This window comes from Corynebacterium sp. HMSC058E07, from assembly GCF_001809885.1.
Lineage (GTDB): Bacteria > Actinomycetota > Actinomycetes > Mycobacteriales > Mycobacteriaceae > Corynebacterium > Corynebacterium macclintockiae.
In genome coordinates this window covers 168,711-225,700 of sequence record NZ_KV799281.1, presented here as the reverse complement: position 1 = coordinate 225,700, position 56,990 = coordinate 168,711, and the positions used below count along the sequence as shown (strand labels likewise).

The following is a 56,990-nucleotide window of genomic DNA, read 5'->3' as shown; positions in this document are numbered from 1 at the left end:
GCGGCGGCCGAGTTGTATTCCGGGATTGAGGTTCACCCGGTGGCGTGGCTGGATGAGCGAAGCGTGGACTCGGTAGGGCTGGACCGCCACCAGCGGCGCGAGAACGTGGCGGGCAGCATCTTGTTTGATACCGCGGCGATTGCACGCTTGCGTGGGGCGGAAGAGGCCGTAATTGTGGACGATGTGTGCACCACCGGGGCGACAACTGCGCAGTTCGCGCTGGCGTTATCGGCGCGTGGGGTACGGGCCAAGCTGGCTCTGGTGATAGCTGGAGCATAATTAGGGGGATTCGCCCTAGCCCCAACAGTTCGATAGGTAGAATGGGAGCTGGAACGATCACCGTTGAAAGGCGGGGTAATCCGGCCCAGTCTTGGCGGTGACTGACTTTGGAGGTTGAGCAATGTCGACGGGCAAAAATTCGTCCAACTTCGGCAACGAGGAAGTGAACGCACCCGAGGCAGGCGTGGAAATCACCGGCCGCAATGTGGAGGTGCCGGAGCACTTCGCCGAGCGTGTTAAGGGCAAGCTGGCGAAAATCGAGCGCCTGGATCCCACCCTCACCTTTTTCCATGTAGAGCTGCAGCACGAGCCGAACCCGCGCCGTGGTGACGAGCAGGATCGCCTGCAGATTACGGCTACCGGCAAGGGGCACATCGCCCGCGCGGAAGCCAAGGAAGATTCCTTCTACGCAGCCCTGGAGGTTGCTGTTGGGCGCATGGAGCGCTCCCTGCGCAAGGTAAAGGCCCGCCGTAAGATTGCCCGCTCCGGGCACCGCACTCCGATGTCCATGGGAGAGGCCGCAGCCAGCCTGGTTGAAGAGGCCCGCCCGCAGGAGGAGCCGCAGAACGAGCAGGCTGGCCAGTACGACGTTGATCCTTATGAGGATCAGTTCAAGCCCGGCCAGGTTGTGCGCAAGAAGGTGCACAAGGCTGCCCCCATCAGCGTTGATCAGGCGCTGAGCGAAATGGAGCTGGTCGGTCACGACTTCTTCCTGTTCATTAACGAGGAGAATGGCCAGCCGTCCGTGGTGTACCGTCGCCACGCATTCGATTACGGTCTGATCACCCTGGAACAGAAGGAAGCCTAAACTTCCGGCGAAGTCCTAGCGCAGATGCATGTCTTGCCGGGTGCGGTTGCCTCCGCACTCGGTGGTGCGGGTAGAATTGTCCGAAGCTAATAAGTTCAAGACCCCGAGAAAAGGACAGCATCATCGTGCTAGGACTTTCGAAAATCCTGCGTATGGGCGAAGGCCGTGCGGTCAAGCGCCTGGCAAAGATCGCCGATCAGGTGATGGCCCTCGATGAGGAATACACCGAACTCAGCGATGACGAGCTGCGTGCCAAGACCGACGAGCTGAAGAAACGAGTCCAGGAAGACGGCGAAAGCCTGGACGACATTTTGCTCGAAGCTTTCGCCACTGCGCGTGAGGCTTCCTGGCGCGTGCTGGGGCAGAAGCACTACAAGGTGCAGATCATGGGCGGTGCCGGCCTGCACTTCGGCTACGTCTCCGAAATGAAGACCGGTGAGGGTAAGACCCTGACCTGTGTGCTCCCCGCCTACCTCAATGCACTGTCCGGCAAGGGCGTGCACGTCGTTACCGTCAACGACTACCTGGCTAAGCGTGACGCCGAGTGGATGGGTCGTGTGCACCGCTTCCTCGGCCTGTCCACCGACGTGATCCTGAGCGGCAAGAGCCCCGCCGAGCGCCGCGAAGCCTACTACGCGGACATCACCTATGGCACGAACAACGAGTTCGGCTTCGACTACCTGCGCGACAACATGGCTCACTCCCTCAACGACCTGGTGCAGCGTGGCCACAACTTCGCCATCGTGGATGAGGTCGACTCGATCCTCATCGATGAGGCTCGTACCCCGCTGATCATTTCCGGCCCGGTTGAGGGTTCCAGCAAGTGGTTCACCGCCTTCGCAGCAATCGCTCCGAAGCTGACCCGCGACATCCACTACGAAATTGACGAGCGGAAGAAGACCGTGGGCGTCAAGGAAGAGGGCGTGGAGTTCGTCGAGGACCAGCTGGGCATCGAGAACCTATACGCACCTGAGCACTCGCAGCTGGTGAGCTACCTCAACAACTCCATCAAGGCCAAGGAGCTGTTCACCCGCGATAAGGACTACATCGTCCGCAACGGCGAGGTCGTCATCGTCGACGAATTCACCGGCCGCATCCTGGACGGTCGCCGCTACAACGAAGGCATTCACCAGGCGATCGAGGCGAAGGAACACGTCGAGATCAAGAACGAGAACCAGACGCTGGCCACCGTCACGCTGCAGAACTACTTCCGCCTGTACGACAAGCTGTCTGGAATGACTGGTACGGCAGAGACCGAGGCCGCTGAGCTGAAGTCGACCTACAAGCTGGACGTCGCTGCGATCCCGACGAACAAGGAAAACAAGCGTAAGGATCACGTCGACCTGATCTACAAGACGCAGGAGGCGAAGTTCGAGGCTGTTGCCGAGGACATCGCCGAGCGCGTGGAGACCGGCCAGCCAGTGCTGGTAGGTACGACCTCCGTGGAGCGCTCCGAGTACCTATCGAAGCTGCTGCAGCGCCGCGGCATCAAGCACAACGTCCTGAACGCGAAGTACCACGAGAAGGAAGCCGAGATCGTCGCACAGGCCGGCCGCCTGGGCGCGGTCACCGTCGCCACCAACATGGCCGGCCGTGGTACTGACATTGTGCTGGGTGGTAACCCGGACATCCTCGCCGACATCAACCTGCGCGAGCGTGGCCTGGATCCGGTGGAGACTCCGGAGGCCTACGAAGAGGCCTGGGACGACGAGATTGAGAAGGTCCGCAAGGAATCCAAGGAAGAGGCAGAGAAGGTTCGCGAGGTCGGTGGCCTGTACGTGCTGGGCACGGAGCGCCACGAGTCCCGCCGTATCGACAACCAGCTGCGCGGCCGTTCTGCACGTCAGGGCGACCCGGGCGAGACCCGTTTCTACCTGTCCATGCGCGACGACCTGATGGTGCGCTTCGTCGGCCAGACGATGGAGGCGATGATGACCCGCCTGAACATCCCGGATGATGAAGCCATCGACTCGAAGATGGTCACCAACGCCATCAAGGGCGCACAGTCCCAGGTGGAGTCCGCCAACTTCGAAATGCGCAAGAACGTTCTGAAGTACGACGAGGTCATGAACGAACAGCGCAAGGTGATCTACAGCGAGCGCCGTCAGATCCTCGAGGGCGAGGACGTGGAATCGCAGATCCGCAGCATGCTGAAGGACACCATCGAGGCCTACGTCGACGGCGCCACCGCCGAGGGCTACGTCGAGGACTGGGACCTGGACACCCTGTGGAACGCCCTGGAATCCCTGTACGGCCCGACGTTCACCCACGAGTCTCTGGTTGAGGGCGACGACTACGGCCGCCCCGGCGAGCTGAGCTCCTCCCAGTTGCTGGAGGCCGTGCTGGAGGACGCTAACCACGAGTACGACGAGCTGGAAGACAAGGTCACCGAGCTCGCCGGCGAGGAGCAGATGCGTGGCATGGAGCGCGCATCCCTGCTGAACGTCGTGGACCAGAAGTGGCGCGAGCACCTCTACGAGATGGATTACCTCAAGGAGGGTATCGGCCTGCGCGCAATGGCGCAGCGCGATCCTCTGGTGGAATACCAGCGCGAGGGCGGCGACATGTTTAACCGCATGAAGGACGGCATCAAGGAAGAGACCGTCCGCCAGCTGTTCCTGGTGCGCAACCAGCTGAAGAACGCCGGCCAGGTGCACGTCGATGACCCGGCTGCCGGTAACGAGGGCGTGGCCGTCGACCGCGCTACGCAGACCACCATGGGTGGCTAGCCTCTAGATCAGACTGAGGCTATCGATCACCCAGATCTTGACCCCGCGCCGCGCGGAGCTGCGAATCTGATGCAGCCCCGCGCGGCGCTTTTGCGTGTGCTGCGACATCGTGCCTGCCAAGGCGCGCACCCTGTCGCCCATCTGTACCGACGCGCAGAAGCGTACGCAGTCGCTGGCGCTGGGCTGTATGTGCAGGCTTATTATTGACGCCCCCACCTGCACCGGACGCGCACTTCGGCGAACTCGCAGTTGTTCCAACACCCGCTCGCTGAACGGCGCACGGCGCAGATTTTCGATCGGTCGGCGCCCTTCCAGTGCCTCCAGCCACAACTTGACCATCTGCGCGATGCGTTGGGGTGGGGGCGTGTGGGCGTCTAGAAAAGAATCGGCGACGACCTCCGACGGTTCCTTTACCGCCACGGCCGGGGTGGGCGGGCGCAGAAACACGAAGTCCGTTAGCGGGCGGGTGGGCGTTGAAGTGGTCACGAAAGAAGTTCCCCCTAGAAGATGTGATCGTGGCGCTTTCCCCCGAAGGCGCCGTACGCGACCAACTATAGCGAACCCAGCGCCCAGTGGGGAGGCGGCGGGCGAAAAGATGGCAGAATGTAGGGCATGCGTGGACTAGTAGTTGATTATTGCGGAGTGTTGGACGGAGCCGAGGAAGATCGTCGGCGGTGGCGGAAGCTGCTGTCCGCAGCGCGGGCAGAGGGGATCGCGACGGCGATTCTGTCTAACGACCCAGGTGGGGCGGGCGCGGCGCCGATTCGCACATGGCTGGAGGGCGGTTACGTGGATGCCGTGATCCTGTCCGGCGAGGTCGGCGCGGAGAAGCCCTCGGAGGAAATCTTCCGCATCACCGCCGATCGCCTGGACCTGCCGCAGCAGGACCTGGTGCTGGTGGACGACAACATTCTGAACATCCGCGGGGCCGTCGATGCGGGCCTGATCGGCATTTACTACCAGCAGTTCGATCGCGCGGTGGTGGAAATCACCGGCGTGTTCGAGCTGGAGGGGGAGTTCTAAACCATGTTGGTGTACATTCCCGCGACCTTTGACATGCTTGGCACCCTCGCGGAGCAGGGCGAGCACCCGGTGCGTTCCGCAGTGGGATTCGCCCTGACCCCTGCGGTGCGGGAGTTCTACACCGGTGGCGACGAGGAAGAGCTGGCGTACACGGCCTTCCTGGATGCCGCGCGCGCCTCGCTGCGGTTACTGAGCGCGGGCGGGGAGGAGCGCTTCCCGCACCGTCGTGTGGTAATCAGCGCCGAATTCGACGATTCGGCCGTGACGCTGGCGCCGGAGGACGGTGAGTCTGTGGTGCGGCTGGACCCGGCCGTCGTTAAGCTGCAGCAGTTGTTGGCGATCCATGTTGATGACGCCGACGCGGAGGCCGCCACGGCGAAGGCGATCGAGTGCGTTGACGCAGCTGACCTGGGGGATGAAGATGCGGAATTCGCGCTGGGGGACTGCGAAGACAACCTTATGAGCTGGTACGACGCGAAGGAGCTGCCGTTCCTGGTGGACCTGATGTAGCTTATCGGGCTACATTTCCCACTCGTTGTTGCTGCGCAGGGCTTCCAATAGGCGGCGAATCGCAGTGACGCGCCGGGCGGAGGGGCCGGTGAGGGTATCCAGTGCGCACTCCGGGTCCGCGGGCGGGCCCATGTGGGTGCAGCCGCGCGGGCAGTCCTCGATGACTTCGCGCAGATCCTCGAAGACCTCCACCACTTTGTCCGGGTCGACGTGCGCCAATCCGAGGCTGCGGATGCCCGGGGTGTCGATGATCCAGCCACCCTGTGGGAGTTGGAGGGCTACCGACTGGGTGGAGGTGTGCCGCCCCTTGCCCACGCCGCTGACTTCGCCGGTGGCGCGCTCTGCATCGGGGATGAGGCGGTTGAAGAGGGTGGACTTGCCCACTCCCGAATGCCCTACCAGGGCGCTGACGTTGCCGGTGATGTAGCCGGAGAGCGCGTCGAGGGGGTCATCGATGCCGGTGGTGAGCACCTCGACGTCTAGGTCGCGGAACTCGGCGGCGAAGGCGCTGGGGTCGGCCAAGTCGGACTTGGTAAGGCACACCAGCGGGGTCAGCCCGCCGACGAAGGCGGCGATAAGGGCGCGTTCCACGAAGCCGGTGCGGGGCGGGGGATCGGCGACCGCGCTGACGATCAACAGGTAGTCCGCGTTGGCGACAACGATGCGTTCAAAAGAATCGGTATCGTCCGCGGTGCGGCGCAGCACCGAGGTGCGGTCTTCGAGACGCACGATGCGTGCCAGGGTGTCCTTCTTGCCGGAGGTGTCGCCGACCACGCCGACGTGGTCGCCGACGACGACGTTGGTGCGCCCCATCTCACGGGCGCGCATGCAGGTGACGAGGGTTCCGTCCTCGTCCAACACCACGCCCCACCGGCCACGATCCTTGGAGACAACCATGCCGCGCTTGGCGTTTTTGTGGCTGGGGCGATCCTTGGTGCGGGGGCGGGAGCCCTTGCCGGGGCGCACCCGGACATCGGATTCGTCCCAGTTGCGGGTGCTGCTGTGTCGCCGCGCCATCTAGCGTTCCTGGCCTAACAGCTGTGCCCAGCGGCGGCGGAAGCCGGGGAGTGTCTTGGCGGTGGTATCCACGTCGGAAACCTGGATGCCCTCTACCCGCAGGCCCAGGATCGCGCCGGCGGTGGCCATGCGGTGGTCGGCATAGGATTCCCACCGGCCGCCTTCCAGAGCTGCCGGGTTGATAATGAGCCCGTCGGCGGTCTGTTCGACATTGCCTCCCAGGGCGTTGATGTTGTCGGCCAAGGCCTGCAGCCGGTCGGTCTCGTGTCCACGCAGGTGCGCGATGCCGTAGAGGTGGCTGCGGGATTCTGCGAGGGCGGCCAGGGCGGCGACAGTCGGGGTGAGCTCGCCGATGTCGTGCATGTCCCAGGTGATCCCCTCGAGTCGGCCGGAGCCGGTGACTACGAGTTCGCCACGGTGTACGTCGAGCTCGGCCTCTGCGCCCATGTCCAGCAGGATCTGGCGGAACTGATCGCCCGGCTGGTTGGTGGTGGCGGGCCAGTTCTGGATACGCACAGTGCCACCCGTGAGGACGCCCGCGGCCATGAACGGGGTGGCGTTCGACAGGTCTGGCTCCACATTCCACTGGCGACCGTGGATCGGGCCGGGGTGGACTGTCCAGCGGTTGAAGGAGGTCTCGACGTTAACGCCGGCCTCGCGCAGCATCTGCACCGTCATTTCGACGTGCGGCTGGCTGGGAAGGGAGTTGCCCTCGTGGATGACCGTGACGCCCTCGGCGAAGCGGGCACCGGCCAGCAGCAGGCCGCTGACGAACTGGGAGGACTGGGAGGCGTCGATGGTGATCTCGCCACCCTGGATCTGCCCCTTGCCCTCTACGAAGAAAGGCAGCCCCTCCGGGTTGCACTCCGTGCTGGTGCTTACCTCCGCGCCTAGGGCGCGCAGGGAATCGAGGGTGGTGGACATCGGACGGCGTCGAGCCTCTACGTCTCCGTCGAAGGAGACAGTGCCGTTGGCCAATGCCGCGATCGGTGGGACGAAACGCATGACGGTGCCGGCCAGCCCGCAGTCGACCTGCCCGCCATGCAGCTTCTCGGCAGGGGTGACATACATCTGGTCGTTTTTCAGCAGGATCTGGGTACCCATGGCGCGCAGAGCCGCCATCATCAGTTCCGTATCGCGGCTGACGAGGCCACCGGTGATCGTGGAGGGCGCATCCGCCAGCGCGGCGAGGATCAGCGCACGGTTCGTAATCGACTTCGAGCCGGGGATGGCCACGTTGGCCTGTACGGGCTCGGTGGCGACGGGGGCGGGCCAGAGTTGTTCAGACATACCTGCAGACATACCCATATTGTCTCACTTTTTTGCTGGAAAAGAAGTATGGGGTGGGCATAATAGGCAGGTATGTGTGGCCGATACGTTCTGTTCAGCACGCTCGAGCAATTGTCCGCCGATATGCGCCGCAGGCTCCAGACCAAGCGCGTACTCCGTGCCGGGGAAGGGGAGTGGCCCGCCAACTACAACGTGGCGCCGACCACTCAGGTGCCCATCCTGCGGGAGTTTAAGGGCGAGGCGGCGATCGGCCCTGCGAACTGGGGCTACCTGCCGAAGAACGTGTTTAACGCCCGGGGAGAAACCGCGTTCTCCAAGCCCCTCTTTGCGGGCTCCCTGCCCTGTGCCTTCCCTATGGACGGCTGGTACGAGTGGACCGTCGGAGACGACGGTAAAAAGCAGCCCTGGTTTACCACGGCGCCGGACGGCCAGCCCATGTACGCCGCCGGGCTGTGCAAAGCCGTCGACGGGCAACTGTACGGAACAATCATCACGGTGGCGGCACTCCCAGAGCTGGAATGGCTCCACAGCCGCATGCCGCGGATTTTGGTGGGCGACGAACTAGGCACGTGGCTTAGGGGTGAAGGGGCGGAGATGGTGGCGTCACCAAATAAAAAGACAGAAGTGCACAGCAGGAAGGCGGACAGGAAGGTCGGCTCCGTGGCGAACAACTACCCGGAGCTGGTGGGAATGAATCGGGGATAGAATTGCGTTGAAAGAATCGTGAGAGGTGAACGAATGAAACGCAGCAATGACAGCGCTGATGAGCTGCTGCAAAGATTCGAGGCCGACGCGCTGCCCCTGCTGGATCAGCTGTACGGGGCGGCACTGCGGATGACACGCAACCCGGCCGATGCGCAAGACCTGGTACAGGATGCGTACATGAAGGCCTACCAGGCGTTTGGCTCCTTTAAGGAGGGCACCAACCTGAAGGCGTGGATGTACCGAATCCTTACGAACACGTACATCAACAGCTACCGCAAGGCGCAACGGCGCCCCACGGAATCCAGCGCCGAAGATATGACCGACTGGCAGCTGGCCGAGACGGCGAAGCACGACTCTGTGGGGCTGGAATCCGCCGAGGTGGAGGCGCTGAAGAACATCCCCGACAAGCGGATCCAGGATGCGCTGATGAGCCTGGGGGAGGACTACCGCATGGTCGTGTACTACGCGGACGTCGAAGGTCTGGCCTACAAGGAGATTGCCGAGATCATGGACACCCCCATCGGCACCGTGATGTCTAGGCTGCACCGCGGGCGTAAGCAGTTGCGCAGCAAGCTGAAGGACGTGGCGGCAGAGCACGGGATCGCGACAGTGAAGTCGCAGAAGACAGGAAAGACGCAGAAGAAACTCACGGAAGCGAAGGGATAAGAGCACATGTTCAAAGACAATTCGCGAAGGACAGACTGCGACGAACTGTTGGATGCCCTGTACGAGGTTGCCGATGGTGACGCCAACTGGGAGAGTCGCGAACGTCTGCGCGCTCACGCCGACGCTTGCCCGGAGTGCCTGCGACAGCTGGGGATCGAGCAGCAGGTGCGAGACCTCCTGCGGAGCTGCTGCAGCCAGCCCGCGCCGGTGGAACTGCGCGCAAGGATTTGTACGCAGCTGCGGGTGATTAGTTACCGCGTGGAGGAGTAGGTCGTGGAGAAGTAGGTCACAGTATTGTTCTTTCCCGGCCATTGCAGCCCTATGCAATCTAGATTTATTAGTAGATAGACATTGGGACGTCACGGTCTGAGGAGAGAACGGAGAGAGCTATGGAAGCTGCACAGATTGCGGAATGGACTTTCGTCGAAGAAGTTCCGATTCCGGAGGACGTCATGGCGCTGCTTGTGCCCGGCGAGCAGGCGGTCGTGGCTTTTAAGACTTTCAGGGATAGCGCAATCTTCACTACGAAGCGCCTGATCATGCGTGACGCACAGGGGCTACGAGGTAAGAAGGTTGAGGTTTATTCTCTGCCGTATTCGTCGATCAATATGTGGTCCACAGAGAACGCGGGAACCCTCGATTTCAATGCTGAGATTGAGCTATGGACCCGAGCCGGGAAGATCAAGGTGAAGATCGGTCGCGGTCTCGACGTTCGTCGCATTGATGCGTTGATCGCACATAGCGTTCTTGGGGCGTTGTAGGCAATAGCCCAATAGTCCTATAGCTCCAGAGCAAAGCAAAAGGCCGGCGGTGACCGCTTTATGCGGTGCACCTGCCGGCCTTTTTGTTACGGCTTAGCTGTTCGGGCGCTTGCCGTGGTTAGCCTTCTTCTTGCGACGATCCTTGCGCTTGCGGCCACGCTTGCTCATTGCAGCTCCTTGGTGTTTAAAGGGACAGTTTCAACCTGTTCAGCTTAGCGGGGGCGCCTAACTGGACAAAATGTTGGGGTTTAGACGGTGATGCGCTTGCGGGTGCGGGTGCGGCCACGGTTGGTGCGGCGCTTCAGTGCGCGACGCTCGTCCTCGGCCATGCCGCCCCATACGCCGGCATCCTGGCCGGACTCGATGGCCCAGTTCAGGCACTGGGAAGCAACGGGGCAGCGGTTGCAGACCAACTTTGCCTTGGCGATCTGTGCCAGGGCAGGGCCGGAGTTTCCAACGGGGAAGAACAGTTCGGGGTCTTCTTCACGACAAACGGCTTTGTGGCGCCAATCCATTATTGTGTTTCCCTTCTATTTTTCGGACAATGTAAGCCCGAGGTGCGTCGTTAGTGTTGCTTGCGTCGTTGTGGGGACACTTTTGATCGAAGTTGGGCTCGACAAATTCACCTAGAGAATCTCTAGGTAGATTCAGGCAAAAGTGTTTCTGTGGCGAAGTGGCGTGCGTGCCAACGACAGGGGAAGGCAGCGGCGACTTCTCGCCATCGATTTAGGCTGAGTTGGTTTTCTGTTAACCTCTTGGCCTCTTATCGGTTACTTGGAAGATTCTGGCACGGTTCTGCCGGTTTGGCTAGAGTTTTCAGCAAAATGTGATGAACGCCACAAGGAAATAATTTGGTGCTAGTGAGGACTGCGATTAACGGGGCGCGCGCCCGAGCGCGACCACAGTTTTTCCGCGCTTCTCCACCAGCACATCGCCGGTCATCTTCAGCGTCACCGGTCCGGTGTATCCCTTGCGATCCACCGGAATCGTGCGCAGCAGCGCGCCGGTACTCCAATCCACGACTCCGATTCCCTTTTGCATCGGGACCAAAAGCCGGCCGCCCATTGGGGCTGCGGGTCCAATAGCGCCCTCGACCTGGAACTTCGGCTCCATTGTTGACGGCTTAAAAGCCACCACGCGCTTCCCGTCAAACCAACTCATTGCATGCGCGGAGTCCGCGGTTTGGGCACTAAAGAGCTCGCTTTGGCGCTTGTGTGGATCCAATAGGGGTGCGGGGTCAGCGGGAATCTGCTTGAATTTGCCCTGTTTATCCAGGATCTGGAAGCGGGAACCCTTGTTGTCTTTTTCATCCTTGGCACGGATCCCATTCCCGGGCACGTAGATCACAGCGCGATCCACGCTGATGCCGACTAGTTCACTGCCAGCTGGTACCTCGTATTCGTGAAACTCCTCCGGAACGTCCGAATCCTCCGGCTTGGTCTTCAATAGGCGGACCAGCTTTGTGTTCTTGTCGGGGCATGTCTGCGCCGTGGCGAGCAGTTCCTTGCGCGTCAGCGCGGAAGTAAAGGTGCATTCCAGATACTTCTGCTTGTTGGGCTTCACCGAGGTCTTCTTCTCGCCGACCTCGACTGTTCGCACCAGGTCGTAGCGCAGCAGCTCGGTTCGGGAAGGCGCCAGCATTCCGATGCTGTCGCGGCTTTGAAACAGGGCCACCGTGTTAGAAGCCAACATGTCGCGGGTGTGTCGATACTCACCTGTGCTGCTGTCGAGGGCCACGACCTGCCCGCAGCCCTTGGGTCCGTGCAGGAATAGGTTCGTATTTTCCCAGTTCGCTGCCACACCGCAGAGCTTTTCTGGAGCGTCGTAGTGCCAAACTTCCTCGCCGTTATCGCCCCGCACCATCGTTGTCTTGCTATCGGCAGTCAGAACTACGCCGCCCTGATCCACAACCAGGTCGGGTGAATCGGTCTGCGCGCTCCATAACTCGTGCAGCTGCTGGGGGATTTGCTGGTCGTTGTTGTCCTCTCCGGCCTTGGCAAGAGTCTTATCAGAGGCCGAGATCGGCTGGTTAGCGACCCGGTGATCCACATTGCGCGCGTCGGAACCTAGCCATGTAATGCCACCGAGGGCAAGAGCGCCGGCTACCAGTGCGGCGGCGGCCATGTGGTCGCTGCGACGCGCCCGTTCGGGCGAGGGGAAACGTCGGCTCATCGGCGAGGCCCCCGGCTAGATTTCTTTACCTTCAATGCAGCACCTTTCACTCCGCGTGCCGAGCCTACCCTGTCGACCACATCTGCGGGCAGATCAAACTCTGCTAGGAACTCTGCGCTGGAGGAAAACCACTGTGGTGGGTCCTGAAGGCCCAGCCCTAGCGTGTCGCTGATGGCATTCCATCGCGCTACCTCGTCCCAACCAATCAGGCTCACTGCTGTGCCAGTATTTCCGGCGCGCCCGGTGCGGCCGATGCGGTGGACATAGGTGCGCTCGTCGTCCGGTACCTGGTAGTTGATCACGTGTGTGACGTCTTCGATATCGATTCCTCGTGCAGCCACGTCAGTCGCGACCATCACATCCACTTCGTTACGGCGGAACTCATCCAGGGATTCCTCGCGGTCTTTCTGCCGCATGTCCCCATGCACAGCCCCCACGCGGAACCCCAGCTTGGCGAGCTCCTCGGCCACGTTCGCCGCTTGCCTCTTCGTGCGTGCAAAGACGATGCTGCGTCCGCGACCGGGGGATTGCAGAATTCGAGCCAGCGCCGAGAGTCGATCGAGCTTATGAGATTGAAACACCACTTGCTTCGTCGACTCGTGCGTTGCTTCCGTCGCCGCGCTGTCCGCCTGAATCAACACTGGATGCCGCATGAAAGTCCTCGTCAGTGCCGCAATCGGCCCCGGCATCGTCGCGGAGAACAACATCGTCTGCCGCTGGGGGTTGGTTTGCGTCATGATGTCGCGCACATCGTCCAGGAAGCCCTGATCCAGCATTTCGTCAGCCTCGTCCAGCACGACGATCTCCACCGTGGCCAGCTGCAGGTGCCCCTGGCGCGACAGGTCTAGCAGCCTTCCTGGCGTACCGACGACGATATCCACTCCACGGTCCAGCGCCGCCGTTTGTTTCTCGAAGCCCACGCCGCCGTACACCGCCTGTACCTGCAACGGTCGGGTCTTGTGCTTCTTTCTTTGGGACGCCCCCTCGGACCCCACCGGCACGCGCAGGTGCCGGGCCGCCAGGGTGAGGTCGTCGGTAACCTGCAAGCACAATTCCCGGGTGGGCACAACGATCAAGGCGCGCGGGGTACCGTCGGGGGCGGTGACGGTGGCGTCATCAAAGACCCGATCCAGAACCGGAATGCCGAAGCCCAAGGTTTTGCCCATCCCCGTGCGTGCCTGGCCAATAACGTCGGAGCCCTTTAGCGCGATGGGCAGGGTGTATTCCTGGATGGCGAAGGCGTGGGTGATGTTGGCATCTGCCAGGGCTTCCGTGATTTCCGCAGCTACGCCGAGCGAGCTAAAGGTCGGGCGGGGGCCAGTGGACATGGATACCTGCCTTCCTTGCTCGACGTCTATGATGGTCACAATACTGCACGTGAGTATAAAGCGAACATGAAGGAAGGATTCCCTATGCAGATCAAGGTCGGATTCGTACACAATGCCCGCGAGCTGGCTATCGCCGTCGATACCAAGGGTGAGCAGGCTAAGTCTCAGGACGAGTACGTCGCAGAGGTAGAGAACTTCCTGCGTTCCGGCGGTAGCGAAACTCTGACGATCGAGGGCGCTAAGGGTGCGCGCTACGTTCTGGTACGTGCGCAGGTTGCGTACGTCGAGGTCGGTGCGGAGGCCAAGAACTCCGTCGGCTTTGTTAGCTAGTTGGTTTTAGCCCTTATATATGAGTGGCAGCAGCAACTTTGAGCGGCGTCCAATTCCGCCGGCGCGGGAGGTTTGCGAGGCCCATGAGGCCCACGACGCGCGCATGGTTAATGGGGAACCGCGGGGTGGTCTGACCTTCCGCCAGGTTGTGCTGATTACTGCCATATTCGTCGTGGTGACGCTGCTGGTCATGCACAGCCTCATCAACGGTCTGGGAAGCGTTGAAGGGGTGAAGGGCGACGCTAAAGCGGTGACACGCGAGGCTCCCGGACCTGCGGATGGTTCGGAGCAGAATGGTAGCAACGGCGCTGGTGAACACGGTGCTGGTGGTTACGACGATCTGAAACTCGGAGAGCTGCCGCCGGGCGGTAAGTACACCACGAAAGGCAGCGGAAAGTTCCGCACCGTCGGCGAGCCGGGGAAGTCTTTCGGCGAGGGCAAGAAAAAGTTCACCTATGTGGTGGAAGTGGAAACGACTCTGAAGGCCTCGGCCTATGGCGGGGACGATGCGTTTGCTGCGATGGTAGATGCCACGCTATCCAATCCGAAGTCTTGGGGCGGCGACCCGCGGTTTTCCTTTCAACACGTCGACGAAAAGAAACTGAAGAACGGTGAGGAGCCGGATCTGAGAATCCAGCTCACCTCGACCGAGACCACGGCGAAGACGTGCGGGGATACCTACGGGATCGAAACTAGCTGCAACTATCCGGGGGAGCGCCGCGTGGTGCTCAACGAGGCACGCTGGGTGCGGGGAGCGATCCCCTTTGAAGGGGATCTGGGCGCGTACCGGCAGTACATGATCAACCACGAGGTCGGCCACGGCGTGGGGCACAAGGCACACAAGCCGTGCACACGCGACGGTGGGCTGGCGCCGGTGATGATGCAGCAGACAATCAGTCTGAACAACGCCGAGATCTATAAAATCAACCCAGAAGAGCCCTTCGGACACGATTCGAAAACCTGCCGGGCCAACCCGTGGGTTTTCCCCTACGGTCCGAAAGACTCCTAACCCACGCGACCCAAGCGACCTAAGTGACACAAGCAGAGCCAAGAAAAACGAGCAGATGATCAACGACGACCCGCACAGTGACTTCAACTCCCCGCCACCTGCGCATATTCTTGCCAGTTTCCAGGTTCCATCGGCGCGTCCGGTGTTGTTGGAGCAGGAGTGGAGCCAGGGGTGGCGCTGCGACCGGGCAGTGATTTCCCGCGCCGATGAACCGGCGCGCGCGGCGTGGATCGCCAAGATCATGTCGAAGGTGCGGCCCGCGGGAGTGTCCATGTCGCGCCCGATCTTCTCCTCCGATGGCCGCTTTAGCGTGTCCGGTTGGCGTGCGAGGACGTTTATGTCTGGCCACCAGTCGCCGCGTTTCGATGAGATGGTGGCAGCTGCGCTGCGGTTGAACGAGGCCCTGCGTGGCGAACCGAAGCCGACGTTCTTGGCGCCCCCGGTGGCGGGCAAGAAGTGGTACGAATACGACCTATACGCCGCAGCTGACCAGGCGGCGTTCGCGGAGGATCCAGCCGAATGGGTTACGCCGGTGCTGGCGCCAGAGAGCGTACCCCGCGAGGACGTAGCCGCAGCACTGGTCAAGGCCGCTGTGCTGGCCGAGATGCGCAGCCCCATCAGGGAAGACGACCAGCTGGTGCACGGGGACATGGCCGGGTGCACCATCTTTGATGGAACCGCCGACCCGATCGTGACGGATCTGTACCCGGCATGGCATCCGGCGGCGTGGACAGTGGCTTTGCTGATCGTGGACACGATGGCCTGGGGCAATGCTCCGGACGCGCTGCTGGATAGGTGGGCACACCTTCCGGACTTTCCGCAGTTGGCACTGCGAGCCGTGATGTACCGACTTTTCCTCCATGCGATGCTGCCGAACTCGCAGCCGGAATCCTGGGAGGGGCTCGGTCGAGTGGCCGATGTTGTCGAAGCGTGGGTGGCTAAGCAAGAGGTTGTCCGGGGCACGTGACAAACTAAGAGTCATGGATCGCCACAACCCAGATAAGAATCCGCAGAACACTCGCGATATTAACCGTGACCTGGAAAAACGCCTTGGTGCTAGCGGGCAGCCGCAAGTGCGACTAGGGGAATCCGCTTCGGCCTTCAGCGCCACGGAGCACTTCGATGGGCTGGCAGGCGCGCTGGTAGAAGGTTCCGCCAAAGTTGACTATTCGAAACCCTATGCGATTCTCGGTGGGGCGGGTACCGGCAAAACGTCGCTACTGATCGCTGCAGCTAGAGATTTCCTGCTGCAGGGGGGATCGGCGTCCGAAATAATGTTCTTCGCCCCGTCGAAGGAGGCGGCGACGGCCGTGCGTGCCTCGCTGTACGAACGGGTGGCAGGGGAAGGCGATTACGCGGCGTCCGGCACTTTTGTGCGATCGGTGCACTCATGGGCGTTTGCTTTCTACCGCAGCGTGCAGGCTCTGCGAGGGAAGAAGCCGCCACGGCTGATTACGGGTGCGGAGCACGACATGCAGATCCGTGAGATTCTGCGTGGCACGGCGCAAGATGGCAACCGGTACTGGCCGGACAACGTGGTTCCCGCGCTGGACTACGCCGGGTTTGCTCAGCAGTTGCGCGACTTGTTGTTGCGCGCCACCGAGCGCGGGCTGTCGGCGGCGGATCTGCGGGAGCTGGGGGTGGCGCACGACCGGCCGATGTGGGAGGGTGCGGGACATTTCTTAGAGGAATACCAGCAGGTACAGCGGCTGAGTCGCTCGGAGAGCTTGAACGCTTCTGAGCTGCTGCATGCCACGTTAGGCGCGTTCGAATGCCCTGAAGGCGCGCAGGTGGTGGAGCAGCAGCGGGAGAGGGTGAAGTTGCTGCTGGTGGACGATGCACACAACTTGGATCCGGCCTCGGCGCGGCTGATCCAGAGCTTTATCGCCCCCGGCACGCGCACCCTTATCGCGGGCGACCCGGATCAGTGCGTGTTCCACTTCCGCGGCGCGGATGAGGCTTTTTTGGACTCCTACTCGCAGGACCCGGATCACCGGGTTGTGCTCAGTGCTTCCTATCGTTTGACGCCCCCTGCGGCTCAGTCCGTTAATGCCGTCCGTAGGCACCTGAGTGCCCAGCCGAGTCGCGTGGAGCTGCGCTCTGCCGGTGCGGGGGAGACCGTAGGTGCTGCGGTTGCGGAGTCTATGAGTGCGGATTCCGTGCAGGTAACGATCGCCCCGACGGAGACGGCAGAGCGGCTGAAGATCGTAGATGTAGTGCGCCGTGCGCACGTCGAGGATTCGGTGCCGTGGGACGACATTGCCGTGATCGTGCGTGGCACGGGAAGCATCGCGCGGGTGCGCAGGTCGCTGATGGCCTATGGCGTGCCCGTGAAGGTGGATCCGACCTCCGTGGTACTGGCCGAACAGCCACTGGTGCGAATGCTGCTGCTGGCGGCGGAGGCCAGCTACCGGGACCTGACGGTGGCGGAGATGAGCGACCTGCTGGAGGGCAGCGTCGGTGGCGCAGATCCGGTGATGGTGCGCCGCGTGCACCGTGCAGTGGCGCTGGCCATCCGCTCCGCGCAGCTGGCCGGGCAGGCGCTACGGCAGCACGACAACGGTGCGCCCTTCCAAGCCGCTGACTACGTGACGGAGCTGCTGAATCGCCCCGAGGCCCCGGAAAATCAGTGGGTCACTAGCCACTGCGGACCGCGTGAACAGGAGGTCCTGCAGCGAGTGTCCACCGTGCTGGAGGCCGGGCGGAAGGCACTGGTGGGGCAGCAGAGCGTGGAGATGGTGCTGTGGAAGATCTGGCAGGCCACGAAGCTGGATATGCATCTGCGCACACAAGCGCTGAAGGGGGGATCCCTGGGCGCACAGGCCGATGCCGACCTTGATGCGGTGATGAGCCTGTTCGACATCGTCGGTGACTTCGCAGAGCGCAATCCGCAGGCGAAGGTGAAGAGCTTCATTGACAACATCCGGGCCCAACAAGTGCCCACCGGCGGGCGCGACCAGCGCGGCGTGCGCGCCGGGGCGGTGGAGATCCTGCCGGCCCACGCGGCAGCAGGGCGCCAGTGGAAGGTTGCCGTGGTGGCCGGAGTGCAGGAAGGCCAGTGGCCTACCGGGCCGACCGTCGGCGGTTTGTTCGGCCAGCTAGAGCTCGTGGATTTGCTGGACCGGAACATCGACCCGAGCGTGCCTGTCTCCCGCATCAACGATGCGATCGAAGAAGAACGCCGACTGTTCCTGCTGGCCATCAGCCGCGCGACGGATATCGTGCATGTGACGAGTGTGCAGAACTCTGGTGACGAGGCTCTGGTGCCATCGCGCTTCATCGCCGAGATGGAGGTAGAGCCCACCGAGCTGGCAGCGACGGGTGACATCGAGGAGGCCTCCAGCCAACCGCCTGCCACATCCACAACTGGTGCGCTGCCGCGCGTGCTGGCCATCGAATCCCTGCTGGCGGAGCTGCGGGATGCTGTAACCGATGAGAATCGGCCCGGCCACGAACGGCGTGCGGCTGCGCGGAACCTGGCCAAGATGGCGCGGGCTGGTGTGCACGGTGCGGCGCCGGAGGACTGGTGGGGAATGGCGCAGCCTTCCTCGGAGGAGCGGGTGCTGTCGGGGGGCAAGATCCGGATAAGCCCCTCCAAGCTGGAGAGTTGGAACACCTGCGCGCTGCGGACCTTCCTGGATAGCAACGGCGGAGTGAGCGAATCCACCGAACCCATGCGCGTGGGCATCTTTATCCACGCCATCGCCGAGCAGATTGTGCAAGGCATGGAGCTCGGCGAAGCACAGCTGGCGGTCATAGAGATTCTGCCGCACGTGCTCGACGGGCCAGGGTGGAAGGATGCGCACACTGTGCAGCGCTGGGAGGGTGGCGTCGAGAAACTACATGAGTTCATTACCGGATACAGGGACCAAGGATTCGACCTAGAGACCGAGCGCACCCTGCGGGCACAAGTGGGACAGACCGAGGACGGGATAGAGGTGACCCTGAGCGGACGTGCGGACCTGTTGGCGACGAACCCGGAGGATGGGCTGACGCAGGTGATCGACTTTAAGACAGGCAAGAAAGCGGTGTCGGAAAAGGCTGCAGAAGAGAGCCCGCAGCTCAGAGCGTATCAATTCTTGCTTACGCTCACCGAGCGCCCTGGCGGCGATGGGAAAAAGTACCAGCCCGGTGGTGCCGCGCTAGTCTACCCCGGAACCGAGGGAAGGCGCATTGCCAAACCTCAGGCAGAGCTGACAGAGGAAAAACTGGGTGACACGCACGACATGTTGATGGATATAGCTCCAGTGACAGCGGGGCCTACGTATCTGGCGACAATCAACGAGGAGTGCACGAACTGCGCATTCACATCGATTTGCCCCGCACAGCCAGAAGGAAAGCAGGTGGTCTAAATGGATAACAACAGGCACATTTTCAGCCCGCAGGAGCTATCCCAGCTGATGGGACAGAGGTTCGCCCCGACCGACGAGCAGGCCGAAGTCATCCAGGCCGGGCCGTTCGGCAACTTTCTGGTAGTTGCCGGAGCAGGCGCCGGTAAGACCGAAACCATGGCGGCGCGGGCCGTGTGGATGGTGGCCAACGGCTTCGCCCGGCCCGAGCAGATTCTGGGGCTGACCTTTACCCGCAAGGCTGCCGCGGAGCTGGGGGAGCGCATCCGCCAGCGCCTACAGACGCTGGCGAGCAGCGCCTTCATGGATCAGCTGGCCACCGATGATCCGCGGCGCGAGGCGTTGAAGAACATCGCGCCGGCAGTGGCTACGTATGACTCCTATGCGGGGGACATCGTCCGTGAGTATGGACTGTTGATCCCTTCGGAGCCTGCGGCCAGGCTTATTACGGACGCCGAACGGTGGATGGTGGCCCGCGATGTGGTGCTGAACTCGCAGGGGAAGATATCCGTAGATAGGGCTGTGGGAACGGTCATCGAGGAGGTGTGCGCTCTGTCCGATGAGATGGACAACCACCTGGCGGACCCGGAAAAAGTAGCGGAGGAAAGTGAGGAGGCGCGAGAGGTTCTCAAAGACCTACCAAGGAAAGCGAGAAGTCGAGTCGAGTTCAACAAAGAGAACCGGAGTTTCCTCGACGCGCAGGAATACCGCATCGAGCTTTTGCAGCTGGTGCGCGAATATCGGGAAGAGCTCCAGCGCCGGGAGTTGCTGACATTCGGCCAGCAGATGAGCAAGGCTGCGGGACTTGTGCGTGATCACGAGGTCGTCGGGGAAGAACAACGGCGACGTTTCCGCGTGGTGATGCTGGACGAGTACCAGGACACTGGACATGCCCAACGCATCATGCTGTCTTCGTTGTTTGGCAAGGGAAAGGCGAACGACGGCGAGTTCTCCGCGATGGCGGTGGGCGATCCTATGCAGTCGATTTATCTTTTCCGCGGCGCGACGGCCTCTAACTTGGAGAAGTTCCGCGAGGACTTTCGGGATTCGAACGGGAACCCAGCGGAGAAGCTGCAGCTGCTGACCTCCTGGCGCAACCCCACCACCGTGTTGGATATGGCCAACAAGGTCTCTACCTGGTCCATGGAGCGAAGCACCGACAGCACCGGACGCCTAGTTTCCGAGCTGCGCCCGCGCCCTGGTGCTGAAGACGGCGAGGTCGCTGTGGCTTTCTTTGATGAGCGCGAACAGGAGCTCGACTGGATGGCTGACAAGCTGCAGGAACGATGGCAGGAGTACCAGCAGAAGCTGGAAACGGCAGACGACCCGTCCAAGGTCAGACCTTTTTCCGCAGCGGTATTGGTGACCAAGAATGCGAACGCTGTTCCTATCTACAACAAGCTGGTCGAACGCGGGGTGCCCGCAGACATGACCGCCGGGCCAGGCCTGCTGGATCTTCCTGAAGTTGCAGATATCTTTGCCACACTGCGGGTGCTGGTGGATCCGACTGATGACGTGGCACTGCTGCGCCTGTTGACTGGCCCGAGGTGGAACATCGGTGCCGCTGACCTTGCGGTGCTCACGCGACGCGCAGAGCAGATTGCCAAACGCGGATCTGGGGAAGCGGAAAACATCGACGAAACCGTTTTGGAGCAGGAGCGACTGGAGAAAATCGAGTCTCTCCACACGCCCGGCGTGCGTGATGAACTGATCGCGGAGATCCTAGATGCCATTCCAGACCCCACTGATTTTTCTGTCGGTCTGGTTGATGCACTCGCGGACATTCGAGATGCCGCGGATATGGGGATGTCAGCCGAAGGCGCCCAAAGGCTGGAGCTGCTCGGTCGGGAGCTGGGGTATCTGCGGCGCCACAGCCTCAGCAAGAACCTGCCGGACTTGGTCGCGGACATCGAGAAGATGCTGGGAGTGCGGCATGAGGTGCTGGCGCGCTGGCATCGCCACCCGGATCAATCTATTGGCACCAGCCACCTGGATAGATTTGCGGATATCGTTCGCGATTTCTCCCGTATCGGATCCGCAACCCCGAAAGCGCTGGTCGAATATCTGAAGGCGGCGCATGCCGAAGAAGACGGACTGACCCCCGGAGAAGTCCAGCGCAAGGACAATACCGTGCAGATCCTCACCGTCCATAAAGCCAAGGGCCTGGAGTGGGACATCGTTGCGGTGCCGCATGCTACGCGCGACAGTTTCAGCGATTACGCGCAACCACGGAAAGACAAGAAGTATTCATGGACAACCACCGCTCAGGTCATTCCCAGCAGCCTGCGCGGGGATGCGGGGGATAAGCCCGGAATGTACCCAAAGCTGTCCCTTGAAGGCGTCGAGGACAGAAAGGCGCACGCGGACGCCTATGACGCATTCAATGTGGAGGTCAAGCGCTTCCGTTCAAAGGAGAACGACCGGCTGTTCTACGTGGCCATCACCCGATCCCAGAGGGTGCTCTATGTCAGTGGAGCGGCATATAAGGACGGCGCCAAGGACGCACAGGATCCTTCACTGTGTCTAGTACTGTTGCGGGACCACCTGCGGGAAAACAACCGCAATGATTGTGTAGAGCACTGGTCTGACATGGGGCAGTATTACTCGAAGTTGGATGAGATGTTGAATAACTCGGAGCTTCCAGTCGAGCAGAGGAAGCTGCTTCCCACTGTCGAGGTCAATTCCCGGCGTTTAGAGTATGGCGAAGAGCGACAGCAGCGCGTCGCTGAAGCGAACAATGGCGCAGGCGCCCCCTGGCCCAGCCCAGCTCCCGCTACAGAGCGCCCCGGTGTGGCCGAAGCCGCCGACATGGTGCGCAAGGAAATCGAGGCGCTAGGCACGCAGGAGCCGGACAGCGCTGACACCCCCACCCCCTCCGCGCCCACCACTGTGGCCGAGGTGTGGGACCTCGAGACGGATATGCTGCTCGAGGAATATTCGGAAATGGACAACGCCGAGGTACTGGTGCCACTGAAGGTGCGACTCACGGCAACCGAGATGGTGAGCCTGCGCAGGGATTCCGAAGAGTTCGCCCTGCGCGCCCGTCGTCCAATTCCCCTCGAGCCGAAGCCCTACGCCAAGCGCGGCACCGCGTTCCACAACTGGGTGGAAGAACGCTACAAGCAGGTCACCCTGTTGGACGAGGAAGAGCTGCCGGGCGCCTCGGATGCTTCGCTCGGCGACCCTTACCTCGAGACCCTGAAGGAGGCGTTCCTGCGCTCTGCATGGGCCGATCGCCAACCCGAAAGCGTGGAGGGCGCCTACTCTGTCACGATCGGCGGTCACGTGTTTGAGGGACGTATTGACGCCGTATTCCACGAAGGAGACGATCCCACCGACGGCTGGATCGTGGTGGACTGGAAAACAGGGCGCAAACCCACCGGCGCGGAACTGGACGCAGCCGAACAGCAGCTGGCCATTTACAGGCTGGCATGGGCGAAACTCCTCAGCACCAAACTGGGCGTGGAGGTGCCCGCCGACAACGTTCGCGCCGTGTTTCACTATGTCGCGGCAAATGAGACCTATGAACCGCGTACACTACTGTCTGCAGAGCAACTCGAGCGGATGCTTGGGGGCGTTACAAAGAAGGCACCCCAAGAACACGACGGCGAAGAGCCACAAGGCAGCATCGAGCAGTGACGAGAGGACGTAGATGAGAGACCGGCTGCGCGAACGTTTTCGCGCCGACGATGAGGTCGATGAGCTACCGCCGCACGCACTGCTGAACATCGTCCGCATCCCGACCTCGGTGGTACAAAGCCCCTGGTGGCTCATTATCCGACGGATGTTCTACGCCTTCCTGCTGGTGCTGTTCGTCGCCTGCCTGGCCTACTTCGACAGGGACGGCTACGACGGGATGGAAACTTTTGTGGACGCCCTGTATTACTCGTCGGTGTCTCTCTCGACGACGGGCTACGGCGATGTGTCACCGCAGACGCAGAACGCGCGACTGGTCAACACCCTCATCATCACCCCGGCCCGCCTGGTCTTCCTGGTGCTGCTGGTCGGCACGACGCTGTCAGTGCTGACCGAAGAATCCCGCAAAACGTTAGTCATCCGCCGCTGGAGGAAGAAAATGCGTAACCACACCATCGTTATCGGCTACGGCACCAAGGGCCGCTCCGCTATCGCGGCGCTGCTGGCCGACGGCGTATCGCCTTCGCAGATCGTCGTGGTGGATACGGACAGGGAGGTGCTGGATCAGGCGTCCGCGCAGGGGCTGGTGACGGTGCAGGGTACGGCTACCCGCTCCGACGTGCTGAAACTCGCCGGTGTGAACCGTGCCCGCGCGGTGGTCGTCGCACCGAACCAGGACGATACAGCGGTGCTGATCACACTGTCGGTGCGCGAGATCGCGCCTTCTGCAACGATCGTCGCGAGTGTGCGCGAATCCGATAACTCGCACCTGCTGCGGCAATCCGGTGCAGACTCGGTGGTCGTTTCCTCCGAAACGGCCGGGCGCCTGATGGGACTGGCGACGGTTACACCATCAGTGACGGAGATGATGGAGGATCTGCTGTCGCCGGACGAAGGCTTCTCTATCGCCGAGCGCCTGGTCACCGAGGAAGAGGTTGGCGGCAACCCCCGCGTGCTGGAAGACGTGGTGCTGGGGGTGGTGCGCTCTGGCGAGCTGTACCGCATCGATTCCTCCGAGGCAGAGACGATCGAACCGGGCGACCGTGTGCTGTACGTGCGCTCCAACCCCGGTGCCGACGATATTCTCGGCACCAAGTAGGGGATCTGAGTGAGCTCCCTACTGGATGGTCTGGATCCGGAACAGGCGAGAGCGGCCTCCGCCCCGCGCGGACCGGTGAGCATCATCGCAGGCGCCGGCACCGGCAAGACCCGCACCATTACCCACCGCATTGCCTACCTGGTCGAGGGCGGATTCGTGAACCCCGACCACGTCTTGGCCGTGACCTTCACCGCCCGTGCGGCCGCGGAACTGCGTGAGCGCCTAGCGCTGATGAACATCCCCAAGGTGCAGGCCAAGACCTTCCACGCCGCCGCCATGCGGCAGCTGAAATACTTTTGGCCCGCCTATGCGGGCGACCTGCCGTGGACGCTGCTGGACAACAAGTTCCGCGTCGTCTCCCGCGCCGCGCGGGCCGCGGGAGTAGAGGTCAGCACCCCGATGCTGGCGGACCTCATCGGGGAAATCGAATGGGCGAAATCCTCCTTGATCAGCGCGGAAGACTACCCGGACTTCGTTGAACCGCGCCGCCGTGATTGCCCAGTCGCCCCGCATACCTTCGTCAAGGTCTTTCAGGGCTACGAGAACCTCAAGGCCACGCCGGAGGGAATGCTGCTGGACTTCGACGATCTGCTGCTGCACATGGCCGCAGCCATCGAGTCCAACACCGGCATCGCCGACGAGTTTCGTTCGCGCTACCGCACCTTCGTGGTCGACGAGTACCAGGACGTTACGCCCCTCCAGCAGCGCGTGTTGGACGCGTGGGTAGGCGACCGCGACGATCTGACCGTTGTGGGCGACGCGAACCAGACGATCTACAGCTTCAACGGCGCCACGCCGGAGTATCTGCTGGACTTCACCACCAAGTACCCGGAGTCCACCACCGTCCGCCTGCACCGGGACTACCGTTCCACCCCGCAGGTCGTGGACCTGGCTAACAATGTGATCGGCAAGGCGAAAGGACGCGTTGCGGGCACGCGGCTGAAGCTGGAGGGCCAGCGCCCCGCAGGTCCGCTCCCGCAGTTCCACGAGTACCCCGACGAGCCCGCCGAGGCTGTGGCGGTAGTCAAGGAAATCCAGACGCTTATCCGCAAGGGCGTGGAACCCGCGAACATCGCGATCCTCTACCGCATCAACTCCCAGTCCGCGAACTACGAATACGAGCTCGAACAGGCCGGCATTGGCTACCAGGTCAAAGGCGGCGAGGGCTTCTTCAAGCGCGCGGAAATCCGGGAGGGAATGAACGCCATCACCGCCGCGGCGAAGAAGTACGACCCGGACCCGGAGGATGTGCCGGATGCCGTCCGCGCCGCGCTCGTCCCCGTCGGCCTGACGTCCACCGAACCCTCCGGTACCCAGGAGCGCGCCCGCTGGCAGTCCCTGCAGGCCCTCTTCCAGCTGGTCAAGGACATCACCACCACCGCGACCGAACCTTTAAGCATGCAGGGCGTAGTCGCGTTGCTGAAGGAACGCATGAGCGCGAAGAACCCGCCGAAGTTCCAGGGAGTCACCCTGGCCAGCATTCACGCGGCCAAGGGCCTGGAATGGGACGCTGTATTCCTGGTCGGCCTCAACGAGGGCACCTTGCCGATCCGCCATGCCCTCAAAGGAGCGGGCTCGGAAGAGGCGATCGAGGAGGAACGCCGACTGTTCTACGTCGGCATCACCCGCGCTCGGGAGCACCTGCACCTCAGCTGGTCGCTGGCTCGCCAGGAGGGCTCCAAGTCGAACCGTCGCCGCACGCGCTTCCTCGACGGTTTGGTCCCGCAGGAGGAAGCGGCCGCCGCACAGCGTCGTTCCGGTACTGGCGCCTCCGGTTCGCGGGACAGGCTGGGCGCGCCGAAGAATGCCTGCGTGGTCTGCGGATCCAGGCTCGGCAGCCCGGAGCTAAAGATCCTCGGCCGCTGCGGGGAGCACGCCCCCGAGACTGATCACCTTCTGCTGACGGAGCTGCGGCAGTGGCGCAGCGCTCTGGCCAAGGACAAGGCGGTGCCGGCGTATGTCATTTTTAGTGACGCCACGTTGCGCGCCATTGCCGAGCAGCTGCCCACCACGTCTGACCAGTTGGTGGCCGTGCCGGGCATTGGTCCGGTCAAGGTGAAGGAGTTTGGTGAGGACGTTCTGGCGATCGTCAGCAACTACGCCTAGTTGGTCTTGTGCACAGTTGATCCCGTGCACAGTTGGCCTCGTGCACAGCTAAACCCGCACCGCCCGGCAGGACAGGCAGTTGTCGTCGAAGGGGATGGGGTGGGTGTGCACGGCACCGGTGGCAAAGTCCACTAGCCGCCGTTGGGTGAGGACCTCCGGGATATCCGGTGGAGTCGGCAGCGCTTCCTGCCTAAGCCGCGCCATCTTTCGTTCCTGCCGATACTCGCGTTGCGCGCGCCACCAAGGCAGGACGTGTTCGTTAAGCATCATCGCAAACTGTGTGGAGGCTGCCTGGATCAGGTGCCTTTCCGTACTTCCGGGTCTACCTGTCGCCTGCAAGCGCACTCCTTTCCACCCGTCGTCGATCTGCCCGTAGTAGCTATCGGTGCAGGCCAGGCAGGGTGTTATGCCAGGGACGACCAGTGGGCCCAGCACCGATCGGCCGTCCACGATGCCAGCAGGGTAGTGGGCTACCCGGTTGACCATCAGTGCGTGTTGCACGTCCGGGGTCGGGAATACCGCGCCGGGCAGGGCCATCAGCGATCGCCGAGCCTCGCTGGGGGCGGTGACGATGCGGAAGCTCAAACCAAGAGCCTCTAGCACGGGCTCTAGCCGCTCGCTGGCCACGCCGGAGGCCAGCACGTGGAAGTCCACGTCCGACTGGGACGGCCGCAGGATTTTCGCCTGCAGCATCTCGGAGAGCATCTGCCGCGCATCTTCGGGTTCCAGCCCGCAGTAGCCCATCTTTTGGTGCAGCTCCTCGAACCCGATCCCGCCGCGCGCCAGTGCGAACACGTGCGCTACCTGGCCCGGGTTCACGTTCTTCGGTAGCGGCAGGATCATCGATTCGTGCGGTAGCACCCCGAATTGCAGGCCGATTGTCGGCCTGGCCAGGATCGCTGTGTTGGATGGCAGATTAAGCTCTAGCATGAATGAAGTTCCCCCAAGAAAGAGTCGCGCTCCCCATGCGCGCCTCGTCGCCTCTTACCCTAGCAGCGCTGCACCGTCCTCGCTGGTGGAAAGGATGTTCCTGTGGCTCCCTCCCTGCGTCGGCATAGCGTTATCGACCCTCAGCAGGTGGCCAGCGATGTGCAGGCGGAGCTAGCGCGGCAGCTGGCTCAGGGCAGGGAAGCTACTGACGCTGCGATCCCGCCCGTGAGCATTCGATTGTCCGCCCGGCGGAAAAAGACGGTCGCGGTGCGGGAGGAAGGCGATGGCTTCCTGATCATGGCGCCGGCCATCATTGGGGAGGCCGAGCTACGCAGAATCAGCATGGAGCTGGTGGGTAAGGCGCTGAGCAGTCGGCGTCATACGATAGGCAACAACGAGCTCGTCGAGCGCGCGGCGCAGCTCAACAACAAGTACCTCGGCGGCCGCGCGACGGTAAAAGAGATCAAGTTCGTCACGAACATGAACACGCGTTGGGGCAGTTGCTCGGTGCAGTCGAAGCGCATCCGGATCGCCCACCAGCTGCAGGATGTGCCGGGATATGTGCTGGATGCGGTGATTATCCACGAGCTGATCCACACGTTCGTGCCGAACCACGGCCCGGAGTTCCGCCGCTGGGAGGCGCACACCCCGCACCTGGAGAAGGCGCAGGGCTACCTGGAAGCCTTCAAACGCTGGGGGATGCGCGGCTAGCTACTTCTCGTCGCTCTGGCCGTCGGTGTCGCTCTGGCCGTTCTCGTCGCGCTTCTCGTTGAGCTCCCGCTCCAGCTTCTCGATTTCGCTGATGGGGTTGAAGCCCTCCATCTCGTCCTCGTCGAATGCCACGTTGCTGATGAAGGCCGCCGGGTTGTCCAGGTCGGAGGCAACCGGAAGGAAATCGGGGTGGTCCCATACGCTGTCGCGCTTAGTGACGCCTACCGCATCATCCAGCTTGCGCCACAGCTCGACTGCCTCGTTTGCCTTCGGAGCAGTGAAGCTGATGCCCAGAGCCTTAGTCAGCGCATCCATGGCGGGGGAGCCGTTGTTGCGGAACTCCGACCAGGCGGCGTTGATCATGGCCGCGGCGGGGATGCGGGAATCCAGGGCCACGCCGGTGACGTAATCCACCCAACCCTCGATCAGCGACAGGCTGGTTTCCAGGCGTTCGCGGGCGTGGGTGTTGGAGGAAACGACTTGCGGGGAGAAATCCTGCCCCTGCATGCGCTCCATCATCTCCTGCATCTTCGCCGGGTCGTTCAGCGATTCCGGGGTGAAGTCGCTGGTGGCTTCTTCCATGGCGGAGTAATCCAGCGACAGGCCGGCGGCGAACTCCTCGACATCCAGAATCAGGCGCTCCACCAGCCACGGGACGTGCTTGAACAGGCGCAGGTGCGCTGCCTCGCGCGCGGCCAGGTAGATCAGTGCTTCGCGGGGTTCGCAGCCCAGCTTTTTGGCCATCGCGTCCAGGTGCTCGGTGGCGATGGCAGCGGTCTCGCCTTGCGCAAGTGGTACGCCCCATTGGGTAGAAAGCACGACGTCGCTGGCCATCTCACCCAGAGTGTTGCCGAGCTGCACGCCGAAGTTCATGGCGTTGATCTGCTTCATCATTCCCGCCAGCGGGCCTAGCTGGCTGCGCATTTCCTCCGGCACCCCGCCGAGGGCAGCGTCGCCGAGCTTGTCAGCCAGGGGAGTAACTACCCGCTTCCACGTGTCGAAAGTCTCGTCCAACCACTGCGCGGGGCCGAAGGCCACGGAGCCGGACGCGCCGGCGGGCAGGATGGTGGCTTCGTCCAACCACAGCTCCGCCAGACGCACCGAGTCGGCCACTGCCTGTGAATCGCTGTGGCGCGGGCGGGTGTCCTTCTTGGTGGCGGCGATGCGTTGGCGCGCCGTGCGCTTGGCCATCGCGTAGTTGACCGGCCCCTTACCGTCGGGGCTGTTCATATCGGTTCCGAAGCCGGAAAGCATGGAGCCGAACTGGTTCAGAATGTCGCCCAGGTTGCCGGCCCCCATGTTGCCTGCGCCACCCTTGCCACCGGCGTTGCCGCCCAGGGGGCCGCCGAAGAAGAAACCGAACTGGTTGTCGTGGTTATCTTTGTCGCGGTCGTCGTCGGAATCGTCCGGGCCGTGGAAGCCAAAGCCGAATTTACTCATGTACCCCACCGTACCGACTGTTGCAGTGCGAAAACGACCTCGAAGGGGCATATCGGCGCGTATTTTCGTGTGCTGAGAGCGAACAGGCGCCAGATCGCTCCACAGGGCGCGCTTAGCTAAATCATGGGGAAATACATGTAAAGTTGGGCGGGTGAATTTTTGGAACAGGCGTAATCGCACCATCGTCGTGGGTGCTGTCCCCGTGGTGGCGGTGTTTTCCCTCCTCGGGCTGCCGTCCATTCCCGGCACCAACATCGATCTCACCGTTCCCTATGCCGCTGAAGGCAGCGGGCCGACGTTCAACACCTTGGGCCAGGTCGATGGCCGAGAGGTAGTCGACATCACCGGCGCGAAGACTCACCCGACCAGTGGCAACCTCAACATGACCACCGTATCGGTGCGCACCAATATGACTCTCGCGCAGGCCTTTAAGCGCTGGGTGACCACTGACGACACGCTAGTTCCCCTAGAGCACGTATTCCCCTCCGGCAAGTCCTCGGAGGAGGTGCAGCGCCAGAACGCCGCCGCCTTCGCCAGCTCTGAGTCCAACGCCACAATCTCGGCGATGAACTACCTACGCAAGCCTCTGGAGACCATGGTTCTGGAGGTAGCCGAGGATTCCCCAGCACAGGGAAAGATCGAGGTCAACGACATCGTCACGAAGGTCGATGGGGAGAAGGTTACGCTGCCCAGCGAGCTATCGGACAAGGTTAAGGACAATAAGGCGGGCGATGAGGTCACCATCACCGTCAAGCGCCAGGGCAAGGAAAAAGACATCAAGGTCAAGCTCGGCGAACTGCCGAAGGAGCTACGTGGCGACCATCCGCAGGGCACTGCGTTCCTCGGCGTGACCACCGTTGCCCAGCCGGGTGGCGACATCAAGGTGGAGTACAACCTCACCGACATCGGCGGCCCATCCGCCGGTTTGATGTTCTCTTTGGCGGTGGTCGACAAGCTCTCGCCCGAGGAACTCACAGGTGGGAAGTTCGTCGCCGGTACCGGAACTATTGACGCCTCAGGCAAGGTCGGCCCCATTGGTGGCATCACTCACAAGATCGCCGCCGCCAAGGAAGCTGGTGCAGAGGTGTTCCTCGTACCAGCGAAGAACTGCGCGGAGGCAGTGCATGAGCCTCCGGAGGGAATCACCCTGTTGAAGGTCGACACTCTCGATGATGCGATTAAGGACCTCAAGGATTACAACGAGGGCAAGCAGGCCGATACCTGCAAGTAGCAGCTATTCGTCGGCTTCGAAGGTTGCGCGCAGCGTGTGAATCACGCCGGGGGCGATGTCGTCCCCGCCGAGCAGCTGCACCTTGTCCTGGCCGAAAGGATCTTCTGCAAGCTCCTCCTCGCTGGGGCGTAGCTGGATAAGGGAGCGTTCGGGGCCGGAGAGGTCGGCGTCACAAAGAAGTCCGCTAAACAAGCGAGCCTGGCGCGGGGTAGGGTCCGCACCGGGGGCGGCGTTGGAGAAGGTGATCTCCTGGGCCAGAATCGCACCTACGACGGGGGCGGGCCAGCGGATGGTGGCGAGGAACTGGCCGAGCTCCTCGCTGCCCGGGCGAATGTCCTCCGGAATGTCTTCCTGCACCACGAGGGCGAGGGGATTGGCGGACGCATCGTCGTCGAATGCCTGTGGCGCGGCATCCGCAACCAGAGTGGAAGGTACCAGGGCGAACAAGGTGGCGGGCTGGTCCCAACCCTCCGCCTGTACGAAATCCACAGCCTCGCGTAGCGCGGCATTGAGCACGCGCTCGTCCTGCAGATCGACGGACGCAGAAGGGTCGGGGAAGGTCATGCGAAAGCCTTTCTTAAATCACTGCTGATTTGATCGTGCATTGTTTTGTTATGACGCTTAAGGAATTGTACGTATTCTGGTGGAAACCTCGCGTATTAGCGATACAGACAGGCGCGATAAGCAGGAGAGTAATTAAGCCTTGAGCACGCCAACGCCACCGCCTTCGGGGCGACCGAAGCAGAAGTTCCCATCCAGCCAGGGGCCGAGCAGGCGCTCGAAAATCCTTGGTATTGCAGTGGCGGTTATCGCCGCCGCTATTTTCGTTATCCCGGTGGTGGTGAGTACTTATACCGACTTCGCGTGGTTCCGCAGCGTGGATTACCAGGGCGTGTTCGTGAATGTGATCGTCACCCGCGTGGCACTGTTCGCAATCTTCGGCGCCTTCGGTGCGCTGCTGTCTTGGCTGGCGGCCTTCCTGGCTTACCGCGCGCGGCCGGATGAGATCGACTCGCTGGGCACATCCTCGCCATTGGCGGAGTACCGGCCGATGATTCGCCGCAACATGCGGCCATTCCTGCTGGGGATTCCGCTGTTCGTCGGAGTGATCACCGGCATGATCGTGCAGTCGAATTGGCGCTCTGTATTGATGTTCCTGAACGGTTCGAACTTCGGTGTGCGCGACCCGCAGTTCGGCAAGGATCTGGGCTTTTATGCCTTTAACCTGCCGTTCCTGCAGATGCTGGTTTCTACGTTCAGTGTGCTGCTGATCTTGGCTTTTGTGATCAACGGCGTTGGCCACTACCTGCTGGGATCCATCACTACGGGTAACCCGCGAGTGGGGGAGAAGGCCTCGATCTCCACGAGTGCACGCCGCCAGCTGGCCGTGATCGCGGGCGTGTGGATGCTGCTAAAGGCAGTGGGGTATTGGTTCGACCGCTATGGGCTGCTGACCCGTTCGCACGATACCTTCACCGGCGCTTCCTACACTGATGTGAATGCGGTGCTGCCGGCGCAGATCGTGCTGTTGGTGATCTCCCTGTTCGTCGCAGCGATGTTCTTTGTCACCATTGTGCTGCGCGACCTGCGCATTCCGGCCTTGGCGGTGGCGCTGATGGTGGGTTCCTCGCTGACCGTGGGGTTGATCTGGCCCGCAATGCTGGAGCAGTTCTCCGTCAACCCGAACCGTGCGGAGAAGGAACGCGAGTACATCGCCCGCAACATCGAGGCGACCCGCTACGCCTACGGTATCGGGGACGACAAGGTTACCTACGACCGCGACTGGGGTTCTTCCGGCGATGCGGCGTCGAAGGAACAGAAGAAGGCCGTGGCTGACGATTCTGCCACCCTGTCCAACGTGCGCCTGCTGGACCCGGAAGTACTGACCCCGACGTTTACCCAGCAACAGCAGCTGCGTAACTTCTATGGCTTCCCCGACGAGCTGGCGATCGACCGCTACAAAGTCGATGGCCAGATGCGCGATTTTGTGGTTGCTGCCCGTGAGCTGAACCCGAACACCCTGGACGGTAACCAGAAGGACTGGATCAACCGCCACACCGTGTACACCCACGGCAATGGTTTCGTGGCTGCGCCCGCCCGCAAGGTCGACGAGGTCGCCCGTGATGTGGGATCGGCTCGCGGTGGCTACCCGGTCTACACTGTGGCGGATCTGCAGTCGATGGAATCCGGTAAGCAGGGCGGTGAGCTGAAGCTGGACGTTAAGCAGCCGCGCATTTACTTCGGCCCGGTCATTGCATCGTCGAAACAGAACAACTCCGACTACGCGATCGTCGGCAACACCGAGGGCGAGCCGCTGGAGTACGATACCGACGCATCCAACTACACCTACACCGGTACCGGTGGAGTGGACGTATCGAACTACTTCAACCGCCTGATGTTCTCGGCTCACTTCGAGTCAATGAATATGCTGCTGACCGACCGTATCGGCGAGGGATCGAAGATCCTTTATGAGCGCGACCCCCGCGAGCGCGTCCACAAGGTTGCCCCGTGGCTGACCACGGATTCCAAGACCTACCCGATCGTCATTGACGGCCGTGTGAAGTGGGTCGTTGACGGTTACACGACGTTGAATAACCTGCCCTACTCCGAGCGGATTGGGCTCACTGACTCTACTGCGGACGCCATCAACCCCGACGGCGTTAGTGAGTCCCAGGTCGTCGACAATGAAGTTGGCTACATTCGCAATTCCGTGAAGGCCGTGGTCGATGCCTACGACGGCAGCGTGGATCTGTACGCTTTCGACGAATCGGATCCGGTGCTGAAGGCATGGCGGGGTGCGTTCCCGGGTGTGGTGAAGCCGCGCGCCGAGATCAGCAAGGAGCTGGAGGACCACCTGCGCTACCCGGAGGACATGTTCAAGGTGCAGCGCGAGCTGATCGCTAAGTACCACGTCTCCGACCCGGGCGTGTTCTTCCAGAACGACTCCTTCTGGTCGGTGCCGACCGACCCGACTGCACCGCAGGATCGCCAGGATAACGCACAGCCGCCGTACTACGTGGTGGCGGCTGACCCGAAGACCAACAAGCCTTCTTTCCAGCTGATCACCCCGTTCCGTGGTCTGCGCCGTGAGTTCCTGGCCGCACACATGTCCGTGAGCTCCGACCCGGATAACTACGGCAAGATCAGCGTGCGTGTGCTGCCGACGGGTACGCAGACTCTGGGCCCGAACCAAGCGCAGGACACGATGATGTCCTCTGACGAGATCGCCCGCGAGCGCACCCTGCTGAAGGGCACGAACGACCTGACGAATGGCAACCTGCTGACGTTGCCGGTGGGTGATGGGCAGATCCTGTACGTCGAGCCGGTGTACTCGCAGCGCAGTGGCCAGGACTCGGCCTTCCCGAAGTTGCTGCGCGTGCTGGTGAGCTACAACGGCCAGGTGGGTTACGCCCCGACCATTGCCGAGGCGCTGAGCCAGGTGGGTATTAACACGTCCTCGACGACCGACATCCAGGAGATCGATGGCTCGGTGGTTGATCCGAACAAGAACAAGGGTAAAGACCAGGGCGACGGCAAGGGTAAGGACGAGAGTGACAAGGACAAGAATAAGTCCAAGGACGAGCAGAGCTCGGATGGGAAGGGTGCTGCCGGCAAGTCCGATGACAAGGGCACCGATACGACCCCGGAGCAGCGCGTGCGCGATGCGATGGACAAGGTGAAGAAGACCCGTGAGTCCGGCAGCTTTGAGGAATTCGGCAAGGCGCTGGACGAACTGGATAAGGCAGTCCAGGACCTGCAATCCGAGCGTTAACCACCGGTGAAATCGTCTGCGACCAGGCGATTTCACTTTATCCAAGCTCTGCGTTACAGTAGGGGAGTCGCTGACGCGATAGCGTACAGCACTCGTCGCGGGGTGGAGCAGCTCGGTAGCTCGCTGGGCTCATAACCCAGAGGTCGTCGGTTCGAATCCGGCCCCCGCTACAAATAGCACCCTTCTTCTAGCTTGTGCTGGAAGAGGGGTGCTTCGTTATTGTGTCATCGCCTACGGCGAAAAGGTTATTGCCCCGCCTGTATACGTGCACCTAAGTGGGGTTTGGGGGCTACTTATGCCATGCGGTGATGTGGCTAATATCGGTGGTTTGGCGCGCATGCCACAGGTCATACTCTTCCTGCAGTCCAAGCCAGAACTCTGCAGAGTTCCCAAAGAAAGCAGATAAGCGTAGAGCCATATCGGCGCTTACGCCAATGGAGCCGCGCACCAGTTTGGATATTTGCGAATCGGTCGTCCGGATTTCCTTGGCGAGTCGATACTGGGTAATCCCAAGTGGTTGTAGGAACTCTGCGAACAGGATTTCGCCCGGGTGCGGCACAGGCACCCTATCTAGCGATGAGGCAGTGTTAGTGGTAGTCGATGAAGTCAACATCAACAGCTCCTTTCTGGTTCCAGCGGACAATCTTGCGAAGATCGGGCGGAACGTACCTCGGGGGTGTGCCGTAAAGGTGAAAACGTTCCAGGCTGGTTCTCCGGAACTCCATACCAACAATGCTGTCAAGAAATGAAAGTGCTGTCAAGGTGTGAAAGTGTATCTTGAGTCGTCGGAACCACCAATGGTTTTCCCTTACAGTGGTTGGCATGCTTGTCAATCATGTCGTGTATGACCTGAAGTACTCCTTCGACAGCATTCCCACCCGTCCTGCTCTTGCGCTTAAGGAGAGCACGCGGCCTGATACACCGACCACTTCGAAGGTATGTGGCACTCCCTACCTGCCGGAGCATGCGCCCTACCCGTATTACGATGGCCGGCCCATGTTCTTCATCGCCCAGTTTAATTTTTCCGAGCTAGAGCCCCTTCCAGGGTTCCCGACGACTGGGCTTCTTCAGCTTTTTGTACCTGACATAGAATTCTGGGGCGATTCTTGGATGGTGACGGACAAGCCGGATCTGTGCGCAGAACCCACCCCGTTCGCCCGATACTTCGAAGATTTCTCTGCGCCGCATGTCGGCGAGATGCCCGAAGAAGAGATTGAGGATTCGGGTGAACATCCAGCCCCTGAGCCATTCGATCCCGTCACTATCGACGGAGTTCGATTCGATCAAGAAGTGAATTACAGCACCCACGAGTACGGTCGTGTCATTTTTGATCTGAAGGGTCCCCGCGCCTTTTTAAGGAGGGGGCGGGATTTCGTAGATATTCACACTTATCGAGGAAACTTAGTTTCACGCTGGGTAATTGGTGGGAAAACGACATTTGAGCAGCCCCACCTTGACCTCGGGAAAACGACAAAGGATGCGTTTGATGCGGCCGTCGCCCGTGCAGAAAAAGAGGGCTTCACCGTTTACCCTCACGCCGATGAATATTTGGAGCCAATTGGCTATCCACAAGCAAACGGATCCTCGCTCGGTGGCTACACAATTCTTGTGAACGAAGGGCGATTTCCGTCGTCTGACCCTCGGATCGTGTTGGCGACGATTGATCAAGATGGCCCATGTGAGTGGGGCGATTCTGGAGTCGGAAACTTCTTCATCCACCCCGACGACCTGGCAGCACGCAACTTCGATCGGGTCATCTTCGGCTGGGATTGCTTATAGAGTTGCGCGCGGTCTGTGGCCGCCGCTATCTGCCGTTAGTCTTCTGCTCAATCGTCCAAAGCGCGCAGGTAGAAGCGGCGGATCAGGGCACGCCTCGGCAGGTCGATGACTGGGCGCAGGGTGGGGAAACGGGCGGGCTGAGATTTGGCGTCAATAAGAAAAAGAACCCTTCCGTCCTGCAGTCGCTCGAGGGTGAAGGTTTCCTCGCCCCGTTCGACGTGGCCAGGGAGAGTGCCGTAGGTAAAGCCGCAGCGATTGGGCTCGGAGAAAGCATCGATTACGCGGCAGCGGAAGGTCCACGGACCGAAGCCGAGTGCGACCTCGGCGCCAGTCTCCACAACCTCGTGGGTGGGGCGCACGCGGAAGAGGCCGCTGCGCTGCACACCCCAGCGGAAGAGCTTCTCCGCGGCGGTCTCGAAGTCCGCAGTGATGACCCGCGACATGTGTAGCTCCGGAAAGCCGTCGGTCGAGGTGTAGGAGAGGGGAGTCATAGGGTGCCTCAGGCTACTTGATGTGCCCGGAGATCTGCTCGTGCTGCGGTACGTAGGGGACGAAGTCCTGCACATAAGCCCCCATGGCAACCAGCGCATTAACACGTTCCCAGATCGGCGGGTGGGTGGCGGAGAAATCACGCTTCTTCGTCATAGCGCGCTTGAAGATGGAACCCTTTTTGCCCTGGTCGGAATTGTGGAAACCTTGGATGATGTCCTGCTCCGGGGCGTACAGAGCCAGGGAGCCCGGTGTGCCGTACATGGAGTTCTGCACCGTGGACGGGTTCGCCTGGTGAAACGCCCGGATGGTGATCAGAGCCTGCGCCAGAGCGGTTGGGTTACGGCAAAGCGCCACGCCATGGCTATCGGCTTGCTGCTCGCGGTAGCGCGACATGTAGGCCCTGGCGATGTTGGCCAACGCGGGGGCGGCGAGGATCACGCAGAAAGAAATCAGAAGGATCACCAGGGCAGCGACAGCGTTTCCGCCACCGTTCGAATTGGAGTTCGACCGGCTCCTGTTGTTGCTGCTGAAGCTGCCGTAGATAAACACCGACTGCAGGATGGCGATGACGGAGGCGATGGCCACCAGCTGCGTCATTACTCGGTTGTCGTCGGCGGTCAGGTGGCTCATCTCGTGGGAGATGACGGCCTGCATTTGTTCGCGGTTTAGCAGGTAGCCGAGTTCCTCAGTGACGACGATGGTGCCGGTGTGGGGCTTGTTCCGCTTGCCGCCCAAGGCGTAGGCGTTGGGCACGCCGGTGCCGATGAGGACGTAGACCTTCGGCGGGGATGGCAAGCCAGCGGCGATCGACATCTCCTCCACGATGTTGTAGACCATGCCCTGCTCTACCTTGCGCTTCTCCCCACCGATCGCGGAAATCACGGTCTTGGTGGCGAAGAAATAGGAGTACAGCAGGATCAGCGCGGCCACCGGGATGGCGACCCCGGCGGAGATCAGGATGACCTTGCCCAGGGTGTTGTAGTCAATGTCGCTTCCCTGAACACCGACGTAGGCAGCGCAGGCGCATGCCACGATGGAAAGCTGTAGCACCAGCACGTTCGCAATCCACGCGACGGCGATGCCTTTGCGTAGCTGCGATAGCGATTCGTTGAAAGTTCTGGGCTGGTGGGCCATTGCTCGTCCTTTCAGTACTTAGATCACCCGGGTGTACGTGGCTCAGCGGCGCACGCTGGTGGGGGTGAGTTAAGGGGAAACTAGAAAGAAACGTCGGGAGCCTGGCGCTTGGATTCCTCTACCTGGAAGAAGCCGAAGGGGTGGAAGCCGTGGACGGAAGCGACGATGTTGGTCGGCACGGACTGGATGGCGGTGTTGTAGGTGTTGGTGGAGGCATTGTAGTGCTGGCGCGCGAAGCCCACCTTGTTCTCGGTGGAAGCGAGCTCTTCCTGCAGCTGCTGGAAGTTACGGGATGCCTGCAGCTCTGGGTATGCCTCGGCGGTTGCGCGCAGGGTGGCCATGGTGCGGCCGAATACAGCGTCGGCCTGGGAAGCATCCTGCACATTGCCCGTGGCGCGGGCGCGGTCGGTGGCAGAACGTAGCTCGGCGATGTCGTGGAATACCTTGGCCTCGTGGTTGGCGTAGCCCTTGACCGTTGCTACCAGGTTGGGGATCAGGTCGCCGCGGCGCTGTAGCTGGGTATCGATCTGGGCGTATGCCTCGTTGACTGCGTTGCGCTTTTTGACGAGGCCGTTGTACATCGCGAACCAGATCAGCAGGAGGAGGACGAGGATGGCGATGATGATAATTGCGATGATCATGTCAGTAAAACTTCCCTGGAAAACTCGTGAACGTAACTATCTTGAATGTATCTGTGCAGAAAACTTTGGCGTGTGAAGGGGCGGGGTGCGCCCCTTACGCAAGCCGTTAATGCTGAAATGTATTATCGCTAACGTTTGTTCCCGGCGCAGGCGGGAGAGTCGAAAATCTTCCAGCTAGGGTGGGTTCCATGGCTAGCAATTCAAACTCGATGGTCGACCGCCAGCTTTCCCACCGCACGATCAGGGAGTTCACCGATCAGCCGGTGGACGACCAGACCCTCGCAACTATCTACGAGGTAGCCGGGCGCACGAAGGCCTTTGTGGAGGCCTTCACCGATGCCTGCCTGATGGCGCAGAACGTGGTGAATGCTGCGGAGTCTTTCGGCCTGGGCGCCAACTACCTGGGCAATGTTCACAACGACACTGCCGGGGTGATCGACCTACTACGATCTGCGCAACGCCAATCAGCGGGTGGATAGCTTCACCAATCAGGTGCTGAAGAACTTCCCCTTCACCCGCGACGGCAACGATGATTCGCTGCAAGCCGCGCGCTGGCAAGGCTTTATTGTTTAGTGCTTTTCTTTTGACTTCTTTCTGACGCCCACAGCGTCATTTGTGTCTAACCTCAAATTAACCTGCCGTTCAGATATTTGGGTTAGTATCCCGAGGAGTTTATAAAACTATCGCGATCGGCGCCGGGTGGGCCCGGAAGCTCGGCGTCCAAAAGAATCGCAGCAAGAGACTTCAAGGGTGAGGAATAAATAGTGACTAAGAACAAGAGCCTAAAGATCACGGCAGCGGCCATGATGGCTACGACCATGTCCCTTTCCGCAGTCAGCGTGGCGCCGGCGACGGCGCTGAGCATGCCGGCGATCGCTGGTTCCCAGGGACTACCGAACTACCCGCACCCCGTTCCGCACAAGGGCGCTCCGAACCCGCAGCCTTTCGGGCCGGAATACCTGGGCGGCTACATCTCTGACATCAGCTCCCACGGTTGGGGCGTTTACCTGGACGTCGTCGATGGCTTTAACGACGTGCGGGCCAACCACCCGGGTGTCATCAAGCAGAACCTGGACAAGGTTGTGGACATCAACAACGCTGCACAGAAGAACCCGGCAGCCATCAAGCGCGCGCAGAGCGATGCTCGGGCGGACAAGGATGGCGTGCTGATGGCGTTCTCCGACGCTCTGGGTGGCGAGCTCGGCCGGCACTTCCGCGATGCGCTGCGTGAGAACCGCCTGCCGAAGACCCAGTTCCTGTTGGGCAATGGTTACTTGGCACGCGCTGGCGGAGTGGCTTCCTCCACCTTCGTGGAAAAGATGGTGTTTAACAACGATCGCCCGTTCGTGGTTGCCCCGGACCGCATCAAGAAGTACCAGGACGGCAAGCGCGACTACTACGGCACCTCGAAGTCCTACCCGTCTGGCCACACCAACCAGGCCGTATGGTCCACCACGCTGCTGGCGCTGACCCTGCCGGAGCTGGCGCCGCAGATTCTGGCTCGTGGTTCCGAGGCCGGCCACAATCGCATTGTCATGGGTGTGCACTACCCGCTGGACGTCATGGGTGGTCGCATGTCTGGCACCGCAGCCGCTGCCGACCGCTGGAATGACCCGAAGATGCGCGACGCAATCCGCCAGGCAGGCAAGGAGCTGCGCGCCGAGCTGGAGTGGCGTGCGGGTCGTCCGATTTCCCAGGTAGTGAAGAGCGACAAGGCCTACCGCAGCACCGACCAGGCTGTGCGCGAGTACACCGAGCGCATGAGCTACGGCTTCCCGAAGATCTACCGCAAGGACGCGCCGATGGTAGTGCCGCAGGCCGCCCCGGATCTGCTGCTGGCCAAGTTCCCGAAGCTGAACTACAAGCAGCGTGCCTCCATCCTGCGCCAGACCGCCATTCCTTCCGGTTCTCCGCTGGATGACCAGGGGCCGCGCGGCTCTTGGCAGCGCCTGAACATGGCCGCTGCTTTCGCTGCAAAGGTCAAGGTTAACGGCGACGGAAGCGTCACCGTCCTGCGCTAATTCAGGTGGCAGGAAGGGCAGGGGTAACCTTTTTCAAACTGTTACCTCTGTGACGCATGTGAAATGATTTTTCTGCGCTAGGGTTAGTTCTGTCCATCAACAGAACTCTAAGGAAATAATGCTCTTCCGGTTTCCCTCAGCCTCACCTGAAACTATTCGTACTGCCCGCCAGGACAACGTCGCACCTCGGCGTTCTGCCCGGGGACGGGCGCGTCGCCGAATCGGTGCACTGATGGCAGGCGTGGCATTGGCGGCGACGACGGCGCTGGGCTCCGCCTTCACTGCACCGGAAGCTACCGCCGCACCGGCAGGCTCTGCGGATGCTTTCCTGAAGGCCACCGGGCAGCCCGGGCCACACCGGATTCCGGGCCACTACTTCACTTCCCCTGGGATTCCCCAGGCACAGCGAGACGCCGCGCCTAGCGTGCTGGCTGGCCCGTCCATGCCGATCTACGTCGGCAACAACATCTGCACCCTTAGCGTGGTCGGCTACGACAAGGCTGGCAACAAGGTGGGAATCACCGCGGGCCACTGCGGTGGCCCCGGCGCCCCGGTGGTCTCCATGGACGCCGAAAAGGCCGGACAGATCGGCACCGTCGTTCGCAACGGCTACCCGGATGTTGCCGTCATCAAGTTCAACAACAAGGTGCGACTGACACGCTCCTACAACAACGTGAACATCGGTGCATTGGGCGGAGCTACCCCGGCTAGCCTGCAGCAGCTGTGCAAGACGGGCGTAGCTACCGGTGTGTCCTGCGGGCCGATGCTAGCGATTTCCGGACCGTTCCTGGTTTCCCACCTGTGCGGATCCATCGGTGATTCCGGCGCCCCCATCTACGTGGGCAACCGTCTGGTAGGAATCGTCAACGGTGGCATGGCAAACCTGCCTTCCTGCACCACCCCGCTGCAGGGGCCGCTGCATGCGCCGACGGCCGGCGCGGCGTGGAATGTCATCGCCGCTGACCTCAACGCAGCTGGCGGGGTGGGCGCCGGATTCCGTCTGCCCTAGAGCTCTACAACTCCTAGCCCCAACAACGCCTAGCCCAAGCGCCCTCTGCCTAGCTGCAGCAGGGCCTTTGCTATATCTACACCCTCAGAGCCAAACTCCTCGCGGAACTGGTTAATGATGGCGACCTCGCGGGTATACACCAGCTTCGTGCCGCCGGAACTCAGGCGCGTCTTACCGATTGCCTTGGAGACTTCGCTGCGGCGGTGGATTGCGTCGATGATCACGCGATCCAGCCGGTTGATTTCCTCGCGGTAGGATTGAATTTCTGAATCCGACAAAGGATCGTCCGTGCCAGAGGGCATGCGGACCGTGAACTCAGTGAACTCTGTGGACTCTGAGGATTCGTTGTCGCTCATGGGCTGTATTCTACCGCTAGTTGTGCCGAAGAGTTTCAAGGGAGCATAAAGGGAAAACATGGACCACCAGCAGGATCTTTTCGCTGATCTGCCACTGCCCGAAGAGCCCCCGGCGTTTGAAGGCGAAGTTCCGCCACCAGAAGACGAACTGCCGCCAGAGGGCTACGAAAGTGTTTTGGCGAATCTGCATTCCACTGGTTCACAGCCCACGCCGGGGCAGGAACCTGCACGCGCCTCCTACGCGCAGCCGCTACGTGGCGCTGGAATGGTTGTGGGGGAGACGGGGCGTCATAAAGAAAAGCTCCTCGAAGGCCTCAACCCGCAACAGCGGCAGGCGGTCGAGCACATGGGCAGCCCCTTGCTGATCGTGGCGGGCGCGGGCTCGGGTAAGACGAGTGTGCTGACGCGCCGCATCGCCTACCTGCTGGCAAACGGTGTAGCGCCGTGGCAGATCCTGGCGATTACCTTCACCAACAAAGCCGCGGCGGAGATGCGCGAGCGCGTAATGGACATGGTCGGCCCGCAGGCGGAACGCATGTGGGTTTCCACCTTCCACTCTTTCTGCGTGCGGGTGCTGCGGGCCAATGCGCACCTCGCGCCGGGGCTGAACACGAACTTCAGCATCTACGACTCGGACGATTCGAAGCGGTTGATGACGATGATCATCAAGGATGCCTCGCTGGATCTGAAGGAGTTCTCGCCGCGCGGGGTGCTGAACGTGATCTCTAATTGGAAGAACGAGCTGGTCGGGCCGGCCGGTGCGCTGGAAGAGGCACAGCGCGATTCCAACCCCCACACGGCGCAGATCGCCTCGCTGTACAAGACCTATCAGAACCGCCTGCGGGCGGCGAACGCGGTGGACTTCGACGACCTGATCGGTGAGGTCGTGGCGATCCTGAACAGCAACCCCGACGTGCGCGAGCACTACCGGCGCCGCTTCCGCCACATCATGGTCGACGAGTACCAAGACACGAACCACGCCCAATATGAGCTGGTCGCAGCGCTGGCAGGCAAGGGTAAGGCCGAGTCTGAGTTGTGCGTGGTGGGCGATGCCGACCAGTCGATCTACGCCTTCCGCGGCGCGACGATCCGCAACATTGAGGAGTTCGAGCGCGACTACCCGGATGCCCGCACCATCCTGCTGGAGCAGAACTACCGCTCTACACAGCGGATCCTGTCTGCCGCCAACGCTGTGATCGACCGTAACCAGGGGCGCCGTCCGAAGAAGCTGTGGACCGACCTGGGCGAAGGCGAGCTGATCGGCGGCTACGTTGCGGACAACGAGCACGACGAGGCCAACTTTATCGTCCAGCGGATCGACGACCTGGTGGATAACGAGGGCTACTCCTACGGCGATATTTCGATCATGTACCGCACCAACAACGCCTCCCGCGCGATTGAGGACGTACTGGTGCGTTCCGGCATGCCGTACAAGGTCGTCGGTGGCACGCGCTTCTACGAGCGCCGCGAGGTCCGCGACATTGTGGCTTACCTGAAGGTGCTGGACAACGCAGAGGATACGGTCGCGTTGCGGCGCATTATCAACACCCCGCGCCGTGGAATTGGCGACAAGGCCATCGCGCAGGTCACTGTTCACGCGGAAGGGCAGAGAATCGGTTTTTCGGCTGCTCTTGTGGACGCCGCAGCGGGGAAGGTGGCCGGCCTTTCCGCACGCGGCCGCAATTCCATTGGCAAGTTCCTGGACATGATGGACGAGTTGCGGGCTGAGACAGAGACGATGGAAATGACGGCTTCGGACGGATCCGGTCTGGGGCTGCCCGACCTGGGGCGCGTGATCTCCGCAGTGCTAGATGTGACCGGCTACAAGGAGTTGCTGGAGAAGTCCAACGACCCGCAGGACGGCGCGCGCCTGGACAACCTGAACGAGCTGGTGAGCGTGGGGCATGAGTTCTCGCAGGAGTCGGCGAACCTGAAGGCGTACGAGGAGATGCCGGTCGGTGGTGACAGTGCCGGCAACCGCGCTGGTGGGGACAGTGCCGGTGGCAGTGCTGGGGACAGTGCCGGTGCCGACAGCGCCGAGGCGATGCTGGCGGAAGGGGAGGCGCCGCTGGGCAGCCTGCAGGCCTTCCTGGAGCGCGTGAGCCTGGTGGCCGACGCGGATCAGATTCCCGCGGACGAGCAGGACATGGTCACGCTGATGACGCTGCACACCGCCAAGGGGCTGGAGTTCCCCGTTGTGTTCTTGACCGGTTGGGAAGACGGCCAGTTCCCGCACATGCGTGCGCTGGGTGACCCGACGGAGCTGGCAGAGGAACGCCGCCTGGCTTATGTGGGTATTACCCGCGCAAAGCAACGGCTGTTCCTCACCCGCGCGATCACGCGCAGTGGTTGGGGAGCGCCAGTGAACAACCCGCCGTCGCGCTTCTTGTCGGAGGTGCCGGAGGATCTGCTGGAGTGGATCCGCGAGGAGCCTGCCCGATTCGGCAGTGGTCTGGATTCCGCCTGGGGTGGCGGTGGCTATGCCGACGGGACCAGCTTCGGTGGCTCTGGCGGCTGGGGTTCGGGCTCTGGCTCCGGCGGGTGGGGCAACCAGTCTTACCGTAAGCCTGCGAAGAAGTCGAAGCCGGCCTTCGGGGCTGGCTCGAAGAAGAACCAGGATCTGGACTTGGCTGTGGGGGACAAGGTCAACCACGACAAGTACGGTCTGGGAACGGTGAAGAGCGTTGATGGCAGTGGCTCGCACACCACGTGCATGATCGACTTCGGCAGCCAGGGTACGGTGCGCCTGATGTTGTTCGGTGGTGTGCCGATGGAGAAGCTCTAGCGGCAAGCTCTAAACGGTAGTTCCCAAAGAGCGGGATGCGCCCCGGGTGACGTTACTGAAGTGACTAATGTTGCAGATGTTTCGCGTAGGATACTTTTCCGATGTAACGTATTTTCTTGACCAAACGATGGCCGAAGAGGAACAAGAAGGGAATTTATGTCGGATAACCAACAAGTCGCATCCAAACTGCAAAACCTCAAACATTTCGGCGAAGCAGCGTGGGCGGAGACCCATGCCATTGCCACTGGATTGGGAACTGCGCTGAAATCGGGCGTAGTCGTTAAAGGCGGTGGCGTTAAAGGCAAAGCAAAACTGGCGGAGAGTATCGCCCGCTACGGCTTCACTGCTGCGCGTCAAGCCTGGTACGCAGCAGAAGTAGCGCCAAACCGCACGGCCATCATCGATGACATCGGCGAGCGTACGTACACCGAGGTTCGAAGCGATGCACTTGCCTTCGCCCGGGCGCTGCAGCGCATGGGGCTGGGGCCGGGGAAGAATATTGCGGTCATGGCGCGTAATTCTCGCGTGGTTGTCTATGCACTGATCGCTAAGGGGTTCATCGGGGCAGACATTTGCCTGCTCAATCCAGCTTCCAGCCCAGTTCAGCTGCAGAAGTCAAGGGAAGAGCTGGACGTCCACACCATCATCATCGATGAAGAGTTCGCAGACAGGCTGCCTGCCGACTATTCCCGCGCCAAGGTGATCATCGGCTACGCGGAGGATCCTAATAATCCGAAGACCCCGAATCCGGATTGGGAGACCTTCCAGCAGGTCATCGATAACGCGCCTTCCGAGGCGGAGGAGAAGCTACCTACGATCCCGAAGCGTGGCTTCATCACCATCATGAGCTCCGGCACTTCTGGTACTCCAAAGGCTGTGGTGCACCGAGAGCCACCTATCCCGACACCCCTGGCGGACCTCGTTACGTGGATCCCATGGCGCGCGGAGATGATGATTCAGCAGACCGCCTCTATGTTCCACTCGTGGGGCTGGGCGAACGTCAATCTGATCTTTGCTCATCGAGCGACTGTGGTGTTCCGCCGCGTCTTCGACCCGGTTCAGGCCATGGAAGACGTAGAGCGTTACAAGATTAACGGCATCATTACTTCGCCGATCTTCATTAAGGAGCAGCTGAAGGTCGCTCAGAACGGCAATTACGATGCATCGGCGGTGGAGTTCATCGTGTCCTCCGGCAACGCCATGCATGAAGATCTGCTTCGCGGCCTGCACAAGCAATTCGGGCCTGTGGTCTGCAACTTCTACGGCTCCACGGAAAACAGCGTGGTCGCCATTGCGAAGCGGGAAGAGCTGGCCGAGAATCCGGCCTTGGCTGGACGCCCGGTTCGCGGTGTGCGCGTCAAAATCCTGGATGACGACGGCAACGTGCTGCCGCCGAACACACCGGGTCGAATCTATGCGCGTGGCACGATGACGATGCGCCGCTACGCCCTCACTCGCGATCGCATGAAGATCAAGCATGGTCTGTTGGAGATCGGCGACCGCGGATACCTCGATGAGGAAGGTCGACTGTTCGTGCTTGGTCGTGCAGACGACATGATCATTGTTGGCGGAGAGAACGTCTACCCGCGCAGTGTTGAAGAGGTACTGGCGCCGATGCCTGGTGTGAGGGATCTCTACGCAAAGGGTGTGGACGACGAAGAGAGCTTCAAGCGCATGGCCGTGTGGATTGTCCGCGAAAACAACCCAGAGGGTGAAGCGCTGACTAAGGAATCCGTCCAAGAATGGATCCGGGACAACCTCGCGGAGCACTCCGTTCCCCGCGAAGTGACTTTCCTGGATGAGCTTCCGCGCAATCCGACTGGTAAGGTCATGCCGGCAATGCTTCCAAACGGCTAACATTTTTGTATCTCGATCGATAGCCTTAATAAGGCCAAAACAATCACGGGAGAAACTTATGAAGAAAATTGCACGCATTCTGACTGCGACGGTGGCCGTGGCCGGCTCCGTTGTGGGGCTGGCGCCCGCTGCACAGGCAGCCCCCGGAAACACCGTTTTGCTGGGCGATTCCTACTTTGCTAACACGACCTTCAACCAGATCATTGACGCCAAGAAGAGCGGCAAGCGCAAGTGCATCCAGGGTAATTTCCGCGTTGCGACCGAGCTGCGTCGCCTGACCGGAGCTCGCGTGGACGATTACTCCTGCAACGGCAAGGAGCTGTACCTGGGACGCGAGCCGCTGGAGGCTCGCCTGGATCAGGCTATCCGAGACGGCAAGCTGAACCGCCACACGCGCAATGTGCCGATCATGGTTGGTGCCAACGACACGTACCGCACCCTTGATCCAATCAACAACCGTGCGGCAGCTCGCTCCTATGATCGTCTCGCAAAGAAGATCAAGCGCGTTGCTCCTGGCGCTCGTATCCAGTTCGTGAGCTACCCGCACCTGACGAACGACCGTGCTGGACTTTGCCTCATCCGTCCCCGCGGTTTGCCTCGGATTCAGGCTCCGTTCCCGATCGTGAAGGAAGCTGAGCGTCAGCTCTGGCGGCAGGCTCACGACGCAGCTAAGCGCAACGGTGGCGTGTTCGTTGACCTGCACCGCTCCACGCATGGTCACGATACGTGCCAGCCGGGCGGAAAGGCATGGGTTGCTGGCGTATTCGACAGCCAGACTCCGCGCTACAACCTGACCCTGCACATGTCGCACACAGGCGTTACCAACGCGGCTAAGCAGATCGGTGCTGCTCTGCAGTAGGCCATCTGCAACAAGGGGAGGGGGCTCCTGGAAAACCTAGAGCCCCCGCTTTCCAAACAAACGGATAGAAGAGAGGCCTCCCGGTTGCCTTAGAAAGGCAACCGGGAGGCCTCTTTGTGGTCTAAAGGGTTAGCTAGCCTAGAGCGTGATGCCGCGCTCTTCCAGCCACGGCTTCGGGTCGATAGCGTCGCCACCGTTCGGGTGAACCTCGAAGTGGAGGTGGGAGCCGGTGGAGAAGCCGAGGGCGCCCATGCCAGCAATCTTCTGGCCGCTGGTTACGCGGTCGCCAACCTTGACGTTCAGGGTAGCCATGTGGCCGTAGACGGTGACGGTGCCGTCGTCGTGCTTGATGCGGATCCAGTTGCCGAAGCCGGAAGCCGGGCCGGAATCGATGACCGTACCGTCGTGTACGGCGCGGATCGCGGTGCCCACGGCGTTGGCAATGTCGATGCCCTTGTGGAAGCTGCCCCAACGCGGGCCGAATCCGGAGGTGAACGTGCCCTCGGCAGGCTTGACGAAGTCGGGCATGCGAGCAGCGAGATCAGCCTCGGTGCGCTGCTTGGCGAAGCGCAGGACGGAATCCAGCTGCTGGGACAGGTCGGAGACCGGCTTGGCCTGGGGAACCTCGAGGATCTGAGGTGCCTCAGCGTTGTTGCCCTCTGCCGCTGCGGGGTTGGAGCTGCCCTGCGCGCCCTCTGCATTCGCGCCCTCACCCTGAGCCAGGATGGTGGTGTTCTCCGAAGCTAGGGCGATGTCCTTGTCGGCATCCTGGGTTGCGCCAGCGGTGGCGCCCGCTGCGCCGGCGGTGGTCATCGCGGTCGTGGCGACTGCAACCATGGCGAAACGGCTCTTGGCGGTCGGCTCCTGCTTGCGGTGCTTGCTGGTGCGGCGCTGAGTAGTGTTCTGCACTGTTCTCTGTAACCCTTTGACCTAATCGACTGCTGTGATCATCTCTCAAATGTGGTGCTTCAAGCTGTTCTGGTTGGCTCGAAGCCTTTGCGTGAGCATTTCGTAACCACTTTGTTATCAACGGAACGTAACACTATCCGGTCGGCAACGTTGCAGCAACTAATTCAGCCAAAAATAACGCTTTGATTACACTGCGGGGGTAGTGGGGTTAAAGGTGATTTTTGGCAATGTCCGATTATCCCAGTTCCGAGACGGTTTATTTTGCACATTCGGGGGAGGGGGATGGATTGGTGATCTTCGGCACGCTACCTCCAAACCCTCAAGTAGAACCTGAAGCGTGTTGCGCGAATGTGGCTCTTCCCATGTAGAGAACAGTGTTGAAGAAGCATTACTTAGAGGTGGGTCAGTCCGCCAGGTGAAGGGGAGTCTTAGGCACAATAGGACGGGTGAGTAAAGATTCTGCTGCCCAACGACCCGGATCCCGACGATCTGCGTCTTCGCGACGCCCCGGCACCGGCCGCACCCGGCGGTCTGCCACGAGTGGTGACGCGCACAGAGTTAAGGGCAGCGGCCACGAGCGGTTCGTTGCTGCAGAGCATGCCAAGGGCAACTCCGTCGGCAGCGGTGCAAAGGCCACGCCGACAACTTCCGGGACAGTGAAGCACCAGCAAGCTGCGGGTGGGCTGAAATCTGCGATTGCGACGTGGTGGTCCAAGTGGAAGCCTCACGTTAAACGCTTTGGCCCACAGTTGCTCATTAATCACGCTGTCACCGTGGGTGTGATCGTCATTATCGCCGTTCTTATCGGAATCGGCGCCGGATTCGCCGTTGTGCCAGCCAGCATTGCCTCCATGTGGATGACCTTTAACCTTGCGCCGGTGGAGATGGCGGGGGCGAAGTTGGGGTTCGTTCCGCTACTCCCCGCGGTGGCGGTGGTCTGGGGGCACGCTAAGCGGGCTACGACGGTGCTGGGCAACTCCATCAGTGTCCGCGGGCTGCGGGTGTTCACCACCCTGAGTCTTCTGATTCCTTTGCTATTTACGTGCATTGCGTGGCTGATGTTGTGGGACGCCTCGCGCGTCTACGACGTCACACCACCGAACCTGCTGGTAGCGCTGATAGCTACGGCGCTGGTGAACGGCGCTGCAATCGTTATTGGAATGCGAGCGCGCGTGTGGCGCGCGTTGCTGCTGCGCCGCGGATGGTCGACCTGGCCGGTTGAATCGGTGCTTCTGGCAGGGCGGTTCTTGAAGTGGATGAGTGCGGCCGGTGCTATCGCGGCGCTGGTGTACCTGCTGACGAACCTGGAGGCCTTCGGTAAGGCCTACGACATCACGACCACCACGATGGGCGTGGTGGGGCTGACGTTCGTGGCGTTGTTATATGTACCCAACGTGGTGATCGGTGCGGTGGCTGTGCTGCTGGGCGGAGAGTTCCACGTTGGCAATGGCGCCGTGAGCCTCTTTACTGCCAACAATGTGAATCTGCCCCCGGTGCCGATCTTGGCGGCAATCCCGAACGATCAGATTCCCTTCGGCCCCGCGCTGCTGGCCGTTCCTGCTGCTGTGGCCGTGGGCTGTGTGTACACGTTCCTGCGCGGGCGGAACTTCGTTGAAGCGCCTTTGTTGCAGGCGGTGGGTGCGGGTGCTTTCGCCGGTTTCATCGGATTCTGTGTTTCTTGGCTGGCCGGCGGAGAGATGGGTGTTTATGGGCACGCCGGTGCTGTGGAATGGCTCTTTGCTATCGAATTGGCGGCCTGGCTGCTGGTGCCTGCGGCCGTCATGATGTTCTTCACCGCACGCCGCGGGGAGGCTGTCGTTGAGGACATTCCGGAGGCAGAGGTTGTGCCGACGAAGGCGCAGCAAGCCGAAGCGGAGGCTGAGACTGATGCTGACCCTGCTGCGGATGCTGACGCTGCCGAGGGGACTGATGATTCTGAGGATGACGCCCCTACGGAGGAACCGGAAGAAGGGGAAGATGGGGGCGTCACGAAGAAAGAACAAGAAGATACAGACGACACAGAAGATACAGAGGAGAGCGACGATGAAGATAGTGATTCTGGCGAGCGGGACGGGGACCCTGCTCCAGAGCGTGATTGATAACGTCGACCGCTCGCGGGTCGAGATTGCGGCCGTGGGCAGTGACCGGCAATGCGAGGCGCTCGACCGTGCCGAGCGAGCGGGCATCGAACACTTCCTGGTCGAGTACGTGCCGAAGCAGACCGACCGGGACAAGTGGAACGAGGAGCTGGCGGACAAGCTGGCCAGCTACCAGCCCGACCTGGTGGTCAGCGCGGGTTTCATGCGCATTATCGGTCCGACGGTGGTGGAGCGTTTCGAAGGCAAGATCATCAACACCCACCCGGCGTTGCTGCCCGCATTCCCCGGAGCGCACGCCGTTGAAGACGCACTGGATTACGGTGTGCGAGTGACCGGGTCTACAGTTCATGTTGTAGATAGTGGCGTGGACACGGGGTCGATCATTGCCCAAAAGGCGGTAGAGGTCGCGGACGGCGACACAGTCGACAGTTTGCATGAAAGAATCAAAAAGGTGGAGCGCGCACTCTTGGTAGAGGTGCTGCACGACATCGCCGGAACGACTGATTAAAACCTTCCAAAGACGAAAGGCCAGGATCCAAAACAATGAGTGATGGCAGCACAGCAACCAACGATGCAGACAAGAAGGCAATCCGCCGCGCACTGATCAGCGTGTACGACAAGACTGGTCTGGAGGACCTGGCGAAGGGACTGCACGCGCAGGGCGTAGACATCGTGTCTACCGGCTCTACCGCAAAGAAGATCGCGGAGGCCGGGGTGCCGGTCACCGAGGTTGAGGCGCTGACCGGATTCCCGGAGGTGCTGGAGGGGCGCGTGAAGACCCTGCACCCCCGCGTCCACGCTGGCATCCTGGCCGATACCCGCAAGGACGACCACCTAAAGCAGTTGGAGGATCTGGACATCGAGGCCTTCCAACTGGTCGTTGTGAACCTGTACCCGTTCACCCAGACCGTGGCTTCCGGCGCAGATTTCGACGCCTGTGTAGAGCAGATCGATATCGGTGGGCCGTCCATGGTGCGCGCAGCGGCGAAGAACCACCCGTCGGTGGCCGTTGTTGTGGATCCCAACCGCTATGAGAATGTGGTTGCCGCTGCCGGTGCCGGTGGGTTCACCCGCGCGCAGCGCACTGAGCTGGCTGTAGACGCTTTCCGCCACACCGCCGCCTACGACGTTGCTGTGGCGACGTGGATGGGGGAGCAGGTCGCAGAGGGTGCAGAGGACGCTGAAGGTGCAGAGGCTGTGCACTTCCCCGAGTGGATCGGCGCCTCCTACGAGCGCGCCAACGTGCTGCGTTACGGCGAGAACCCGCACCAGGCTGCCGCGCTGTACTCCAATGGAACTGGCCTGGCCGGTGCCAAGCAGTTCCATGGCAAGGAGATGAGCTACAACAACTACACCGACGCGGACGCTGCCTGGCGTGCTGCGTGGGACCACAAGCGCCCGACCGTGGCCATCATCAAGCACGCCAACCCGTGTGGCATTGCAGTATCCGACGTGTCCATTGCCGATGCGCACAAGAAGGCCCACGCCTGTGACCCGATGTCCGCCTTCGGCGGCGTGATCGCCGTGAACCGCGAGGTCAGCGTAGAGATGGCCGAGCAGGTCGCCGAGGTGTTCACCGAGGTCATCATCGCGCCGGGCTACGAGGACGGTGCTGTGGAGATCCTGTCGCAGAAGAAGAACATCCGCATCCTGCAGGCCGAGGCTCCGAGCGAGGAGCCGGAGCTGCAGGGGCGCGAGATCTCCGGTGGCCTGCTGGTGCAGCAGGCCGATGCCATCGACGCGAAGGGCGACGACCCGCAGAATTGGACCCTGGCGGCCGGCGAGGCTGTCGACGAGGCCACCCTCCGCGAACTGGAATTCGCTTGGCGTACCGTGCGTGCGGTGAAGTCGAACGCTATCTTGCTGGCGAAGGATGACGCCACCGTGGGTGTGGGCATGGGACAGGTCAACCGCGTGGACGCTGCCAAGTTGGCGGTAGAGCGCGCAAACTCCCTGGCTGGTGACGAAAAGCGCGCTGAGGGTGCAGTTGCAGCCTCGGACGCTTTCTTCCCCTTCGCCGACGGCTTTGAGGTGCTGGCTGCCGCTGGTGTCCGCGCAGTCGTGCAGCCCGGTGGCTCGGTCCGCGATGCGGAGGTCATCGAGGCGGCGGAGAAGGCGGGCGTCACCATGTACCTGACCGGCGAGCGCCACTTCGCGCACTAGAAAAACACACCCCCACGCGCAGGAGTTCCCCCCCACCAATGTCTAACGAACACCCCACTAACCCTGGCATCGGCAGCAATTCGAACCAGCCGGAACCACCGCAGTATCGGCACAATGCGAATGCGCCGGAGCAGAATCAGTGGCAGCAGTGGCAGAACTCTCCGCAGCCCCAGTTCTCGCAGCAGCCCCCGCAGCAGTTCTCGCAACAGCCCCCGCAGAATCCTCCGTACCACTACGAGGGCTCTGACGGGGACAGCAAGTTCAAGCCGATCATGGGCATCATTCTGGCCGCGATCTTGGCTATTGCGCTGATCCTGGGTGCGGCCTACTACCTAGGCTGGATCGGCAGCCGCAACGACAACGGCGGCACCGGTGGAGGCGCTTCCCAGTCGCAAGGAGCCGACGGCGGTAGCTCCAGCGGTGACGACGAGGGGGACGATGCCGCGCAGGGCGAAGAGTCGGACTCCGACGGCCAGGACAGCGAAGAGTCCGAAGGCCGGGACGAGGACGGCAAGGACGAGGATGGCAAGGACGAGGATGACGCAGAGGATTCCCGCCCCGCCCGCCCGAAGCTGCCCTCCGGGGCAGTCCCCGCCAACCAGTCCGCCGAGCAAAACAAGCCCGCCGGCGACTTCAACAACGTCTACACCGGTAGCGACATCACGTCGAAGCCTTTCGCCCGCGCGGTTCGCGACGCATTTGTTACCCACTACCTGGACACGGATGAAACCGAAGGTACGGTGAAGGCTCACTCGTCGGTGACGGGTCAGACTTACACGATGAAGTGCAAGGATAACGGCCAGTATGTCACCTGCACCGGGGGCAACAATGCCATTGTCTACATCGCTTAAGACCCGTCGCTCGCTTGTCGCGACGCTGCTCGTCGCTGTCGGTGCGACTGCTGCCGGTTGCACGATTGGTGATGTGGATGGGGAGGACGCCACGTCGTCCGCAGCGACCACCTCAGACAAGCAGGACGCGTCCACCGCTGGGCACCCTCCGCGGCCGACACTGGGGGCGTCCCCCACAAAGAACCCGCACAAGCCAGAGAAGCCGCAGGAGAGAACCGACGTGGAGCTGCACTACGACGGCAGCGCGACGATAGCCGTGGCCGGAATGAAGGGACCGGGGCAGACCGCGGTTGCGCCGTGGTCAACTATGAAGGTGCCGATTGCGATTGCGGCTTTGCGCAATGATCCGGGGATGAGCGCTACGGTGGCCCAGGCGATTCAGAATTCGGATAATGCGGCGGCGGAGACGCTGTGGTCCTCTCTCGGTTCGCCGCAGCAGGCGGCAGAGGCCACGGGTGCGGTGATTTCGGAAGGCGGCAGCACTGCGCGTGTGGAAACGCAGCCGGTGCGGCCGGGTTTTAGTTCTTTTGGTCAGAGCGAATGGTCGTTGTCCGCGCAGGCCGATTTTGCCTCGCACTTGCGGTGTATCAAGGGGGCAGAGCCGGTGGTTAAGGCCATGGGCAATGTGGCCAACGGCGGGGGCTACGGCCTGGGCACGATCCCGGGCGCCATCTTTAAGGGCGGCTGGGGTCCAGATGCCGATGGCGCCTATGGGGTGCGGCAGTTCGGGCTGATCCCCAAGTCGGAGGGCGACGGTGGCTATGTGGCTGTGGCCATCGCCGTGAAAAGCCCGGATGGTAGCTATGAGTCGGCGCAGGCGGAGCTGACCGCGGCTGCGAAGTTCCTCAAGGGGAAGGTGGGTAGCCTGCCCGCGGCCGCGTGTTGAGTGGATTGCGGGTAGTACGGGCACTGTCTGTCGGTTAGCGGCGGATAACCAGTAGTGTGTGAGCTATGAGCTCTCAATATCTAGACGACCCCAACACCGAGGGGTTATCTCCGCGGGCGGCGGCAAAGGAACAGCGCCGGGTGGAACTCCTGCGCGCCGCTGCGTCGATCATGGCGGACAAAGGGTTCCACGGCACGCGCCTGGAAGAGGTCGGGGAAGCTGTGGGGATATCTGGCCCGGGGGTCTATCGGCACTTCTCCGGGAAAGGGGAAATCCTCACCGAGCTGATGACCGGAATCTCGGAATACATGCTCTCTGAAGCGCAGGGGATCGTCGAGGGGTTGGTGGATCCGCGCGAGCGATTGGCCGTATTGATTGATTTTCAGGTGGACTTTGCGCTGTCCCGCCCAGAGTTAATTCGCCTGCATAACCGCGAATTGTTCCGCATGGGGGAGGAGGGGCGCGGGCGCGTGCGCTCAGTGCAGGGGCGCTACCTCAAGCTATTGGCGGAGTCGCTGGCGCAGATGGATCCCCGCTACAAGGGGGAGGCTGGGAGGATTACCGCCCAGCTGCTGGTCGGAATGATTAACTCGTCGGAGCTGACCCGGGGGTGGGCGTCCACGGCATTGGTGCGGCGCCAGACGTTGGCTGCGGCGCGCGCGGCGGTGGGGCTGGGGTAGCGCTGAGGTAGCGCTGGGGTAGTGCCGGGGGACCCACCACTTTCGGGGGTGTTTTTGGGGGAGAAACTTTTTAGATTCACTAGCAAAAGTGGTTCAGCTCACATACAGTGCGTGTTACAGGTTAGTTAATCGTCTGTAACTGAAATGTAGGAGTGGAGGGCGACGAACGCCCCGCTCCCTCGCCACACTCAAGGAGCTGCACACGTGGAAACCGCAACCCCCCGAGCGACAGACTCTGCCGAGCCGCGCGGCATACCGAGCCACCGCGAGCTCGTCCAGGAACTACGCGAGCGCCTCACCCGCGCTCAGGACGGCGGCGGGGAGAAAGCCCGCAAGCGGCACACCGACCGGGGCAAGCTGCTACCGCGCGAGCGCATCCGCCTACTGCTGGATCCCGGCAGCCCATTCCTGGAAATCGCGCCCCTTGCCGCCGAGGACATGTACGACGGTAAGGCACCGGCGGCCGGAATCATCGCCGGGGTCGGGCTTGTTCACGGTCGGCTGTGCTTGATCGCTGCTAATGACGCCACCGTCTCCGGCGGCACCTACTATCCCATGACGGTGAAGAAGCACCTCCGCGCCCAGGAGATTGCCGAGCAAAACCACCTGCCGTGCATCTACCTGGTCGATTCTGGCGGAGCGATGCTGCTGCAGCAGGATGATGTGTTCCCGGACCGCAACCACTTCGGCCGCATTTTCTTTAACCAGGCGAACCTGTCGGCCAAGGGCATCCCGCAGCTATCAGCAGTGATGGGCTCCTGCACCGCCGGCGGCGCCTACGTTCCCGCTATGAGTGACGAAACCATCATCGTGGAAAACCAGGGCACCATCTTCCTGGCTGGCCCACCGCTGGTGAAGGCCGCCACCGGCGAGGACGTGACCCCCGAGGAGCTCGGCGGTGGCGCGATGCACTCCCGCATTTCCGGCGTAACGGATCACCTGGCCGCCGACGACGAGGATGCACTGCGGATCATGCGGGGCATCGTAGAGACCCTGCCGGAGCCCAAGCCCACCCCCTGGAAGCGCAGCACCCCGGTTCCCGCACCACGCCCCCAGGAGGACCTCTACGACATCGTGCCCACCGACCCGAAGATTCCCTACGATGCGCACGAGGTCATCGAAACCCTCTGCGACGAGGGCAGCCTGTCGGAGTTTAAGAGCGAATACGGCAACAGCATCATCACTACCTTTGCCCGGTTGGAAGGCCACCAGGTCGGAGTGATTGCCAACAACGGCATCATCTTTGCCGAAGCCGCCATGAAGGGCGCACACTTCATCGAACTCTGTGAGCAGCGCAACATCCCCATCATCTTCCTGCAGAACACCACCGGTTTCATGGTGGGGCGTCAATACGAAGAAGGCGGCATCGCGAAGCACGGGGCGAAGATGGTGAACGCCGTGGCCACCGCATCGGTGCCCAAGCTGACGGTGGTTACGGGCGCGGCCTTCGGTGCCGGCAACTATTCCATGTGCGGGCGGGCTTATTCGCCCCGCTTCCTATGGATGTGGCCGAACGCGCGCATCGCCGTGATGGGCGGGCCCCAGGCAGCCATGACGCTGTCCACCGTCCGACGCGCCCAGATTGAACGCCGCGGCGGGGAGTGGTCGGCCGAGGAACAAGAGGCATTCGAAGCCCCCATCCGCGAGATGTTCGATGAGAAATCCACCTGCTGGTATTCCACCGCCCGCCTGTGGGACGACGGAGTGATCGACCCTGCCGATACCCGTCGCACCCTCGCGATGGCGCTCGACATCTGCGCCCAGGCTCCGCGCGAGGAAACCGGCTTCGGCGTATTCCGCATGTAGTCCAGCCCAGTCTCAGCTCTAGTCCGACGACGTACGCACCACAAGAAAGAGAAACTGACGTGAGTGACACAAACGCCCTCACCGGCCCGTTCGATACGGTGCTGGTCGCCAACCGCAGCGAGATCGCCCTCCGCGTTATCCGCACCGTACACCGCATGGGGCTTAAGGCCGTGGCCGTTTACTCCGAAGCGGATTCCGCCGCGCCGCATGTGCACGCCGCCGATAAGGCCGTGTGTCTAGGCTCCGCCGCCGCTGCCGAGTCTTACCTCAACATCGATAAGGTTATTGACGCCGCCAAGGCGACCGGCGCCGGCGCCATCCACCCGGGCTACGGATTCCTCTCCGAGAACGCGACCTTCGCCAAGCGCTGCGAGGACGAGGGGATCATCTTTATTGGCCCGCCGGCGAGCGCGATCGACAAGATGGGCGACAAAATCACCGCCCGCGCAACCGTGGAATCTCGCGACGTGCCGACCGTCCCCGGAATCTCCCGGCCGAACCTGACGGACCAGGAGATCATCGACGCATCCGAATCCGTGGGCTACCCGGTGCTGATTAAGCCCTCCGCAGGCGGTGGCGGCAAGGGAATGCACCTGGTGGAGGAGCCAGAGAAGCTGGCCAGCGCGCTGGTGTCGGCCCGCCGCGAGGCAGCCAGCTCCTTCGGCGACGACACGCTGTTCCTGGAGCACTTCGTGGACACGCCCCGGCACATTGAGGTGCAGATCGTCGCCGACTCGCACGGCAACGTTATCCACCTGGGCG

Annotated in this window: 49 protein-coding genes, 1 tRNA gene and 1 pseudogene (2 of these 51 cut by a window edge); 35 read left to right on the top strand and 16 right to left on the bottom strand. The window is 61.8% G+C overall.

Going from position 1 to position 56,990, the window contains the following annotated elements; genetic code table 11:
* The 3 genes from HMPREF2678_RS09120 to secA form a co-directional block, all read left to right on the top strand.
* Nucleotides 1-279, top strand: the end of a protein-coding gene (locus HMPREF2678_RS09120; RefSeq protein WP_230580177.1) for a ComF family protein. 327 nt of this gene lie to the left of the window's left edge; only the last 279 of its 606 coding nucleotides appear in the window; its start codon lies beyond the left edge, outside the window; it ends in the stop codon at nt 277-279.
* A gap of 121 nt (nt 280-400) precedes the next feature.
* On the top strand, nt 401-1,087 hold the full coding sequence (gene hpf, locus HMPREF2678_RS09115; RefSeq protein WP_034971265.1) for a ribosome hibernation-promoting factor, HPF/YfiA family: 687 nt from the start codon (nt 401-403) through the stop codon (nt 1,085-1,087).
* Between the two features lie 125 nt (nt 1,088-1,212).
* Nucleotides 1,213-3,816: a preprotein translocase subunit SecA gene (gene secA / locus HMPREF2678_RS09110; protein ID WP_034971266.1), complete on the top strand. Its 2,604-nt coding sequence runs from the start codon at nt 1,213-1,215 to the stop codon at nt 3,814-3,816.
* A gap of 3 nt (nt 3,817-3,819) precedes the next feature.
* Here secA and HMPREF2678_RS09105 read toward each other — a convergent pair whose 3' ends face one another.
* Entirely contained in the window at nt 3,820-4,302 is a 483-nt protein-coding gene (locus HMPREF2678_RS09105) for an Rv3235 family protein (protein WP_070552066.1), read from the bottom strand.
* 126 nt (nt 4,303-4,428) lie between these two features.
* On the opposite strand from HMPREF2678_RS09105, the gene HMPREF2678_RS09100 reads away from it, so the two are divergent.
* Both HMPREF2678_RS09100 and HMPREF2678_RS09095 read left to right on the top strand, forming a co-directional pair.
* Nucleotides 4,429-4,839, top strand: a complete 411-nt coding sequence (locus HMPREF2678_RS09100; RefSeq protein WP_034971268.1) for an HAD family hydrolase — start codon at nt 4,429-4,431, stop codon at nt 4,837-4,839.
* 3 nt (nt 4,840-4,842) lie between these two features.
* Nucleotides 4,843-5,349, top strand: a complete 507-nt coding sequence (locus tag HMPREF2678_RS09095) for a DUF6912 family protein (RefSeq protein ID WP_070552064.1) — start codon at nt 4,843-4,845, stop codon at nt 5,347-5,349.
* A gap of 9 nt (nt 5,350-5,358) precedes the next feature.
* On the opposite strand, the gene rsgA is transcribed toward HMPREF2678_RS09095, so the two are convergent.
* A complete protein-coding gene (gene rsgA / locus HMPREF2678_RS09090; protein WP_043012479.1) occupies nt 5,359-6,366 on the bottom strand; it encodes a ribosome small subunit-dependent GTPase A in 1,008 nt (335 codons plus the stop codon).
* Entirely contained in the window at nt 6,367-7,656 is a 1,290-nt protein-coding gene (gene aroA, locus HMPREF2678_RS09085) for a 3-phosphoshikimate 1-carboxyvinyltransferase (RefSeq protein WP_070552062.1), read from the bottom strand.
* 72 nt (nt 7,657-7,728) lie between these two features.
* On the opposite strand from aroA, the gene HMPREF2678_RS09080 reads away from it, so the two are divergent.
* From HMPREF2678_RS09080 to HMPREF2678_RS09065, 4 genes are all read left to right on the top strand, one after another.
* A complete protein-coding gene (locus HMPREF2678_RS09080; protein ID WP_070552059.1) occupies nt 7,729-8,361 on the top strand; it encodes an SOS response-associated peptidase in 633 nt (210 codons plus the stop codon).
* Nucleotides 8,362-8,394: 33 nt separating this feature from the next.
* Nucleotides 8,395-9,027 (top strand): sigma-70 family RNA polymerase sigma factor, encoded by a 633-nt coding sequence (locus HMPREF2678_RS09075; protein WP_070552057.1) that lies wholly within the window; start codon nt 8,395-8,397, stop codon nt 9,025-9,027.
* Nucleotides 9,028-9,033: 6 nt separating this feature from the next.
* Nucleotides 9,034-9,297 carry a mycothiol system anti-sigma-R factor gene (gene rsrA, locus HMPREF2678_RS09070; RefSeq protein WP_034971273.1) on the top strand — a complete coding sequence of 88 codons (264 nt, stop codon included), beginning with the start codon at nt 9,034-9,036 and terminating at the stop codon, nt 9,295-9,297.
* Between the two features lie 119 nt (nt 9,298-9,416).
* Nucleotides 9,417-9,788 (top strand): PH domain-containing protein, encoded by a 372-nt coding sequence (locus HMPREF2678_RS09065; protein ID WP_034971274.1) that lies wholly within the window; start codon nt 9,417-9,419, stop codon nt 9,786-9,788.
* A gap of 93 nt (nt 9,789-9,881) precedes the next feature.
* On the opposite strand, the gene HMPREF2678_RS10665 is transcribed toward HMPREF2678_RS09065, so the two are convergent.
* From HMPREF2678_RS10665 to HMPREF2678_RS09050, 4 genes are all read right to left on the bottom strand, one after another.
* On the bottom strand, nt 9,882-9,956 hold the full coding sequence (locus HMPREF2678_RS10665; protein ID WP_011274008.1) for a 50S ribosomal protein bL37: 75 nt from the start codon (nt 9,954-9,956) through the stop codon (nt 9,882-9,884).
* A gap of 80 nt (nt 9,957-10,036) precedes the next feature.
* Nucleotides 10,037-10,303: a WhiB family transcriptional regulator gene (locus HMPREF2678_RS09060; RefSeq protein WP_005293852.1), complete on the bottom strand. Its 267-nt coding sequence runs from the start codon at nt 10,301-10,303 to the stop codon at nt 10,037-10,039.
* 358 nt (nt 10,304-10,661) lie between these two features.
* Complete coding sequence (locus tag HMPREF2678_RS09055; protein ID WP_070552055.1) at nt 10,662-11,960, bottom strand: Rv3212 family protein; 1,299 nt, start codon at nt 11,958-11,960, stop codon at nt 10,662-10,664.
* A complete protein-coding gene (locus HMPREF2678_RS09050; protein WP_034977676.1) occupies nt 11,957-13,288 on the bottom strand; it encodes a DEAD/DEAH box helicase in 1,332 nt (443 codons plus the stop codon). Before HMPREF2678_RS09050 ends, HMPREF2678_RS09055 begins: the two co-directional genes overlap by 4 nt.
* Before the next feature lie 66 nt (nt 13,289-13,354).
* Between HMPREF2678_RS09050 and HMPREF2678_RS09045 the strand changes: the two genes are divergently transcribed.
* From HMPREF2678_RS09045 to HMPREF2678_RS09015, 7 genes are all read left to right on the top strand, one after another.
* Entirely contained in the window at nt 13,355-13,618 is a 264-nt protein-coding gene (locus tag HMPREF2678_RS09045; protein WP_230580176.1) for a DUF3107 domain-containing protein, read from the top strand.
* A 103-nt stretch (nt 13,619-13,721) separates the two neighbouring features.
* Entirely contained in the window at nt 13,722-14,627 is a 906-nt protein-coding gene (locus HMPREF2678_RS09040) for a DUF3152 domain-containing protein (protein ID WP_246817929.1), read from the top strand.
* A gap of 55 nt (nt 14,628-14,682) precedes the next feature.
* Nucleotides 14,683-15,594 carry a TIGR02569 family protein gene (locus tag HMPREF2678_RS09035; RefSeq protein ID WP_051893819.1) on the top strand — a complete coding sequence of 304 codons (912 nt, stop codon included), beginning with the start codon at nt 14,683-14,685 and terminating at the stop codon, nt 15,592-15,594.
* A gap of 13 nt (nt 15,595-15,607) precedes the next feature.
* Complete coding sequence (locus tag HMPREF2678_RS09030; protein WP_070552050.1) at nt 15,608-18,979, top strand: ATP-dependent helicase; 3,372 nt, start codon at nt 15,608-15,610, stop codon at nt 18,977-18,979.
* Nucleotides 18,980-22,615 (top strand): UvrD-helicase domain-containing protein, encoded by a 3,636-nt coding sequence (locus HMPREF2678_RS09025; protein WP_070552048.1) that lies wholly within the window; start codon nt 18,980-18,982, stop codon nt 22,613-22,615. It abuts the gene before it with no gap.
* A gap of 13 nt (nt 22,616-22,628) precedes the next feature.
* The gene (locus tag HMPREF2678_RS09020) at nt 22,629-23,711 is read left to right on the top strand and encodes a potassium channel family protein (protein WP_070552046.1); all 1,083 of its coding nucleotides are present in this window, start codon (nt 22,629-22,631) and stop codon (nt 23,709-23,711) included.
* Between the two features lie 9 nt (nt 23,712-23,720).
* Nucleotides 23,721-25,817: an ATP-dependent DNA helicase UvrD2 gene (locus tag HMPREF2678_RS09015; protein ID WP_034972326.1), complete on the top strand. Its 2,097-nt coding sequence runs from the start codon at nt 23,721-23,723 to the stop codon at nt 25,815-25,817.
* 48 nt (nt 25,818-25,865) lie between these two features.
* On the opposite strand, the gene HMPREF2678_RS09010 is transcribed toward HMPREF2678_RS09015, so the two are convergent.
* The gene (locus tag HMPREF2678_RS09010) at nt 25,866-26,747 is read right to left on the bottom strand and encodes a hypothetical protein (protein ID WP_070552044.1); all 882 of its coding nucleotides are present in this window, start codon (nt 26,745-26,747) and stop codon (nt 25,866-25,868) included.
* 102 nt (nt 26,748-26,849) lie between these two features.
* On the opposite strand from HMPREF2678_RS09010, the gene HMPREF2678_RS09005 reads away from it, so the two are divergent.
* Nucleotides 26,850-27,458 (top strand): M48 metallopeptidase family protein, encoded by a 609-nt coding sequence (locus HMPREF2678_RS09005; protein WP_034991924.1) that lies wholly within the window; start codon nt 26,850-26,852, stop codon nt 27,456-27,458.
* On the opposite strand, the gene HMPREF2678_RS09000 is transcribed toward HMPREF2678_RS09005, so the two are convergent.
* A complete protein-coding gene (locus HMPREF2678_RS09000; RefSeq protein WP_034972324.1) occupies nt 27,459-28,898 on the bottom strand; it encodes a zinc-dependent metalloprotease in 1,440 nt (479 codons plus the stop codon).
* Between the two features lie 151 nt (nt 28,899-29,049).
* Between HMPREF2678_RS09000 and HMPREF2678_RS08995 the strand changes: the two genes are divergently transcribed.
* A complete protein-coding gene (locus HMPREF2678_RS08995) occupies nt 29,050-30,129 on the top strand; it encodes a YlbL family protein (RefSeq protein WP_070552042.1) in 1,080 nt (359 codons plus the stop codon).
* Nucleotides 30,130-30,132: 3 nt separating this feature from the next.
* Here the strand turns inward: HMPREF2678_RS08995 and HMPREF2678_RS08990 are convergent, their stop codons facing one another.
* Entirely contained in the window at nt 30,133-30,693 is a 561-nt protein-coding gene (locus tag HMPREF2678_RS08990; protein ID WP_034991922.1) for a PPA1309 family protein, read from the bottom strand.
* Between the two features lie 139 nt (nt 30,694-30,832).
* On the opposite strand from HMPREF2678_RS08990, the gene HMPREF2678_RS08985 reads away from it, so the two are divergent.
* Together HMPREF2678_RS08985 and HMPREF2678_RS08980 are read left to right on the top strand one after the other, a co-directional pair.
* Nucleotides 30,833-33,901, top strand: coding sequence for a UPF0182 family protein (locus HMPREF2678_RS08985; protein WP_034979500.1), 3,069 nt, complete (start codon nt 30,833-30,835; stop codon nt 33,899-33,901).
* A 96-nt stretch (nt 33,902-33,997) separates the two neighbouring features.
* Nucleotides 33,998-34,071 (top strand) — tRNA-Met (locus HMPREF2678_RS08980).
* Nucleotides 34,072-34,190: 119 nt separating this feature from the next.
* Here the strand turns inward: HMPREF2678_RS08980 and HMPREF2678_RS08975 are convergent.
* Entirely contained in the window at nt 34,191-34,514 is a 324-nt protein-coding gene (locus HMPREF2678_RS08975; protein ID WP_070552040.1) for a HigA family addiction module antitoxin, read from the bottom strand.
* 209 nt (nt 34,515-34,723) lie between these two features.
* Between HMPREF2678_RS08975 and HMPREF2678_RS08970 the strand changes: the two genes are divergently transcribed.
* On the top strand, nt 34,724-35,680 hold the full coding sequence (locus HMPREF2678_RS08970; protein ID WP_070552038.1) for a DUF1963 domain-containing protein: 957 nt from the start codon (nt 34,724-34,726) through the stop codon (nt 35,678-35,680).
* Between the two features lie 47 nt (nt 35,681-35,727).
* On the opposite strand, the gene HMPREF2678_RS08965 is transcribed toward HMPREF2678_RS08970, so the two are convergent.
* The 3 genes from HMPREF2678_RS08965 to HMPREF2678_RS08955 all read right to left on the bottom strand — a co-directional run bounded on the left by HMPREF2678_RS08965 (nt 35,728) and on the right by HMPREF2678_RS08955 (nt 37,947).
* Entirely contained in the window at nt 35,728-36,171 is a 444-nt protein-coding gene (locus tag HMPREF2678_RS08965; protein ID WP_034979495.1) for a DUF1990 family protein, read from the bottom strand.
* Nucleotides 36,172-36,184: 13 nt separating this feature from the next.
* On the bottom strand, nt 36,185-37,306 hold the full coding sequence (locus HMPREF2678_RS08960; protein ID WP_070552036.1) for a M48 family metalloprotease: 1,122 nt from the start codon (nt 37,304-37,306) through the stop codon (nt 36,185-36,187).
* 80 nt (nt 37,307-37,386) lie between these two features.
* The gene (locus HMPREF2678_RS08955; protein ID WP_034976684.1) at nt 37,387-37,947 is read right to left on the bottom strand and encodes a LemA family protein; all 561 of its coding nucleotides are present in this window, start codon (nt 37,945-37,947) and stop codon (nt 37,387-37,389) included.
* A 188-nt stretch (nt 37,948-38,135) separates the two neighbouring features.
* On the opposite strand from HMPREF2678_RS08955, the pseudogene HMPREF2678_RS08950 reads away from it, so the two are divergent.
* The 3 genes and pseudogenes from HMPREF2678_RS08950 (at nt 38,136) to HMPREF2678_RS08940 (ending at nt 40,977) form a co-directional block, all read left to right on the top strand.
* Nucleotides 38,136-38,520: pseudogene (locus HMPREF2678_RS08950) on the top strand (hypothetical protein).
* A gap of 191 nt (nt 38,521-38,711) precedes the next feature.
* Nucleotides 38,712-39,968, top strand: coding sequence for an acid phosphatase (locus HMPREF2678_RS08945; RefSeq protein WP_034972315.1), 1,257 nt, complete (start codon nt 38,712-38,714; stop codon nt 39,966-39,968).
* A 232-nt stretch (nt 39,969-40,200) separates the two neighbouring features.
* The gene (locus HMPREF2678_RS08940; protein WP_237743886.1) at nt 40,201-40,977 is read left to right on the top strand and encodes a chymotrypsin family serine protease; all 777 of its coding nucleotides are present in this window, start codon (nt 40,201-40,203) and stop codon (nt 40,975-40,977) included.
* 29 nt (nt 40,978-41,006) lie between these two features.
* Here the strand turns inward: HMPREF2678_RS08940 and HMPREF2678_RS08935 are convergent, their stop codons facing one another.
* A complete protein-coding gene (locus HMPREF2678_RS08935; RefSeq protein ID WP_034967537.1) occupies nt 41,007-41,333 on the bottom strand; it encodes a chorismate mutase in 327 nt (108 codons plus the stop codon).
* Nucleotides 41,334-41,391: 58 nt separating this feature from the next.
* Here HMPREF2678_RS08935 and HMPREF2678_RS08930 point away from each other — a divergent pair, with 58 nt between their 5' ends.
* From HMPREF2678_RS08930 to HMPREF2678_RS08920, 3 genes are all read left to right on the top strand, one after another.
* Complete coding sequence (locus tag HMPREF2678_RS08930) at nt 41,392-44,118, top strand: ATP-dependent helicase (protein ID WP_371325843.1); 2,727 nt, start codon at nt 41,392-41,394, stop codon at nt 44,116-44,118.
* 156 nt (nt 44,119-44,274) lie between these two features.
* Nucleotides 44,275-45,975: an AMP-binding protein gene (locus tag HMPREF2678_RS08925; RefSeq protein WP_070552031.1), complete on the top strand. Its 1,701-nt coding sequence runs from the start codon at nt 44,275-44,277 to the stop codon at nt 45,973-45,975.
* Nucleotides 45,976-46,033: 58 nt separating this feature from the next.
* On the top strand, nt 46,034-46,834 hold the full coding sequence (locus HMPREF2678_RS08920; RefSeq protein ID WP_070552029.1) for an SGNH/GDSL hydrolase family protein: 801 nt from the start codon (nt 46,034-46,036) through the stop codon (nt 46,832-46,834).
* 138 nt (nt 46,835-46,972) lie between these two features.
* Here the strand turns inward: HMPREF2678_RS08920 and HMPREF2678_RS08915 are convergent, their stop codons facing one another.
* On the bottom strand, nt 46,973-47,743 hold the full coding sequence (locus HMPREF2678_RS08915; protein WP_070552026.1) for a M23 family metallopeptidase: 771 nt from the start codon (nt 47,741-47,743) through the stop codon (nt 46,973-46,975).
* Nucleotides 47,744-48,189: 446 nt separating this feature from the next.
* Between HMPREF2678_RS08915 and HMPREF2678_RS08910 the strand changes: the two genes are divergently transcribed.
* The 8 genes from HMPREF2678_RS08910 to HMPREF2678_RS08875 form a co-directional block, all read left to right on the top strand.
* On the top strand, nt 48,190-49,842 hold the full coding sequence (locus tag HMPREF2678_RS08910) for a cell division protein PerM (RefSeq protein ID WP_246817928.1): 1,653 nt from the start codon (nt 48,190-48,192) through the stop codon (nt 49,840-49,842).
* The gene (gene purN, locus HMPREF2678_RS08905; RefSeq protein ID WP_070552024.1) at nt 49,787-50,350 is read left to right on the top strand and encodes a phosphoribosylglycinamide formyltransferase; all 564 of its coding nucleotides are present in this window, start codon (nt 49,787-49,789) and stop codon (nt 50,348-50,350) included. The genes HMPREF2678_RS08910 and purN overlap by 56 nt, the downstream gene beginning before the upstream one ends.
* Nucleotides 50,351-50,385: 35 nt before the next feature.
* Nucleotides 50,386-52,005 carry a bifunctional phosphoribosylaminoimidazolecarboxamide formyltransferase/IMP cyclohydrolase gene (gene purH / locus HMPREF2678_RS08900; RefSeq protein WP_070552022.1) on the top strand — a complete coding sequence of 540 codons (1,620 nt, stop codon included), beginning with the start codon at nt 50,386-50,388 and terminating at the stop codon, nt 52,003-52,005.
* A 38-nt stretch (nt 52,006-52,043) separates the two neighbouring features.
* A complete protein-coding gene (locus HMPREF2678_RS08895; protein ID WP_070552020.1) occupies nt 52,044-52,856 on the top strand; it encodes a hypothetical protein in 813 nt (270 codons plus the stop codon).
* On the top strand, nt 52,834-53,742 hold the full coding sequence (locus HMPREF2678_RS08890; RefSeq protein ID WP_070552018.1) for a hypothetical protein: 909 nt from the start codon (nt 52,834-52,836) through the stop codon (nt 53,740-53,742). The genes HMPREF2678_RS08895 and HMPREF2678_RS08890 overlap by 23 nt, the downstream gene beginning before the upstream one ends.
* Nucleotides 53,743-53,807: 65 nt before the next feature.
* Nucleotides 53,808-54,422 (top strand): TetR/AcrR family transcriptional regulator, encoded by a 615-nt coding sequence (locus HMPREF2678_RS08885; protein ID WP_034979480.1) that lies wholly within the window; start codon nt 53,808-53,810, stop codon nt 54,420-54,422.
* Nucleotides 54,423-54,626: 204 nt separating this feature from the next.
* Nucleotides 54,627-56,228, top strand: a complete 1,602-nt coding sequence (locus HMPREF2678_RS08880; RefSeq protein ID WP_080716137.1) for an acyl-CoA carboxylase subunit beta — start codon at nt 54,627-54,629, stop codon at nt 56,226-56,228.
* 59 nt (nt 56,229-56,287) lie between these two features.
* A protein-coding gene (locus HMPREF2678_RS08875; RefSeq protein WP_070552016.1) for an acetyl/propionyl/methylcrotonyl-CoA carboxylase subunit alpha crosses the window boundary here: on the top strand, nt 56,288-56,990 show its beginning. The gene runs 1,406 nt beyond the window's last position; the window shows 703 of its 2,109 coding nt (coding positions 1-703); the start codon lies at nt 56,288-56,290; its stop codon lies off the right edge, out of view.

What these genes read in the sequence shown, in the direction of transcription:
- hpf (WP_034971265.1), top strand. Translation starts at nt 401, where the DNA reads ATGTCGACGGGCAAAAATTCGTCCAACTTCGGCAACGAGGAAGTGAAC.
- HMPREF2678_RS09100 (WP_034971268.1), top strand. Translation starts at nt 4,429, where the DNA reads ATGCGTGGACTAGTAGTTGATTATTGCGGAGTGTTGGACGGAGCCGAG.
- HMPREF2678_RS09095 (WP_070552064.1), top strand. Translation starts at nt 4,843, where the DNA reads ATGTTGGTGTACATTCCCGCGACCTTTGACATGCTTGGCACCCTCGCG.
- rsgA (WP_043012479.1), bottom strand. Translation starts at nt 6,366, where the DNA reads ATGGCGCGGCGACACAGCAGCACCCGCAACTGGGACGAATCCGATGTC.
- aroA (WP_070552062.1), bottom strand. Translation starts at nt 7,656, where the DNA reads ATGTCTGAACAACTCTGGCCCGCCCCCGTCGCCACCGAGCCCGTACAG.
- HMPREF2678_RS09080 (WP_070552059.1), top strand. Translation starts at nt 7,729, where the DNA reads ATGTGTGGCCGATACGTTCTGTTCAGCACGCTCGAGCAATTGTCCGCC.
- HMPREF2678_RS09075 (WP_070552057.1), top strand. Translation starts at nt 8,395, where the DNA reads ATGAAACGCAGCAATGACAGCGCTGATGAGCTGCTGCAAAGATTCGAG.
- rsrA (WP_034971273.1), top strand. Translation starts at nt 9,034, where the DNA reads ATGTTCAAAGACAATTCGCGAAGGACAGACTGCGACGAACTGTTGGAT.
- HMPREF2678_RS09065 (WP_034971274.1), top strand. Translation starts at nt 9,417, where the DNA reads ATGGAAGCTGCACAGATTGCGGAATGGACTTTCGTCGAAGAAGTTCCG.
- HMPREF2678_RS09060 (WP_005293852.1), bottom strand. Translation starts at nt 10,303, where the DNA reads ATGGATTGGCGCCACAAAGCCGTTTGTCGTGAAGAAGACCCCGAACTG.
- HMPREF2678_RS09055 (WP_070552055.1), bottom strand. Translation starts at nt 11,960, where the DNA reads ATGAGCCGACGTTTCCCCTCGCCCGAACGGGCGCGTCGCAGCGACCAC.
- HMPREF2678_RS09050 (WP_034977676.1), bottom strand. Translation starts at nt 13,288, where the DNA reads ATGTCCACTGGCCCCCGCCCGACCTTTAGCTCGCTCGGCGTAGCTGCG.
- HMPREF2678_RS09045 (WP_230580176.1), top strand. Translation starts at nt 13,355, where the DNA reads ATGAAGGAAGGATTCCCTATGCAGATCAAGGTCGGATTCGTACACAAT.
- HMPREF2678_RS09040 (WP_246817929.1), top strand. Translation starts at nt 13,722, where the DNA reads ATGGTTAATGGGGAACCGCGGGGTGGTCTGACCTTCCGCCAGGTTGTG.
- HMPREF2678_RS09035 (WP_051893819.1), top strand. Translation starts at nt 14,683, where the DNA reads ATGATCAACGACGACCCGCACAGTGACTTCAACTCCCCGCCACCTGCG.
- HMPREF2678_RS09030 (WP_070552050.1), top strand. Translation starts at nt 15,608, where the DNA reads ATGGATCGCCACAACCCAGATAAGAATCCGCAGAACACTCGCGATATT.
- HMPREF2678_RS09025 (WP_070552048.1), top strand. Translation starts at nt 18,980, where the DNA reads ATGGATAACAACAGGCACATTTTCAGCCCGCAGGAGCTATCCCAGCTG.
- HMPREF2678_RS09020 (WP_070552046.1), top strand. Translation starts at nt 22,629, where the DNA reads ATGAGAGACCGGCTGCGCGAACGTTTTCGCGCCGACGATGAGGTCGAT.
- HMPREF2678_RS09010 (WP_070552044.1), bottom strand. Translation starts at nt 26,747, where the DNA reads ATGCTAGAGCTTAATCTGCCATCCAACACAGCGATCCTGGCCAGGCCG.
- HMPREF2678_RS09000 (WP_034972324.1), bottom strand. Translation starts at nt 28,898, where the DNA reads ATGAGTAAATTCGGCTTTGGCTTCCACGGCCCGGACGATTCCGACGAC.
- HMPREF2678_RS08990 (WP_034991922.1), bottom strand. Translation starts at nt 30,693, where the DNA reads ATGACCTTCCCCGACCCTTCTGCGTCCGTCGATCTGCAGGACGAGCGC.
- HMPREF2678_RS08975 (WP_070552040.1), bottom strand. Translation starts at nt 34,514, where the DNA reads ATGTTGACTTCATCGACTACCACTAACACTGCCTCATCGCTAGATAGG.
- HMPREF2678_RS08970 (WP_070552038.1), top strand. Translation starts at nt 34,724, where the DNA reads ATGCTTGTCAATCATGTCGTGTATGACCTGAAGTACTCCTTCGACAGC.
- HMPREF2678_RS08965 (WP_034979495.1), bottom strand. Translation starts at nt 36,171, where the DNA reads ATGACTCCCCTCTCCTACACCTCGACCGACGGCTTTCCGGAGCTACAC.
- HMPREF2678_RS08960 (WP_070552036.1), bottom strand. Translation starts at nt 37,306, where the DNA reads ATGGCCCACCAGCCCAGAACTTTCAACGAATCGCTATCGCAGCTACGC.
- HMPREF2678_RS08955 (WP_034976684.1), bottom strand. Translation starts at nt 37,947, where the DNA reads ATGATCATCGCAATTATCATCATCGCCATCCTCGTCCTCCTCCTGCTG.
- HMPREF2678_RS08940 (WP_237743886.1), top strand. Translation starts at nt 40,201, where the DNA reads ATGGCAGGCGTGGCATTGGCGGCGACGACGGCGCTGGGCTCCGCCTTC.
- HMPREF2678_RS08935 (WP_034967537.1), bottom strand. Translation starts at nt 41,333, where the DNA reads ATGAGCGACAACGAATCCTCAGAGTCCACAGAGTTCACTGAGTTCACG.
- HMPREF2678_RS08930 (WP_371325843.1), top strand. Translation starts at nt 41,392, where the DNA reads ATGGACCACCAGCAGGATCTTTTCGCTGATCTGCCACTGCCCGAAGAG.
- HMPREF2678_RS08925 (WP_070552031.1), top strand. Translation starts at nt 44,275, where the DNA reads ATGTCGGATAACCAACAAGTCGCATCCAAACTGCAAAACCTCAAACAT.
- HMPREF2678_RS08920 (WP_070552029.1), top strand. Translation starts at nt 46,034, where the DNA reads ATGAAGAAAATTGCACGCATTCTGACTGCGACGGTGGCCGTGGCCGGC.
- purN (WP_070552024.1), top strand. Translation starts at nt 49,787, where the DNA reads ATGAAGATAGTGATTCTGGCGAGCGGGACGGGGACCCTGCTCCAGAGC.
- purH (WP_070552022.1), top strand. Translation starts at nt 50,386, where the DNA reads ATGAGTGATGGCAGCACAGCAACCAACGATGCAGACAAGAAGGCAATC.
- HMPREF2678_RS08895 (WP_070552020.1), top strand. Translation starts at nt 52,044, where the DNA reads ATGTCTAACGAACACCCCACTAACCCTGGCATCGGCAGCAATTCGAAC.
- HMPREF2678_RS08890 (WP_070552018.1), top strand. Translation starts at nt 52,834, where the DNA reads ATGCCATTGTCTACATCGCTTAAGACCCGTCGCTCGCTTGTCGCGACG.
- HMPREF2678_RS08885 (WP_034979480.1), top strand. Translation starts at nt 53,808, where the DNA reads ATGAGCTCTCAATATCTAGACGACCCCAACACCGAGGGGTTATCTCCG.